Here is a 57,671-nt window from a genome sequence, read left to right on the forward strand (position 1 = left end):
GCTAAGCCTTTCAGCGCCGATGGTACTGCAGGGGGGACCCTGTGGGAGAGTAGGACGCCGCCGAACAATCATTGCGGAAGCCCCGCACCAGCCCCCTTTTCGGGGGGTTCGGTGCGGGGCTTTTCTGCGTTTACCGGCCGGGCCACCCCCCAGGTCCGGCCGGGCCGTGGTGACCCGGCGAAAACTGTGGCGGGGCGTACTCAGAGGCGGCCGGCGGCCTTGAGGGCGAGGTAGGCGTCGGCCAGGGCTGGGGCCAGGGCGTCCGGGGTCGCGTCGACCACGTGGACGCCGTGGCGGGTGAGCTGCTCGGCCGTGCGGCGGCGCTGGGCCTGGGACTGGGTGCCGGCCGCGGCTTCGTAGACCGCGTCCACGCTGCCCCGCGACTTTGTCATGTCCGTGACGTGCGGGTCGGCTACGGAGGCCAGCAGGACCGTGTGGCGCTTGGTCAGGCGTGGCAGGACCGGGAGCAGGCCCTCTTCGATGGGAGACGCGTCCAGGCTCGTCAGGAGCACCACCAGGGACCGGCGCGGTGCGTTGCGCAGGATGGTGGAGACCAGGGTGCGGGCGTCCGTCTCGACCAGTTCCGGTTCGAGGGGGGCCATCGCGTTCACGAAGGAGGGCAGGACGTCGGCGGCCGCGCGGGCCTGGACCTGGGCGCGGGGGCGGCGGTCGTGGGCCAGCAGGTCCACGCGGTCGCCGGCGCGGGTGGCCAGCGCGGCGAGGAGGAGGGCCGCGTCCATCGCGGAGTCCAGGCGGGGGGCGTCGCCGACGCGTCCCGCCGAGGTGCGGCCCGTGTCCAGGCAGATCAGGATGTGCCGGTCGCGTTCGGGGCGCCACGTACGGACCGCCACCTTGTGCTGGCGGGCGGTGGCGCGCCAGTCGATCGAGCGGGTGTCGTCGCCGGGGACGTAATCGCGCAGACTGTCGAACTCGGTGCCCTCGCCGCGGGTCAGGACGCTGGTACGGCCGTCCAGTTCGCGCAGGCGGGCCAGGCGCGAGGGGAGGTGCTTGCGGCTCGTGAAGGGCGGCAGGACGCGGACCGTCCAGGGCACGGTGTGGGTGCCCTGCCGGGCCAGCAGGCCGAGCGGGCCGTACGAGCGGATCGTGACGCGGTCGGCCGTGCGGTCGCCGCGGCGGGTGGGGAGCAGGCGGGTGGTGAGGCGGCGGCGTTCGCCCGCGGGGATCCGCACCTCGTGGCGGGACGCGGCCGCTTCCGTGCCGGGGAGCCAGCTGCTCGGGGGCCAGGCGTCGCGGACGCGGGCCCGCAACATGCGGCTGCCGGGGTTGGTGACGGTGAGGTGGACGTCCGCGGGCTCGCCGAGGCGGACCGAGGTGGCTCCCGAGCGGGTCAGGCCCAGGGAGCCGACCGGGGCCGCCAGGGCGTAGTCGACCGCGCAGGCCAGTGCGAGCGGGCCGTTGACCGCGAGCATCCCCGTCCAGCTCGGCTCCAGGATGCCGACGGGGATGCTGCCGAGGGCCGCGAGGAGCGCGGCGCGTCCGGTGAGGGCCATCAGCGCGGGACGGGGACGTGGGTGAGGATCGCCGCGATGACCGCGTCCGGGGTGACGCCTTCCATTTCGGCTTCCGGGCGCAGCTGGACGCGGTGGCGCAGGGTGGGCAGGGCCAGGGCCTTGACGTCGTCGGGGGTGACGTAGTCGCGGCCGGTCAGCCAGGCCCAGGCGCGGGAGGTGGCCAGCAGGGCGGTGGCGCCGCGGGGCGAGACGCCGAGGGTGAGCGAGGGCGATTCGCGGGTGGCGCGGCAGATGTCGACGACGTAGCCGGCGATCTCGGGGGAGACGGAGACCTTGGCGACGGCCTCGCGGGCGGCTTCGAGCTGGGCAGGGCCGGCCACCGGGCGGATGCCCGCGGCGTGCAGGTCGCGCGGGTTGAACCCGGCGGCGTGGCGGGTCAGGACGCCGATCTCGTCCTCGCGGGACGGGAGCGGGACGGTCAGCTTGAGCAGGAAGCGGTCCAGCTGGGCTTCCGGCAGGGGGTACGTGCCCTCGTACTCGACCGGGTTCATGGTGGCGGCGACCAGGAAGGGCTCCGGGAGGGCGCGCGGGGTGCCGTCGACGGTGACCTGGCGCTCCTCCATGGCTTCGAGGAGGGAGGACTGGGTCTTGGGCGGCGTCCGGTTGATCTCGTCCGCGAGGAGGAGGTTGGTGAAGACCGGGCCGTTCTGGAAGGAGAACTCGGCGGTGCGGGCGTCGTAGACCAGCGAACCCGTGACGTCGCTCGGCATCAGGTCCGGGGTGAACTGGACGCGCTTGGTGTCGAGTTCGAGGGAGGCGGCCAGGGCCCGCACGAGGAGGGTCTTCGCGACGCCGGGGACGCCTTCGAGGAGGACGTGGCCGCGGCACAGCAGCGCGACGACGAGACCGGTGACGGCGGAGTCCTGACCGACCACGGCCTTGCCGATCTCGGTGCGGAGCGCTTCGAGGGAAGCGCGGGCGCTGTCCGCGGTCACAGCCGTGGACTCGGTGGCCGGGTACGTCATGACGTACGGACCTCTCTTTCGAGGGCGTCGAGGTGGTCGGCGAGCGCGACGAGTGCCGCGTCGTCGGAAGGGGTGGGGCCGAAGAGCAGGGTCGTCAGGTCCCGGGACCCGTCCGGGAGTCGGGCGGATACCGCCGCGACGAGCGCGGCGGGGTCGTGGGCCTGGGTGTGCGGTACGCCGACCAGTGCGGCCAGGCGTTCGCGGGTGGCGGTGCGCAGCACGGTGGCGGCGCGGTCGCGGGCGCCGGCCTTGCGGTAGAGGCGGGCGCGGCCCTCGGTGGCCTCGGAGGCGCGGATGGCGACGGGGAGCCTCTCGGTGACGAGGGGGCCCAGTCGGCGGGCGCGCCAGAGGGCGGCGAGGGCGGCGGCGACGAAGAGCTGGAGCAGGGCCCAGGACCAGCCGGCCGGGATGAGGTCGAAGAGGCTCTTCTCCTCGGAGGGGCCGGTGCCGGGGTCGGAGTCCGCGGGGGAGGGCAGGTACCAGACGAGGTTCGGGCGGGAGCCGAGGAGTTGGAGGGCGAGGGAGGCGTTGCCCTGCTCGGCGAGGCTCTCGTTGAGGAGGATCGTCTCGGAGCCGAGGAGGACGGTGTCGCCGCCGGTTCCCGCTGGGAGGAGCAGCAGGGTGGGGTGGCCGCCGCTGGGGTAGCAGGCGGTGAGTGTCCCTGCGGGGGCTTTGGGTGGGGTTCCTGCCGGGGCTTTGGCTGAGGTTCCTGCCGGGGTTCCGGCGGGGGTTCCTGGCGCGGTGGTGGTGTAGCGGAGGCCGCCGCCGGTGGAGGCGCGGCCGGCGGAGGTGGCGGCGGGCAGGGTGCAGGCCGGGTCGAGGTCGTCGCTCGCGGCGTCGCCCTTCGTGCGGATGCCGGGGGCCAGGTCGGGGAGGCTGTGGGCGCTGGGGGCGAGGAGGACCGTGCGGCCGCCGGAGAGGTCGATGGCGGAGCGGATGGCGCTGCGCTGGGCGGTGCCGAGGCGGTCGGGCTCGGTGACGACGAGGGTGGTGCGGGGGCCGGCCGCGTCGGCGGCCTCGCGGGCGGTGGTGACGACGCGGGTGGTGACGCCGCGGGCCTTGAGGAGCTCGGCGACGGCGCGGCTGCCGGAGGGGTCGGCGGAGCGGGGGTCCAGGTGGCCGTGGCGGGTGCCGGAGTCCAGGGCGGCGAGGAGGATCGCGCCTGCGGCCAGGACGGCGAGGGTGGTGAGGGTGCGGCGGATGCGGCGCGTGCGGGTTGCTGCGCGGGCGGGTGCGGTGTCCTGCGGGGCCGGTGCGTCGGCGCGGGCGGCGGGTGCGGTGTCCTGCGGGGCCGGTGCGTCGGCGCGGGCGGCGGGTGCGGTGTCCTGCGGGGCCGGGTCGGAGTGGGGGCCGGTGCCGGCGGGGCCGGGCGCGCGCCGGGGCGTCTCCTCGGGCGCCGAACGTGACGAGGAGTCGGAGGGTGCGGCGGTGGTGTGTTCGGCGCCCTGCGGGGAGCGCCCCGGCACACACCCGGCCCCGCCGTCACCGGCCCGGCCGGGGTTCCGCGCGTGACCGGTGTCGTCGGCCCCGCCGCCGCCGACCGGGGTGGGGTTCTGCGCAGGCCTGGTCCCGTTGTCGCCATTGGGCGGGGTGGGGTCCTGGGGGCGGGTCATGGGGTGGGTCCCGTCAGGAGGGGCTTCGTGCGGTCCAGGGTGAGGTCGAGGGTGCGGAGGCGGGCGTAGGTGGTGGCGTCGGCCGGGCGGCCGCCGTAGGTGACGTCGTCGAAGGCGCGGGCGGCGGCGCGGAGGTCCGCGGCGTGGTCCGGGAGGCAGACGGCGGCTTCCGCGGCGGCCTCGTCGGCGGTGCGGCCCGGGCGCGGGTCGAGGAGGGTGCGTTCCTCCAGGGAGCGGACGACGGCGCGCATGCGTTCCTGGACCGCTTCGGTCCAGCGTTCCGCGGCGGCGTGGGCGTCGGCGGCGGCGCGGTGGTCGGCGGCGCTGCGGATGCCCTGGTCGAAGAGGGCGGCGGTGGCCAGGGCCGTGCGGCGGGGGGCGCCGAGGCGCCACCACAGGGCGGCGACGGCCAGGACGACGAGGAGGACGATGACGACGAGGCCGAGGGTGCCTCCGGGGGTCGCCCCGGAGGCCGCGCCGAACGCGTCGTCGAGCCAGTCGAAGAAGGCGCGCAGGGCGCGGTTGATCAGGCTCGGGTCGTTCTCGTGGTAGATCGGCTTGGACAGTTCGCGTTCGGCCGCCTCCCGGGCGGGTTCGCGCGGTGTCGTGACCGGTGGTGTCTCCGCGCCCGGCAGCAGCGCCGTGGCGCGGGTGATGAGGCCCCCCGTACTCATCATCGGTGTGTCAGCCTCCGGTCGTGCCGTAGTGGTCGAGGCCGGCCGCCCGGGCGAGCTCCAGGTCGAGGCCCTCGCGGCGGATGCGCTGGTCGACGTAGAGGAGCACGGTGACGCCGGCCTGCATCGGCATGACGATGGTCTGGGCGATGATCAGGCCGATGGCGCTGGTGATCAGTACGCCCCAGGAGGTCCCGCCCGTGCCGTTCAGGATGCCGTCGAAGCCGCCTCCGAAGGCGAGCGCGCCGCCCATCTGGAACGGGAAGACGATCACCCCGGCGACGAATCCGGTGATCACGGCGGTCAGGACCGTGATGCCGAAGATGCGCCACCAGGCGCCCTTGACCAGCTTCGAGGAGCGGGTGAAGGCCGTGATGACGGTGCTCTTCTCCAGCATCAGGGCGGGCGAGGCCAGGCTGAACTTGATCCCCAGCCAGGCGATGAGCGGCAGCCAGACGAAGAAGCCGAGGACGGCCAGGGGGATGTTCTCGGCGAGGAGGCCGGGAGCGATCAGGACCGCGCCGAGCAGGAGGGCGCCGAGGGCCGTCAGCAGGGTCACGCCGACGAGGCGCAGCAGCTGCGGCCGGGCGTCGCGCCAGGCGTCGGAGACCGAGGAGTCCCGGCCGAGGACCGCGCGGCTGAAGATCATGGTGAGCATCGCGGTGACCACGATGGTCCCCAGGAGCTGGATGAACTGGATCACCACGGACACCGACAGGGTGGCGCCGATGTCGTTGAGGAGCTCGTCGACGGTGGCGTCCTCGGGGGAGCTGAGGGCGAGGTCGCTCAGCATGTACTTCTGCACGAGCACGCTGATCAGCTGGACGACCGTGGCGACGACCAGGGTGATCGGCAGGACCGAGCGCCAGTGGGAGCGCATGGTGGCGACCGCGCCGTCGAGGATCTCGCCGAGGTCCATGGGGCGCAGCGGGATCACGCCGGGCTTGGCGGCGGGGGGCTTGCCCCACGGGGCGGGCCCGCCCGGATAGCCGTACAGGGTGCCGGGCTGCTGGCCCCAGCCGGTGCCCGGCTGGGGCTGGGGCTGCGTCCGCGGCGGCTCGGGGGTCGCGGAGCCCGGGCTGGACCACTGGCCGGGCGGCGGCTGCTCGGCGGACCACTTCGGCCCGCCGGCGGGCGGGGTGGACTGCGGGGCGCCGCCGTCGCCTCCCGGCCGCTCGCCGTCGGACGGAGAGGATCCGGGCGTAGCCCAGCCCGGAGAGTCGTTCATCGTCGCTCCTTCACGTGCGCCTGCTGCGGCGGGGGCGCTGGTCGCTGCCATCGTGCCACGTGGGGTCCACGGATGGACCAGCCGTCCCCCTGGATGCCCGGCAGGCCGTACCTTCAATTGTCACCCGGATCCGGGGGAGACTGGTCGGGCTGATCACCACGCAGGTTCGAGGGGCGATTTCCAGCCCTTTTGGCTGTGGGACAGCTCACCGCCAGGTAACGATTAGCTAATGGGATGATGTCAACCATGAAGGGACGCGTCCTTGTCGTCGACGACGACACCGCGCTGGCCGAGATGCTCGGCATTGTGCTGCGGGGAGAAGGTTTTGAGCCGTCGTTCGTAGCGGACGGCGACAAGGCACTTGCTGCCTTCCGGGAGGCGAAGCCGGACCTCGTGCTGCTCGACCTCATGCTGCCCGGACGGGACGGCATAGAGGTGTGCAGGCTGATCCGCGCGGAGTCCGGCGTACCGATCGTGATGCTCACCGCCAAGAGCGACACGGTCGACGTCGTCGTGGGCCTGGAGTCCGGGGCCGACGACTACATCGTCAAGCCGTTCAAGCCGAAGGAGCTGGTGGCCCGCATCCGGGCCCGTCTGCGCCGGTCGGAGGAGCCCGCCCCCGAGCAGCTGGCCATCGGTGACCTCGTCATCGACGTGGCCGGGCACTCGGTCAAGCGGGACGGCGCCTCCATCGCCCTGACCCCGCTCGAGTTCGACCTGCTGGTCGCCCTCGCGCGCAAGCCCTGGCAGGTGTTCACCCGCGAGGTGCTGCTGGAGCAGGTCTGGGGCTACCGGCACGCGGCGGACACCCGCCTGGTCAACGTGCACGTACAGCGCCTGCGCTCCAAGGTCGAGAAGGACCCGGAGCGCCCCGAGATCGTCGTGACGGTGCGCGGTGTCGGCTACAAGGCCGGACCCAGCTGACGTGCAGTCCGGCACGTCCGGCGGGGGCCGGCGCGGTTCCCGCTGGGGGAACCCGCGGGTCGCCCGGCTGCTCCAGGAGGGGGCACCCGGCGGCGCCGTGCTGCGGCTGTGCGTGCGTCTCGTACGCCGGCCGCTGCTTCCGGCTGTCCGGCTGTGGCGGCGCAACATCCAGCTGCGGGTGGTGGCCGCCACCCTGCTGATATCGCTGTCCGTGGTGCTCGCCCTCGGCTTCGTCGTCATCGCGCAGGTCAGCAAGGGCCTCCTCGACGCCAAGGAGGAGGCCGCGGAGAGCCAGGCCGCGGGCGGTTTCGCGGTCGCGCAGGAGAAGGCCAACACGCCGGCGACGGTGGACGGGCCCGACGCCAGCGACAACAAGGTCGGCCGGGACGCCAGTACCTGGATGAACTCCCTGGTCAAGCAGCTCGCCAGTGGCGGCCAGAGCGCCTTCGAGGTCGTCGCGCTCGGCGCCGGGAGCGGTGAGCAGGCGGCGACCGGCACGCAGGGCGTCAAGGGCGCCCGCGCCTCCGGCAACGTGGACCCGACCGCGAGCGTCCCGCTGTCGCTGCGCCGGGCGGTCGACCACGCCACCGGGGCCTTCAAGACCTTCTCGCAGATCCGGTACACGAGCGGCGCCGAGCAGAAGGAACCCGAGCCGGCGCTGGTCGTGGGCAAGCGGCTCACCGACATCAACGGGGACCCGTACGACCTGTACTACCTCTTCCCGCTGACCCAGGAGGAGGAGTCCCTCAACCTGGTCAAGGTCACCATCGCCACGGCCGGCGTGTTCGTGGTCGTGCTGCTCGGCGCCATCGCCTGGCTCGTGGTGCGCCAGGTCGTCACTCCGGTCCGGATGGCCGCCGGGATCGCCGAGCGGCTCTCGGCCGGGCGGCTCCAGGAGCGGATGAAGGTCACCGGCGAGGACGACATCGCCCGGTTGGGCGAGGCCTTCAACAAGATGGCGCAGAACCTCCAGCTCAAGATCCAGCAGCTGGAGGACCTGTCCCGGCTGCAGCGCCGGTTCGTCTCGGACGTCTCGCACGAGCTGCGGACCCCCCTCACGACGGTCCGGATGGCCGCCGACGTCATCCACGACGCCCGGGTCGACTTCGACCCCGTCACCGCCCGCTCCGCCGAACTCCTGGCCGGGCAGCTCGACCGGTTCGAGTCGCTGCTCGCCGACCTGCTGGAGATCAGCCGGTTTGACGCGGGCGCCGCCGCCCTGGAGGCGGAGCCGGTGGACCTGCGCGACGTCGTACGCCGGGTCATCGAGGGCGCCGAGCCGCTCGCCGAGCACAAGGGCACCCGGATCCGGGTCCTCGGCGACACCCAGCCCGTGATCGCCGAGGCCGACGCGCGGCGCGTCGAGCGGGTGCTGCGCAACCTGGTCGTCAACGCCGTGGAGCACGGCGAGGGCCGCGACGTCGTGGTGCGGCTCGCCTCCGCGGGCGGGGCCGTCGCCGTGGCCGTACGGGACTACGGCGTCGGGCTCAAGCCCGGCGAGGCCACCCGCGTCTTCAACCGCTTCTGGCGGGCCGACCCGGCGCGGGCCCGCACCACGGGCGGGACGGGCCTGGGCCTGTCCATCGCCGTGGAGGACGCCCGGCTGCACGGCGGCTGGCTCCAGGCGTGGGGCGAGCCGGGCGGCGGCTCGCAGTTCCGCCTGACCCTGCCGCGCACGGCCGACGAGCCGCTGAGGGGCTCGCCCATCCCGCTGGAGCCCGAGGACTCCCGGGCCAACCGGGCCAGGGCCGCCGCCGAGGCCGCGGGCGGCGCGAAGGACCGTACGGCCCCCGAGGCGGGGGACCGCTCGTCGATACCGCCGCGCTCGCCGGTCGCCGGAGCGGTGCCCGTGCCCGCCGATCCGACCGCCCTGCCGGGGAACGGGGCCCGGGTCGTGGCCCGGCCGGCCGAGCAGGCACAACAGGAGGACCGAAGCGATGCCGATGGACGCTGAGCCCGCGAGCCGGGGGGCGGGGGGCGCGCGGTCGCCACGCGCGCGGGCACGGGGCCTGCGGCTGCGCACCGTACGGGCGTACGCGTTCGGGGCGGCCGGGCTGCTGCTGGCCGGCTGCGCCTCCATGCCCGACCACGGCGAGATCCGCCCGCTGGGGGCCTCGCAGGGCGTCGACTCCCAGGTCCGCGTCTTCGGCGTACCGCCCGCCGACAAGGCCAGCGCGGCCGAGATCGTCGACGGCTTCCTGGAGGCGATGACCAGCGACGACCCGCAGCTGGAGACCGCCCGCAAATACCTCACCGAGGAGGCGGCGAAGAGCTGGAAGCCCGGCTCCGCCGTCACCGTCCTGTCGGCCGGCCTCGACCGGGCCCAGGTCCGCGGCGAGAAGGACCCCGAGCGGCCCCGCTGGAAGGTGACCGGCAAGAAGCTCGCGACCGTGGACGAGCGCAGCGCCTACCAGCCCGAGACCAGCGGCGGACAGTACGAGGAGTACCTCCAGCTCGTCCAGAACGAAGAGAAGCAGTGGCGGATCTCGACCCCGCCCACCGGTCTCGTGCTCAGCGAGTCGGACTTCCAGCGCATCTACATGCCGGTGAACAAGTACTACTTCGCGGGCGGCACGCTCGTCGCCGACCCCGTCTACGTGCGCCAGCGCACCGACCCGGACTCGCGGATGGACCCGACCACGCAGACCGTGCAGTCGCTGCTGGCCGGACCGTCGAGGTGGCTCGGCCCGGTCGTGGAGTCCAGCTTCCCCACCGGGACGGAACTGCGCGAGGGCACCAAGTCCCTTTCGTACGACGGCCAGAACACGCTGCGCGTGCCGCTCAACGAGAAGGCCGACAACGTCGCTCAGCCGCAGTGCAAGAAGATGGCGACCCAACTGCTCTACACCGTCAAGGACCTGACGGGTTCCCGGCTCGACCAGGTCGAACTGCTGCGCTCCGACGGCAAGTCGTCCTCGCTGTGCTCGGTGACCGAGGTGAGCGCGGCCGCGATAGCGGGCCGCCCCAAGATCCCCGACTACCAGTACTTCGTCAACGACGAGAAGCGACTCGTCCGGATGAAGCTGGACACCAGCAGCCAGGACCAGCAGAGCCGGCCCGAGCTGGTGCCGGGGCCGCTCGCCGCCAACGCCCCCTTCAAGGTCAGCTCGGCGGCCGTGACCTACGACGAGCGGCGCGCGGCCGTGGTCTCCGAGGACGGGCACTCCCTGTACGTCCTGCCGCTGGTGGGCGGCGGGGCCATGCCCCCGCCGGTGTACGTGGGCAAGGGCGGCAAGACGGACACCCTGACCCCGCCCAGCTGGGACGCCGCGGGCGACCTGTGGATCGCGGACCGCGACCCGCAGCGCCTGGGGCTGTGGCGGGTGCCGGCCGGGGCCGGCACGGCCGAGAAGGTGCAGGTGGCAGGCCTGGACGGCGGGCGGATCACCTCGCTGAAGGCCTCTCCCGACGGGGTGCGGATCGCGCTGCTCGTGGAGCGGGGCAGCCGCACGAACCTGTACGTGGGCCGGATCGAACGGCCCGACGGCAAGGGGGACTCCTCCGCGGTGTCGGTGCGCGAGCTGCGCCCGGCGGCCCCGCAGATGGCGGAGGTGACGGCGATGAGCTGGGCGCCGCGCGGCCGGCTGCTCGTGGTGGGCCGGGAGAGCGGCGGGGTCCAGCAGGCGCGCTACATGCTGGCGGACGGCTCGATGGTCGCGGCGAGCCTGCCGGGGGCCGCGGGGCTGAGCGCGGTGGCGGTCGCGGCCTCGGAGGACGAGGCCAAGCCGAAGCCGGTGGTCGCGTACTCGAAGGAGGACGGGATCGTGTGGCTGCCGCCGGGGGCGCAGTGGCGCACGGTGGCGGCGGGCGGCCAGGCTCCGGTGTACCCGGGCTGACCCGGCCGTCGGCCCTGCCGGCCTCGTGTGCGCGCGTTGTCCACAGGGGTGGCGGGGCGCGGTCCGGCCCGTCAGGGTGGAGCCATGCGGGGGTGGTGGCGGGAGCTCGCCGGGCTGGTCCTGCCGGTGGACTGCGCCGGCTGCGGCGCGCTGCGGGTGCTGGCGTGCGCGGGCTGCCGCGCCGCGCTGAGTGGCGCCGGTGCGGGGCCGGTGCGGCCGTCGCCGTGCCCGGAGGGGCTGCCGGTGGTGGCGGCCGCCGCCGTCTACGAAGGGGCCGTACGGGCCCTCCTGCTGGCGCACAAGGAGCGCGGGGCACTGCCCCTGGCCGGGGCGCTGGGCGGGGCCCTGGCGGCGGCTGTGGTGGCGGGAGGGGTCCTCGGGGCGCGCGGTGTGCCTGCGGCGCCCGGTGCGTCCGGTGCGCCTGCTGTGCCCGGGTCGGCCCGCGCGGGGTCCGGGCGGGCCGACGTGGTCCTGGTGCCCGTGCCCTCGGCGGCGCGGCAGGTGCGGGCGCGCGGGCACGACCCCGCGCGCAGGATCGCGCTGGCCGCGGCGGGGCGGCTGCGCCGGGCCGGTGTCCCCGCGCGCGTGGCGCCCGTACTGCGGCTGCGGCGGGCGGTGGCGGACCAGGCGGGGCTCGGGGCCCGGCAGCGCCGGGAGAACCTCGCGGGGGCGCTGGTGGTGCGCGGGGACGGGGCGCGGCTGACCGCCGGAGCCCGGATCGTGCTCGTGGACGACGTGATCACCACCGGGGCGACGCTGGCGGAAGCCGCCCGGGCGGTGCGTGCCGCGGGCCTGGCCGGGGGTGCCGACGGGCGCTCGGGCGAGGTGCTGCGGGCGGCCGTGGTGGCCGCTCCCGCAGACTCCTTCGGGGCCGCCAACTTCGCTCGGGCGAAAAACCAGTGAATAGATTTGGAACTGGGAGGGAAGGCCCATCGTTGCAGGTTGTAAGAGGGAACAGTCGACAGACCGGAAGTATGTTCCGGTAGCGGGTGCCGACAACCGTCATAGAGGGATATGTTCGGTTGTAAGGAACTCAGGAGGCCGTCTCTCGACTCCGAAATCGGTGGGGTTGCGATCTTGCCGATGGGGGAGGAGGAGGTGAAGTCGCCAAGTCCGAGGCTCCGGCCTTCACCGGAGTCTGGTGCGAAAGGGAGACGCTTCGCCCCGTCGGGCGGAGCTATCCGGGAACGGAGTTCTGCGTGGACATCGTCGTCAAGGGCCGCAAGACCGAAGTGCCCGAGCGGTTCCGCAAGCACGTGGCTGAGAAGCTGAATCCAGAGCGGATCCAGAAGCTCGACGCCAAGGTGATCAGCTTGGACGTCGAGGTGTCCAAGGAGCACAACCCGCGTCAGGCCGACCGTTCCGACCGCGTGGAGATCACCCTGCATTCGCGGGGCCCGGTGATCCGGGCCGAGGCCGCCGCCGCCGACCCGTACGCGGCGCTGGACCTGGCTCAGGACAAGCTGGAGGCCCGGCTGCGCAAGCAGCACGACAAGCGCTACACCCGCCGCGGCAGCGGCCGGCTCTCGGCGGCCGAGGTCGCCGATGTCGTGCCGGGCGTCGCGTCGCTGAACGGCAGCGGCCAGCCGGTCACCGAGGAGAAGGCGAACGGGGTCCCGATCACCCGGATCGGATCCCTCGAGGTCCAGGGCGAAGGCCCCCTCATCGTTCGCGAGAAGACCCACTCGGCCGCCCCCATGTCGCTCGACCAGGCGCTGTACGAGATGGAACTGGTCGGCCACGACTTCTATCTGTTCGTCGACTCCGAGACGAAGTTGCCCAGCGTCGTCTACCGACGCCACGCCTATGACTACGGAGTCATCCACGTGAACCCGGACGGTGCCTCCAGCTCGGAGGAGCCGCGAGGCGGCGCCGGGGGTGCGCTCGGCGGCTGAGCAACCCGTTTCTCCGCCCCTGCGGGGTGCGCCCAGGCGCCTCCGCAGGGGCACCTGTATGGACGGGTATGCGCCAGCCGGGCCCCTCGCTTCCCCCCGCGCCCCGGTGCGGGCATGGAATCATGGCGGGCAGTCAACCGGTGGCGGTGCGTGACCGGTTGGCCCAGCAGCTCAGCACATGCAGGGGGAGGAACGATGGCGGACAGCTTCGGGCCGGTGCGCGGGGAGGACGGCGCGGGCTGCCGTCCGGCGGACCGTGAGGCGCAGGCCGCCGGGTCGCCGGCCGGGGAGCCCATCCGGGTGCTCGTGGTCGACGACCACGCGCTCTTCCGCCGCGGACTGGAGATCGTCCTCGCGCAGGAGGAGGACATCCAGGTCGTCGGCGAGGCGGGGGACGGCGCGGAGGCCGTGGACAAGGCGGCCGACCTGCTGCCGGACATCGTGCTGATGGACGTGCGGATGCCCCGGCGCGGAGGGATCGAGGCGTGCACCTCGATCAAGGAGGTGGCCCCCTCCGCGAAGATCATCATGCTGACGATCAGCGACGAGGAGGCGGACCTCTACGACGCGATCAAGGCGGGCGCGACCGGGTACCTGCTGAAGGAGATCTCGACCGACGAGGTGGCCACGGCGATCCGGGCGGTGGCGGACGGCCAGTCGCAGATCAGCCCGTCGATGGCGTCGAAGCTGCTCACCGAGTTCAAGTCGATGATCCAACGGACCGACGAGCGGCGGCTGGTGCCGGCGCCGAGGCTCACGGACCGGGAGCTGGAAGTCCTGAAGCTGGTGGCCACGGGCATGAACAACCGTGACATCGCCAAGGAGTTGTTCATCTCCGAGAACACCGTGAAGAACCACGTCCGCAACATCCTGGAGAAGCTGCAGCTGCACTCCAGGATGGAGGCCGTGGTCTACGCGATGCGGGAGAAGATCCTCGAAATCCGCTGACGCGTCACAGCGCGGCGAGTTCCGCCGTGACGGCCTCCGCCTGCGCGGGGGTGGCGGCGCGCTCCACGCGGACCGCGTCGCAGCCCACCCACTCCGCGGCCTCCCGCAGGGCCTGCGCCATCGGGGCGGCGGCCTTCGGGGAGGTCAGCGAGAGCTGCCGGGCGACCAGCGTGCGGCCCTCGCGGGCCGGGTCGACCCGGCCCTGGAGCAGGCCGCCCGCCAGCAGCGGCATCGCGAAGTACCCGTGTATCCGCTTCGGCTTGGGGACGTACGCCTCCAGCCGGTGCGTGAAGCCGAAGATCCGCTCCGTGCGCGGGCGGTCCCACACCAGGGAGTCGAAGGGCGAGAGCAGCGTCGTGCGGTGGCGGCCCCTGGGGGGCGTCGCGAGCGCTGACGGGTCGGCCCAGGCGGGCTTCGACCAGCCCTCCACCTCGACCGGGACCAGCCCGGAGTCCGCGATCACCGCGTCGAACTGGTCCCCCTTGAGGCGGTGGTAGTCCGCGATGTCGGCGCGGGTGCCGACGCCCAGGGACCGGCCGGCCAGCGCGACCAGGCGGCGCAGGCACTCGTGGTCGTCCAGGTCGTCATGGAGCAGCGCGTCGGGCACGGCCCGCTCGGGCAGGTCGTAGACCCGCTTCCAGCCGCGGCGCTCGCTGCACACCACCTCGCCGGTGTCCAGGAGCCACTCGACCGCGATCTTGGTCTCGGACCACTCGAACCACTCGCCGCCGTTCTTGGCGCCGCCCAGCTCGGTGGAGGTCAGCGGCCCGTCGGCCTTCAGCCGGTCCAGGACCGCCCGCGTCGAGCGCTCCTTGTCCTGGAGGACGTGCCAGCGGTGGCCGCGCGCCCGGTTGGCCCGGCGGCGGAAGGCGAAATGCGGCCATTCCTCGATGGGGAGGATGCAGGCCGCGTGCGACCAGTACTCGAAGGCGTGACGGTCGGACCAGTACGCCTTCTCCACCGTGTCGCGGCCCACCGCGCCCAGGCGTGCGTACGGGATCAGCTCGTGCGAGCGGGCCAGGACCGAGATGGTGTCCAGCTGCACGGCGCCCAGGTGGCGCAGCACTCCGCGGACGCCGCCGCGGCGGTCGGGCGCCCCCAGGAAGCCCTGCGCGCGCAGGGCGATCCGGCGGGCCTCGTCGGCGGACAGCGAGAGCGAAGTCATGCTGCGCAGCCTAGGCGGCGCCACTGACAGCGGGCGGGCCAGGCCGCCCCACTGCACTGGGCAGGCTAGGCCGCGTCACCGGTGGCGGGCAGGTACGGGATGCGGGCGGGCAGCCCGAGGTCGCCGGGGAGCAGGGAGCCGACCCAGCAGTCCCGCGAAGTGCCGCTCTGCTCGATGCCGGCCCGCAGGAGCCCCTCGACCCGGAAACCGGCCCTCTCGGCCACCGCGCGCGAGGCCGCGTTGCCCACCTCGGCGCGCCACTCCAGCCGTACGACGCCCAGCTCGGTGAAGACCCAGTGGGCGACGGCCCGCACGGCCTCGGTCATGTAGCCCTTGCCGCGGTGTTCCTTCACCGCCCAGTAGCCGACCTCGTAGCTGCTCGGGCCGTGGACGTGCACGCCGATCGCCGCGACGAGCGGGCCCTCGGCCCCCAGCCGTACGGCGAAGGGGTGGGCCGTGCCGTCGCGCCAGCCGTTCGGCACGATCTCGTTCACGAAGGAGTGGGCGTGTTCGCGCTCGTACGGGGAGGGGACCATGGTCCAGCGCTGGATGTCGGGGTCCTGGGCGGCCGCGTAGACCTCGTCCTCGTCGGAGGGGACGAAGGGGCGCAGTACGAGGCGCTCGGTGGTGAGTGTGGTGGGCTCCATGAACGGATTCTGCTGTCGCGGAGGCCTTCAGGGCGAACAGTTTTCGGGAATCTGCCCGGGGATGCGGCACCTTCGGCGTCCCCCGTACGTTCTCAATCCGGGCAGCCGTGCCCCCAGGGGAACGGCGGACCTCCCGACGCGGCCACGTCCTCGCTTACGATGGCCGTTGCGGTGGGTCCCACCTGCCGTGCCCGTGTACGTACAGTGCTCAGGCCCGACCGGCAAGGAGACAAACCTCGGTGTCCGTCTTCAACAAGCTCATGCGTGCAGGCGAAGGCAAGATCCTGCGCAAACTGCACCGCATCGCGGACCAGGTCAACTCCATCGAAGAGGACTTCGTCAACCTCTCCGACGCCGAGTTGCGGGCGCTCACTGACGAGTACAAGCAGCGCTACCAGGACGGCGAGAGCCTGGACGACCTGCTGCCCGAGGCGTTCGCGACCGTCCGCGAGGCCGCCAAGCGCGTCCTGGGCCAGCGTCACTACGACGTCCAGATCATGGGTGGCGCGGCGCTGCACCTCGGCTACGTGGCCGAGATGAAGACCGGTGAGGGCAAGACCCTCGTCGGCACGCTGCCCGCCTACCTGAACGCGCTGTCCGGCAAGGGCGTCCACCTGATCACGGTGAACGACTACCTCGCCGAGCGCGACTCCGAGCTGATGGGCCGGGTGCACAAGTTCCTCGGCCTGGAGGTCGGCTGCATCCTGGCGAACATGTCGCCGGCGCAGCGCCGCGAGCAGTACAACTGCGACATCACCTACGGCACGAACAACGAGTTCGGCTTCGACTACCTGCGCGACAACATGGCGTGGTCCCGGGACGAGCTCGTCCAGCGCGGCCACAACTTCGCCGTGGTCGACGAGGTCGACTCGATCCTCGTCGACGAGGCCCGCACCCCGCTGATCATCTCCGGCCCCGCCGACCAGGCCACGAAGTGGTACGGCGACTTCGCGAAGCTGGTGACCCGCCTGACCAAGGGCGAGCCCGGCCAGCCGCTGAAGGGCATCGAGGAGACCGGCGACTACGAGGTCGACGAGAAGAAGCGCACCGTCGCCATCCACGAGTCCGGTGTCGCCAAGGTCGAGGACTGGCTCGGCATCGACAACCTCTACGAGTCGGTGAACACCCCGCTCGTCGGTTACCTGAACAACGCGATCAAGGCCAAGGAGCTGTTCAAGGCCGACAAGGACTACGTCGTCATCGACGGCGAGGTCATGATCGTCGACGAGCACACCGGCCGTATCCTCGCCGGCCGCCGCTACAACGAGGGCATGCACCAGGCGATCGAGGCGAAGGAAGGGGTGGACATCAAGGACGAGAACCAGACCCTCGCCACGATCACCCTCCAGAACTTCTTCCGCCTGTACTCGAAGCTGTCGGGCATGACCGGTACGGCCATGACCGAGGCCGCCGAGTTCCACCAGATCTACAAGCTCGGCGTCGTCCCGATCCCGACCAACCGCGACATGGTCCGCAAGGACCAGCCGGACCTGATCTACCGCACCGAGGTCGCGAAGTTCGCCGCCGTCGTCGACGACATCGCGGAGAAGCACGAGAAGGGCCAGCCGATCCTCGTCGGTACGACGTCGGTCGAGAAGTCCGAGTACCTCTCCCAGCAGCTCTCCAAGCGCGGCATCCCGCACGAGGTGCTGAACGCGAAGCAGCACGACCGCGAAGCGCAGATCGTCGCCCAGGCCGGCCGCCGCGGCGCCGTCACCGTGGCCACGAACATGGCCGGCCGCGGTACCGACATCAAGCTCGGCGGCAACCCGGACGACCTCGCCGAGGCCGAACTGCGCCAGCGCGGTCTGGACCCGGAGGAGCACATCGAGGAGTGGGCGCACGCCCTTCCCGAGGCGCTGGAGCGGGCCGAGGCGGCCGTCAAGGCCGAGTTCGAAGAGGTCAAGGAGCTCGGCGGGCTGTACGTGCTGGGCACCGAGCGCCACGAGTCGCGCCGTATCGACAACCAGCTGCGCGGCCGCTCCGGCCGACAGGGCGACCCGGGCGAGTCCCGCTTCTACCTGTCGCTGGGCGACGACCTGATGCGCCTGTTCAAGGCGCAGATGGTCGAGCGGGTCATGGCCATGGCCAACGTGCCGGACGACGTGCCGATCGAGAACAAGATGGTGACGCGCGCGATCGCGTCGGCCCAGTCGCAGGTCGAGACCCAGAACTTCGAGACCCGCAAGAACGTCCTGAAGTACGACGAGGTCCTCAACAACCAGCGTGAGGTCATCTACGGCGAGCGCCGCCGCGTCCTGGAGGGCGAGGACCTGCAGGAGCAGGTGCGCCACATGATGGACGACACCATCGACGCGTACATCGCGGCCGAGACGGTCGAGGGCTTCGCCGAGGAGTGGGACCTGGAGCGGCTGTGGAGCGCCTTCCGGCAGCTCTACCCGGTGAAGGTCACCATCGAGGAGCTGGAGGAGGCCGCGGGCGACCGGGCGGGCATCACCGCCGAGTTCATCGCGGAGTCCATCAAGGACGACATCCACGAGCAGTACGCGGAGCGCGAGAAGGCGCTCGGCTCCGACATCATGCGCGAGCTGGAGCGGCGCGTGGTCCTGTCGGTGCTCGACCGCAAGTGGCGCGAGCACCTGTACGAGATGGACTACCTGCAGGAGGGCATCGGCCTGCGGGCGATGGCCCAGAAGGACCCGCTGGTCGAGTACCAGCGCGAGGGCTTCGACATGTTCAACGCCATGCAGGACGGCATCAAGGAGGAGTCCGTCGGCTACCTGTTCAACCTGGAGGTCCAGGTCGAGCAGCAGGTCGAGGAGCTTCCGGTGCAGGACGCGGCGCCGTCCCTGACCAAGGAGTCGGCCGTGGCCACCGCCACGCGTCCGGAGATCCGGGCGAAGGGGCTGGACGCTCCGCAGCGGCCGGACCGCCTGCACTTCTCGGCGCCGACGGTGGACGGGGAGGGCGGGGTCATCGAGGGTGACTTCGAGTCCGAGGGCGCCGGTGCGGACGGCGACGGCATGACGCGGGCGGAGCGCCGCAAGGCGCAGAAGGCCGCCGGTGGTGGGCGCCGCCGCAAGAAGTAGCCCCCGCTGGGGGTGATCGACCATCGGCCGGGGCCGGACACCGTACGCGGGGTCCGGCCCCGGCCGCGTGGTGTGTGGGGGCGGGTGCGGGGCCGTCGCCGTCGCCGGGGGCCCTGCCCCCGGACCCCCGCGCCTCAAACGCCGGCGGGGCTGGAGGTGGCGGCGGGGCCGGATGGCGTGGCAGGGGTGGGGAGGGCCGGGCCACAAGATCGGGGCTCCGCCCCGGACCCCGCGCCTCAAACGCCGGCGGGGCTGGATTGGGCGGCGGGGCTGGATGGGGCGGTCCCGCTGGGTGGTGCTCAGGGGCTGGAGCGTCATGGGCGGGGGCCCTGGATTTCTACCGCCGCGCAGCGCCAGCGGAGGTCTGGGCCCTGTTCCAGGCGGAAGGCCATCGCCGTCAGGCGGTCGCCCGTGGCGATGCGGGCGAAGGCCTCGATGACTCCCGGGCCGGGGGTGAAGCGGCCGCACTGGCGGATGACCGGGCGGAGGCGGTGGCCCAGGGGGTCCTCGGGGGCCAGGGTGACCAGCTGCTGGTAGGCGGGGCCCACGGTGTGGCCGAGGAGCGAGTGGACCGGGCGCCGGCCGCTGACCACCGCCAGGAGGCGTTCGGCGAACCAGTGATGCGGGCCCAGCCGCAGGGCGCGCGGGGGTCCCGCGGGACGCCTCGGGTCGCGCCGCCCGGCAGGGCGGGTCCGGGGTCGGTCGGCGGGCCGGCGACGGCTCCCGTCGTTGCCGATCGTGCCGCGCGTCGTGGTGTCCATCGCGATCTTCCCCCGAACAGGCCGGGCCCGGCGGGTACCGGGCGGTAACTTGATGGGGATCTTCTACGGCCGCCGCACACGCTCCGCAACCGCGCCCGCGCCCCGCCCGGCCGCCCTCGCGGTTCACCTATCCGAGTGCCCGCCGCCCCGCCCACGGCCCCGGCCGGTCCGCCGTCGCGTACCGGGGTGGACGCCCGCGCGGCGCCGCCCCGCACCCCGATCGGGTACGCCGAGCGTCACCCGGCCGGCCGCGTGCGGGTCGTATCCTGGGGGCGTTTCCGACTACCGAAAGCAGCCGGCCATGCGCGTGTACGTCCCCCTGACCCTCCCCGGGCTCGCCGAGGTGCACAAGGCGGGTGAGCTGGGCCCCGCCCCGCTGCGTGCGTACGGCGTGACGCCCGGGCTGCGCGAGTGGTACGTGTCGGACGACATCGAGGAGCTGGAGTACGCGGCCCTGAGCCGCGCCGCCCTCGCCTCCCTGCGGCTGCTCGCCGCGGACGCGAGCGCGCCGCGCCGGCGCGTGGTCGTCGCCCTCGACGTGGACGACAAGGCCGTCACCGCCACCCCCGGCGTCGACGAGGACACCCTCGGCCAGGTGAGCCTGGGGGCGGCCGTGCGCCTCGCCGTGGCCGCCGCCGTGCACGTGGACGCCGATGACGCCGAGGAGGACGTCGCCGCCGCCGCGCGGGCCCTCGACGCGGCCGACGGCGGGGACGCGGACGCGCAGTTCGTCGTCGACGGAGCCGATGACCACGAGCTGCTGTGGTTCGGCGTGCAGGAGATTCCGGGGCTGCTGAAGTGACGGAGAGAGTGACGGAGGGAGGGACGGAAGCGATCGCCGTGAGCGTGGTGACTGAGGTGACTGAGGTGACCGCAGTGACCGCAGTGACCGAGGTGGCCGTCGTCGCGAGTCCGCCGCACATCGTCTGGGACTGGAACGGCACGCTGCTCCACGACATCGACGCCGTCATCACCGCGACCAACGCCTCCTTCGCCGAGCTCGGCTTCGCGCCGATCACGCTGGAGACCTACCGCGACATGTACGTCGTCCCGGTGCCGAAGTTCTACGAGCGCCTGATGGGGCGCCTGCCCACCGAGGACGAGTGGCTGGTCATGGACGAGACCTTCCACCGGCACTACTGGGCCGCCGCCGAGGACGCCGGGCTCGCCGAGGGCGCCCGCCAGCTGCTGCACGACTGGCAGGCGGACGGGCTCACCCAGTCCCTGCTGTCCCTCGCGCCCCACGACAGGCTCGTGCCCCTCGTACGGGCCCACGGCATCGACCGGCACTTCCTGCGCGTCGACGGGCGGGTCGGCCCCTCCCACACCTCCAAGGCGGGGCACCTCGTACGTCACCTGGCCGCCCTGGACGGGACGGGGGTGACGGCAGAGCGTACGGTCCTCATCGGAGACGCCGTGGACGACGCCCTCGCCGCCGCCCACGTCGGGGCCCGGGCCGTCCTCTACACGGGTGGTTCGCACAGCCGTAGCAGTCTCGAATCAGCCGGGGTGCCTGTCGTGGACACCCTGGCCGAGGCCGTACGGACAGCTCGCGAGCTGTCCGAATAGGTACTGGACAGGGCCCCTGCACGCCCGGCCGGTCGCGTCGCTGGCCAGAGTGTCAAAGTTCCACCCCAAGATTTGTACGGATGCGGTGAATGACGACTTGGGGGTAGGTCGAGATAGCCTTGTACCCGTGATCAGCGCGATAGTCATCGGGGGCACTGGAGCCTCCGGCCTGCGCCCGGCGCGCGAGCGCGCCCGGGCCTTCGCTGATTTCCGCTGCCGGGACCTCCCACCGAACGTGGCTGATTCCTTCCCGGCCGCCGCTCTCGACGGCATAGCGTCGATCTCGTTTAAGGACGGACCTCCCGCCTCGCGGCGGCGCTCCGTCATTCCTTCCTTCACCTACGTCACGCAATGGCGCGCGACAGGAGCCAGAGGACATGCAGACCAAGCTGGACGAAGCAAAGGCCGAGCTGCTCGCACGGGCGGCCCGGGTAGCTGAGCACAGCCCGGCCGGGGGGCTACTTCCGACTGGGTCCGAGCAGGGAGAGCGTCCGGACCGGGACACGGTGCTCGCCTACCTCCAGCGCTACTACCTGCACACGGCGCCAGAGGACCTCCTGGACCGCGACCCGGTCGACGTGTTCGGAGCCGCGCTCTCGCACTACCGGCTCGCCGAGAACCGTCCGCAGGGCACCGCGAACGTCCGCGTGCACACCCCGACCGTCGAGGAGAACGGCTGGACCTCCAGCCACTCCGTCGTCGAGGTGGTCACCGACGACATGCCCTTCCTCGTGGACTCCGTGACGAACGAGCTGTCCCGGCAGGGACGCGGCATCCACGTCGTGATCCACCCGCAGGTCGTCGTCCGCCGTGACGTCACCGGCAAGCTGATCGAGATCCTCGGCCCCGACTGCGACGCGCACGGCCCCCGCACCGCGCGCCCCCACGACTCCCTCGTCGAGTCCTGGATCCACGTCGAGATGGACCGCGAGACCGACCGCGCCGACCTCAAGCAGATCACCGTCGACCTGCTGCGCGTCCTGTCCGACGTACGCGAGTCCGTCGAGGACTGGGAGAAGATGCGCGACTGCGCGCTGCGCATCGCCGACGGCCTGGCCGAGGAGCCCACCGCCCCCGACCTGCGCGAGTACGAGCTCGAAGAGGCGCGCGAGCTGCTGCGCTGGCTCGCCGACGACCACTTCACCTTCCTCGGCTACCGCGAGTACAACCTCGTCGACGGCGACTCCCTGGCCGCCGTGCCCGGCACCGGCCTCGGCATCCTGCGCTCCGACCCGCACCACAGCGGCAAGGACGACGGCCACCCCGTCTCGCCGTCCTTCAACCGGCTGCCGGCCGACGCCCGCGCCAAGGCCCGCGAGCACCGCCTGCTGGTGCTGACCAAGGCCAACAGCCGCTCCACCGTGCACCGCCCCTCGTACCTCGACTACGTGGGCGTCAAGAAGTTCGACGCCGACGGCAACGTCGTCGGCGAGCGCCGCTTCCTCGGCCTGTTCTCCTCCGCCGCCTACACCGAGTCGGTGCGCCGCGTCCCCGTCATCCGCCGCAAGGTCGTCGAGGTCCTCGAAGGCGCCGGCTTCGCGCCGCACAGCCACGACGGCCGTGACCTGCTGCAGATCCTGGAGACCTACCCGCGCGACGAGCTGTTCCAGACCCCGGTCGACCAGCTCCAGGCCATCGTCACCTCCGTCCTGTACCTCCAGGAGCGCCGCCGGCTGCGGCTGTACCTGCGCCAGGACGAGTACGGGCGCTACTACTCGGCCCTCGTCTACCTGCCGCGCGACCGCTTCACCACCGGCGTCCGGCTGCGGCTGATGGACATCCTGAAGGAGGAGCTCGGCGGCACCAGCGTCGACTTCACCGCCTGGAACACCGAGTCGATCCTCTCCCGCATCCACTTCGTGGTCCGCGTCCCGCAGGGCACCGAGCTGCCCGCGCTCACCGACTCCGACGTCGAGCGTCTGGAGACCCGCCTGGTCGAGGCCGCCCGCTCCTGGGCCGACGGCTTCCAGGAGGCGCTGATCGCCGAGTGCGGCGAGGAGCGCGCCGCCGAGCTGCTGCGCCGCTACGGCAGCTCCTTCCCCGAGGGCTACAAGGCCGACCACTCGCCGCGCGCCGCCGTCGCCGACCTGGTCCACCTGGAGCGCCTGGCCGCCAGCGACCGCCAGTTCGCGCTCTCGCTGTACGAGCCGGTCGGCGCGGGCCCCGGCGAGCGCCGGTTCAAGATCTTCCGCACCGGTGAGCAGGTCTCGCTCTCCGCGGTCCTGCCGGTGCTGCAGCGCCTCGGCGTCGAGGTCACCGACGAGCGCCCGTACGAGCTGCGCCGCTCCGACCGCGTCAGCGCCTGGATCTACGACTTCGGCCTGCGGATGCCGCTGCCCACCGGCGGCGACACCGCGGCCTCCTCCGGCTACCTGGGCGACGACGCCCGCGAGCGCTTCCAGGACGCCTTCGCGGCGGTCTGGCAGGGCGACGCGGAGAACGACAACTTCAACGCCCTGGTGCTGAGCGCCGGTCTCACCTGGCGCCAGGCCGTCGTCCTGCGCGCGTACGCCAAGTACCTGCGCCAGGCCGGCTCCACCTTCAGCCAGGACTACATGGAGGACACCCTCCGCAACAACGTCCACACCACCCGGCTGCTGGTCTCGCTCTTCGAGGCCCGGATGTCGCCCGGCCGCCAGGCCGCCGGCAGCGAGCTCGTGGACGCCATGCTGGAGGAGCTCGACGGGGCCCTGGACCAGGTCGCCTCGCTCGACGAGGACCGCATCCTGCGGGCCTTCCTCACCCTCATCAAGGCCACCCTGCGCACCAACTTCTTCCAGCTGAACGACGCGGGCGAGCAGCACGCGTACGTGTCGATGAAGTTCGACCCGCAGGCCATCCCCGAACTCCCGGCGCCGCGCCCGGCCTTCGAGATCTGGGTGTACTCCCCGCGCGTCGAGGGCGTCCACCTGCGCTTCGGCAAGGTCGCCCGAGGCGGCCTGCGCTGGTCCGACCGCCGCGAGGACTTCCGTACGGAGATCCTCGGCCTGGTCAAGGCGCAGATGGTCAAGAACACCGTCATCGTGCCGGTCGGCGCCAAGGGCGGCTTCGTCGCCAAGAACCTGCCGGACCCGTCGGTGGACCGCGACGCGTGGCTGGCCGAGGGCATCGCCGCGTACAAGATCTTCATCTCGGCGCTGCTCGACATCACCGACAACATGGTGGCCGGCGAGGTCGTACCGCCCAAGGGCGTGGTCCGCCACGACGAGGACGACACCTACCTCGTCGTCGCCGCCGACAAGGGCACCGCGACCTTCTCCGACATCGCCAACGGGGTCGCCGAGGCCTACGGCTTCTGGCTCGGCGACGCCTTCGCCTCGGGCGGCAGCGCCGGCTACGACCACAAGGGCATGGGCATCACCGCCCGCGGCGCGTGGGAGTCCGTCAAGCGGCACTTCCGCGAGCTCGGCCACGACACCCAGAGCCAGGACTTCACCGTCGTCGGCGTCGGTGACATGTCCGGCGACGTCTTCGGCAACGGCATGCTGCTCTCCGAGCACATCCGACTGGTCGCGGCATTCGACCACCGGCACATCTTCCTCGACCCGAACCCGGACGCGTCCAGCTCGTACGCCGAGCGCCGCCGGCTCTTCGAGCTGCCGCGCTCCTCGTGGGCCGACTACGACGCCTCGCTGATCTCGGCGGGCGGCGGCATCCACCCCCGTTCCGCGAAGGCCGTCCCGATCACCGCGCAGGTCCGCGCGGCCCTCGGCATCGAGGCGGGCGTCACCAAGATGACCCCGGCCGAGCTCATGCAGGCCATCCTGCGGTCCCCCGTGGACCTGCTGTGGAACGGCGGCATCGGTACGTACGTCAAGGCCACGGCCGAGACGCACGCCGACGTCGGTGACAAGGCCAACGACGCCATCCGCGTCAACGGCTCCGAGGTCCGCGCCAAGGTCATCGGCGAGGGCGGCAACCTGGGCCTGACCCAGCTCGGCCGGATCGAGTTCGCCCGCTACGGCGGCAAGGTCAACACCGACGCCATCGACAACAGCGCGGGCGTGGACACCTCCGACCACGAGGTGAACATCAAGATCCTGCTCAACGCGGTCGTCGCCGACGGGGACATGACCGTCAAGCAGCGCAACAAGCTGCTCGCCCAGATGACCGACGAGGTCGGCTCGCTGGTGCTGCGCAACAACTACGCGCAGAACACCGCGCTCGCCAACGGCTCGGCCCAGGCTCCGAGCCTGCTCCACGCCCAGCAGCGCTTCATGCGCCGCCTGGAGAGCGAGGGGCTGCTCAACCGCGAGCTGGAGTTCCTGCCCACCGACCGGCAGATCCGCGAGCTGCTCAACAGCGGCAAGGGCCTGACTCAGCCGGAGCTGGCCGTCCTCTTCGCCTACACCAAGATCACGGTGGCGGAGGAGCTCATCCACACCGGGCTGCCGGACGACCCGTACCTGCGCCGCCTGCTCCACGCGTACTTCCCGGTCGCCCTGCTCCAGAAGTTCCCGGAGCAGATCGACGCGCACGCGCTGCGCCGCGAGATCATCACCACGGTCCTGGTCAACGACACCGTCAACACCGGCGGTTCGACTTTCCTGCACCGCCTGCGCGAGGAGACGGGGGCCTCCACGGAGGAGATCGTCCGCGCGCAGCTCGCGGCCCGCGAGATCTTCGGCCTGGCCGAGGTGTGGGACGCCGTGGAGGCGCTCGACAACAAGGTCGCCGCCGACGTCCAGACCCGGGTGCGGCTGCACTCGCGGCGCCTGGTCGAGCGCGGTACCCGCTGGCTGCTGAACAACCGGCCGCAGCCGCTCCAGATCACCGAGACCATCGCCTTCTTCCAGGCGCGGGTGGGCCAGGTCTGGGACGAGCTGCCGAAGCTGGTGCGCGGCGCGGACCTGGAGTGGTACCGGTCGATCATGGACGAGCTGACCGGTGAGGGCGTGCCGGAGGAACTGGCGGCCAAGGTGGCCGGCTTCTCCTCCGCCTTCCCGACGCTGGACGTCGTCGCCATCGCAGACCGCCTCGGCGTGAACCCGCTGGACGTCGCCGAGGTGTACTACGACCTCGCCGACCGCCTCGACATCACCCAGCTGATGGACCGCATCATCGAACTGCCGCGGGCCGACCGCTGGCAGTCGATGGCCCGTGCGTCGATCCGCGAGGACCTGTTCGCGGCGCATGCGGCGCTGACCGCCGATGTGCTGTCGGTGGGCAACGGCAGCTCGACTCCCGAGGAGCGCTTCAAGGCGTGGGAGGAGAAGAACGCGGCGATCATCGGGCGGGCGCGGACGACTCTGGACGAGATCCGGGGGTCGGACGACTTCGACCTGGCGAACCTTTCGGTGGCGATGCGGACGATGCGGAGTCTGCTGCGCGCGCATAGCTGAGCCGTGGTGCCTGAACGGGCCGGGCCCGGAGCCTTTGGGGTTCCGGGCCCGGCCCGTTGCCGTTGCCGTTGCCGTCGCGTGTGCGGTGCGGCGCCGTTGCCGGGGGCGCTGCCCCCGGACCCCCGCGCCTCAAACGCCGGCGGGGCTGTAAGGGTGCCTCAAGCGCCGGCGAGGCTGTGGTTGGCGTAGGCGTCGCAGACTTCGTCTGCTGGGCCGTCCATGCGGAGGGTGCCGGCTTCCAGCCAGATCGCGCGGTCGCAGGTTTCGCGGACCGTGTTGATGCCGTGGCTGACGAGGAAGACGGTGCCGGCGCGCTCGCGGAGTTCTTCGATGCGGGCCTGGCTGCGGCGTTGGAAGGCCGCGTCTCCGGTGGCCAAGGCCTCGTCGATCATCAGGACGTCGTGGTCCTTGGCGGCCGCGATGGAGAAGCGCAGGCGGGCGCCCATGCCGGAGGAGTACGTACGCATCGGCAGGGAGATGAAGTCGCCCTTCTCGTTGATGCCGGAGAAGTCGACGATGTCCTGGTAGCGGTCCTTGATCTGCTCGCGGCCCATGCCCATGGCGAGGCCACCCAGGACGACGTTGCGTTCGCCCGTCAGGTCGTTCATCAGGGCGGCGTTCACGCCGAGGAGCGAGGGCTGGCCGTGCGAGTAGACCGCGCCCCGGGCCACCGGCTGGAGTCCGGCGATGGCCTTGAGGAGGGTGGACTTCCCCGAGCCGTTGGAGCCGATGAGGCCGATGGCCTCGCCCTTGTACGCGGTGAAGCTGACGCCCTTGACCGCGTGCACCTCGCGGACGCCCGGGGCGGGTCCGCGGGAGAAGATCCGGCTGAGCGCGGCGGTGGCGCCGCCCTTGCGGGCCCCCGAGCCGTAGACCTTGTAGATGACGTGGACGTCGTCGGCGATCACGGTGGGGACGCGGGTGCCGGTCCCGGTCTGCGGTGCGGTCTCAGCCACGGCCGTACTCCTCCTCTGCCTTCCAGAAGTAGATGAATCCGCCGACGCCGGCGAGCAGGGCCCAGCCGATGGCCATCGGCCAGACGTGGGGCGGGAGCGACTGCGCCCCGAAGCTGTCGATCAGCGCGAAGCGCATCAGGTCGATGTAGACGGCCGCCGGGTTGATGCGGAGAGCCATCGACACCCAGTGGCGCAGGCCGGCGGTCTGGAGCAGGGTGCCGATGGACCACATGACGCCCGAGGAGTACATCCAGGTGCGCAGGACGAACGGCATCAGTTGGCTCACGTCCGGGCTCTTGCTGCCGATGCGCGCCATGACCAGGGCGCAGCCGGCGGCGAAGACGGCGGTGAGGAACAGGGTCGGGACGGCCAGCAGCCAGGACGGGCTCGGGGTCTGGCCGAAGGCCAGCAGCAGGATGACCAGGGCGCCCATGGTGACCAGCAGCTGCTGGAAGAGCTGCACGACGGTGGAGAGGGGCAGGCTCGCCCGGGGGAAGTGCAGGGCGCGGACCAGGCCGAGGTTGCTGTGGACGGCCCGGGTGCCGGCGTTGACGGAGCTGCCGATGAAGTCCCAGACGAAGACGCCGGTGATCAGGAAGGGCAGGTAGTCGGGCACGCCGTGGCTGGCGCGCATGACGATCCCGAAGATGAAGTAGTAGACCGCCGCGTTGAGCAGCGGGGTCACCAGGTGCCAGACCTGGCCGAGCTTGGCGCTGCTGTACTGCGCCTGCATGCGGGCGGTGGCGTACGTGGTGACGAAGTGGCGGCGGCCCCAGAGCTGCGCGATGTAGCGGGGGAGGGTGGGGCGGGCGCCGCTGAGGGTCAGGCCGTGGGCGGCTGCCAGCTCGGCGGGGGTGGAGGGGGCCGGGGCCGGGGTCGACGGGGTCGACGGGGTGGGCGGGGTGGGCGGGGTGGGCGGGGGCGCGGTCGCGGTGGTCACAAGAGGTCGCTTTCGCCGGGGTCGGGCTGGGCGTCGGGACGGGTCCGTATCGTCGTTACGGTGAGGGTAGGGGGTGCGGCGTCGGGACGCAACCGTATCGTCGTGACGGGGGTGACGTTATGCTCGGCTCATGAGTTCCGAGCCTGCCGCCCCTGTCCCCGCCCCTGCTCGCCGTGCCCCGGCGGGGGCCGCCGTCCTGCGTGAGGACGTGACCGAGGCGATCCGGGCGGCGGTGTTGGAGGAGCTGGCCGCGGTCGGCTTCTCCCGGATGTCCATCGAGGGGATCGCGCGGCGGGCGGGAGTCGGCAAGACCGCTGTGTACCGGCGCTGGAAGTCGAAGCTGCACCTGGTGCTGGACCTCGTGGAGGTCTTCGCCGTGGACGGTCTGCCGGTGCCGGCGACGGGGTCGCTGTACGGGGACGTACGGGCGCTGCTGGAGGTCATGGCGCACGTGCTGCGGCACCCGGTGGCGTCGGCGGTGATTCCCGACCTGCTGGTCGAGGCGGCGCGGAATCCCGAGATCGCGGATGCGGTGCGGGGGGCGCTGCTCGAAGGGCAGCGGCGGCTGGCCGCGGGGATCGTTGGCGAGGCCGTTGCGCGGGGGGAGTTGCCGGAGGGGGCCGATCCGGAGCGGGCGCTCGATCTGGCGATCGGGCCGTTGTACTGGCGGCAGGTGGTCGTGCGGGATGCCGTCCCGGCGGGTTACCTGGACGAGTTGGCCCGGGCCGTGGTGGCGGGGCTGCGGGCCGTCTGAGCCGTGCCGCTGGGAGCGCCGGGGCTCCGCCCCGGGCCCCGCGCCTCAAACGCCGGCGAGGCTGGATGGGGTCGGCGAGGCTGGAGTGGGCGGCGGGGCTGGAGTGGCTATGGCCAGCGGGAGAGGGGGGTCAGGTTGGCCAGGGGGAGGGGCGGTTCGGGGGTGGGGGTGGCTGGGGGGCAGGGGTGGCGGTCTTCCAGGGGGATCGGGGCGGGGAGGTCTTGGGAGTGGCCGAGGAAGACGCGGCGGACCACCCGTTCCGCCGCGTTGCCGTCCTCGTACGGGCAGAAGCGCGCGCGGAAGGCCGCCCGCAGTTGCGCCGAGCGTGAGCCCTGCCAGTGGCCCGTGGTGAAGATGTCCACCAGCTCGTCCTGGGTCCGGGCGATGGCGCCCGGCGGGTACGCCCGCAGGTCGAAGTAGGTGCCGCGGGCCGCCTCGTACGCCTCCCAGTCGTCCGCGTGGATCACGATCGGCCGGTCCAGCGCCGCGTAGTCGAACATCAGGGACGAGTAGTCGGTGACCAACGCGTCCGAGGCCAGGCACAGTTCCTCCACCGACGGGTGCGAGGAGACGTCGATCAGGCGCGGGTGGGTGTCCGCCTGCGGCGGCGCGTCCGCGTACGTGAGGTGGGTGCGGGACAGGATCGTGAAGCGCGGCCCCAGGTCCCGCAGGACCCGCTCGAAGTCCAGGTGGTCCGGCCGGCTGCGCCGGTAGTCGCGGTGCGTGGGCGCGTACAGGATGGCCGTCGAGCCCGCCGGCACGCCCAGGCGTTCGCGCAGCTCCAGGACCTCGGCGCGGGTGGCCCGGTGGAAGACGTCGTTGCGCGGGTAGCCGTATTCGAGCGTGGTGTAGGAGGACGGGACCGCCTTCTCCCAGACCAGGGTGGAATGACGGTTCGCGGAGAGCAGGTAGTCCCACTGGTCGGCGCCGCGCAGCAGGCCCGCGAAATCCGTCGTCGGCGTGGCCGCAGGGCGGTCCTGGAGGTCGAGGCCGACGCGCTTGAGCGGGGTGCCGTGTTGCGTCTGGAGCAGGACCTGGCCCGGGCGCTTGACCAGGGCGCGGTCGAAGTTGACGTTCGTGACCAGGTACGAGGCCCTGGCCAGGGCCGTCCAGTACGCCGCCGAGCCCGGCCGCAGCGGCCTCGTCTCCCGGGGCAGGGTCGCGGCGTGCGCCGGGTCGCAGATCCACGCCGTCCGCATGCCCGGCGCGAGCTCGCGCAGTTTGGCCTCGATCGCCGCCGGGTTGCAGGCGTAACCGCCGTGCCAGTACGCGGAGAAGACGGCCAGGTCCCGGCGCAGGGGCAGCAGCCGCTGGAGGCGGTAGTGCAGGCGCAGCGCGGCCTCGCGCAGGCCCCGGACCAGCGAGGCGGCCCCCTGGGCCGAGGCCAGTGCGCTGGAGCGCAGCACCGACAGCGTCCGGTAGGTGCGCCGCACCCCCAGCCGCATGAGGAGGTGGCGCACCCGGTCGGTCCGGGACGACGGCAGCGGCAGCCCGCCGGCGCGGCCGGGGCTGCGGTAGCGGCGCAGCAGGGTCGAGGCCCGCTTGAAGAACTCGGCCCGGCTGGCGCGCGGCAGGCGGCGCGGGTCGGCGTACAGGGCGCAGAAGTGCTCGGCCATCCGGCGGTGCACGGCGGGGCGCCAGCGCTCCAGCTCGGGGCGGCCGCCGAGGTAGCCGAAGACCCGGTCGTACTGGTCGAAGACGTCGAGGTGGCGGCGGCTGGAGGTGGTCAGGATCGAGCCGGTGCGGCGCTGGCGGTAGTGGACGCAGACCCGGTCGAGGACGGCGAGGGATTGCGCGGCCAGCAGCGCCGGATAGGTCCAGGGGGTGTCCTCGTAGAGGCCGGGCGGGAAGGAGAGGCCCTCGCGTTCCACGTACTCGCGGCGGTAGGCCTTGTTCCACACCACCATCAGCATGGCGAGCAGCGCCGGGCGGTCGGCGAGCCGGAAGCTGGCGGGGCCCTCCTCGGACAGCCGGTGCGCGAGGCGGTTGCGGACCAGTTCGCCCGTCCAGTAGGTGCGCGCGTAGTCGTAGACCAGGACGTCGGGGGAGCCGGTGGCCTTCAGCCGGTCGGTGATGGCCTGGAGGGCGCCGGGGGCGAGGGTGTCGTCGCCGTCGAGGAAGAGCAGGTAGTCGCCGGTGGCCCGGGCCAGGCCCGCGTTGCGGGCCGGGCCCAGCCCGAGGTTGTGCGTCAGGTGCACGGCGGTCACCCGGGGGTCGCGCGCCGCGTACTCGTCGATGATCGAGCCGCAGGCGTCCGGGGAGGCGTCGTCGACCGCGATCAGTTCCAGATCCGTGTACGACTGCGTCAGGACCGAGTCCAGGCTTTCCTGGAGGTACGCCTGGACCTTGTACGCGGGCACGATGACGCTGAACCGGGGCACGGCACATCCAGGGGTCGGCGCGGGCATATGGCCCAGGAACCCCCGGCGTGGTGGTCGGGTTACGCAGCGTGCGGCAATCGGGTTACGCAGCGTCAACACCGCACGTCGGCGTGGTCCGGAGCGTTACTTGACCGCGCCCGCCATCACCCCCGTGACGAACTGCCGCTGGAAGGCGAAGAAGACGACGAGCGGCACCACCATCGACAGGAACGCGCCGGGCGCCAGCACGTCGATGTTGTTGCCGAACTGCCGTACCTGCTGCTGGAGCGCGACCGTGATCGGCGGATTGGCGGAGTCGGCGAAGACCAGCGCCACCAGCATGTCGTTCCACACCCACAGGAACTGGAAGATGCCGAGCGAGGCGATCGCCGGACCGCCCAGCGGCAGCACCACCCGTGCGAACAGCCGCAGTTCACCCGCCCCGTCGAGCCGGGCCGCCTCCAGCAGCTCGCGCGGGATCTCCGCGAAGAAGTTGCGCAGCAGGAACACGGCGAAGGGCAGCCCGAAGGCGGTGTGGAAGATCACCACGCCAGCGGTCGTTTCGAACAGCCCGATGGAGCCGAAGAGTTCGGAGACCGGGATCAGCGCCACCTGTACGGGGACGACGAGCAGCCCGACGACGAGGAGGAAGAGCCAGTCCCGGCCGGGGAACTCCAGCCAAGCGAAGGCGTATCCGGCGAACGCGCCCAGGACCAGCACGAGCAGGGTGGCCGGCGCCGCGATCGCGAAGGTGTTCAGGAGGGAGCCGGTGATCGTGTCGTTGGCCAGCAGCCGCTCGTAGTTGTCGGCCGTCAGGCGCGAGGGCGCGCTCAGCACCTGCCACCAGCCGCCCTCGTTGAGGGCCGTGGGGGACAGGAACGAGGAGATCAGCAGGCCGAGGGTGGGCAGGAGCCAGAACAGCGCGGCCAGCACCAGGAACACCCGCAGCGCCCCACCGGCCGCCCGTCCGGCCAGCCTGCCGGCCGTCCCTTCGGTGCTGCTCATCGGCGTCATCGGCGTCCCTCCTTGCGGAGCCTGCGGATGTTCACGAGCATCACCGGGACTACCAGCACCAGCAGCAGCACGGCGATGGCACTGCCCAGCCCCGGATCGGCGTCCGTCCCGAAGGAGGTCCGGTACAGCTGGAGCGCGAGCACGTTCGCGTCGTCCTGGACCGCGCCCGGCGCGATCACGAAGACCAGGTCGAAGATCTTCATGACGTTGATGACGAGGGTGACGAGCACGACGGCCAGCACGGGCGCCAGCAGCGGGATGGTGATCCTGCGGAACACCTGCCACTCGTTCGCCCCGTCCACCCGCGCCGCCTCCAGCAGCTCACGCGGTACGGCGGCCAGCCCGGCCCCGATCAGCACCATCGCGAAACCGGCCCACATCCAGACGTACGCCCCGATGACCGCGGGCGTCACCAGCGACGGGCCGAGCCACTGCACGCCCCCGTACGCCTCCCGGAAATTCGAGGCGGGCAGCCGCAGCACGGCCCCGTCGGCCTTCCCGGACAAGGTGAAGGTGCCGTCGGCGCGGGCCGTCGCCGTGTCGACCACCCTGCCGTCCTTGACCGCCTCGATCCGCATCCCGGAGAACCCGGTCTCCGCGGGGTCGACCACGTTCGTCGCGCCGCCCCCGCCCCGGGTGAAGTCCTGCCAGACGGTGCCGGTGACCTTCCCCGGCTGGGGGGCCGCGGCCGCGGCCGTACGGGTCCCCTCCGGCAGGGCCTCCGGGGCCACCCCGACCAGCGGCAGCAGCACGGCCGCGCCCGCCCGTACGGGCTCGCGGGTCACGAAGGCGCCGCCGGCGGCCGGGACCAGCGGGGAGTCCCGGCCCGGGCGGGCCTTGGGGAAGGCCGAGGACTCCGCGAAGGTGTCGTGGACCCCGACCCAGACGGCGTTCGCGACGCCCCGGTCGGGATCGTGGTCGTAGACGAGCCGGAAGATGATGCCCGCCGCCAGCATCGAGATCGCCATCGGCATGAAGACGAGCAGCTTGAACGCCGTGCCCCAGCGCACCCGTTCTGTGAGCACCGCGAAGATCAGGCCCAGCGCGGTGGCCGTGGTCGGGGCGAGCACCACCCACACCGCCGTGTTCTTCAGGGCCGTACGGATCGTGTCGTCGTGCAGGATCTCGCGGTAGTTGCCGGCCCCGACGAAGGTCCCGCCGGAGCGGTCGAAGAAGCTGCGGTAGACCGAATAGCCGATGGGGTGCACGACGAGCGCGCCGAGCAGCACGAGGGCCGGGAGGAGGAACGCCGCCGCGACCAGGCGTCGGCGCCGCACCTCCCGGGAGGTGGCCGCCACCGGGATCAGTTCCCGTACGCCTTGGCCGCGTCCGCCTCCAGCCTCGCCTGGGTGCCCGCCACGTCCGACGGGTTCGCCAGGAAGTCCTGCAGCGTCTTCCACTCGCCCGCGCCCGGGGTCCCGCCGAACGCCGCCGGGGCCTGGTCGGACATGTCGAAGCGGAAGTCGTCGCCCGCCGCGATCAGCGCCTTGGCGATGCCGCGCTGGATGTCGTTCGGGTAGGCCGCCGGGTCGACCGCCTTGTTCGGGGAGACGAAGCCGCCCTCACGGGCCTGGATCTCCGCCGCGTCCGCCGAGGCCAGGAAGGTCAGCAGGGCCTGCGCGCCCTTCGACGGCTTCAGCGCGACCGCCACGTCACCGCCCGAGACCACCGGCGCCTTCTGGCCGACTGCGGGGAAGGGGAAGACGAGGGCGTCCTCGCCCACCTTGGCCTCGGTCTGCGCGATGTTCACCGCCACGAAGTCGCCCTCGAAGACCATCGCGGCCGCCGGCCGGTCCCCGCCGGTGAAGGTCTGCGTGACCGACTTGGGGAACTCCGTGGACAGCGCCCCGCTCGGCCCGCCCGCGAGGAAGTCCTTGCGCCCGAAGAGCTCGCCCAGGGTGGTCAGGGCCTGCTTGACGCTGTCGTCCGTCCACTTGAGCTGGTGCTTGGCCAGCTGGTCGTACTTCTCGGGGCCCGCCTGCGAGAGGTAGACGTTCTCGAACCAGTCGGTCAGCGTCCAGCCGTCCGCGCCCGCCACCGAGACGGCCGGGGTGCCGGAGGCGGACAGCGTGTCGGCCGCGGTGATCAGCTCCTTCCAGGTCGTCGGGGGTTTGACGCCCGCCGCCTCGAAGGCCTTCGCGTTGTACCAGATCAGCGACTTGTTGGCGGCCTTGTAGTAGACGCCGTACTGGGTGCCGTCGACCGCGCCGAGCTTCTTCCAGCCCGCCGAGTAGTTCGCGTCGAGCTGGGCCCGGGCCTCCTCGCCCACCGGCTGCGCCCACTTGTTCTGCACCGCCGAGACCAGCGCGCCGACCTGCGGCAGCAGCGCGACGTCCGGCGGGGCGCCGCCCGCGATCTTCGAGCCGAGGAAGGTGACGATCGGGTCCTGGGCCGGTACGAAGGTGACGGTGGCCCCGGTCCGCTTCTCGAACTCCTTCAGGACCTTGGTGAAGTTCTCCTGCTCCGGGCCGGTCCAGACGGCGGCGACCTGAAGCTTCTCGCCGGGCAGTTTCGGTAACTGCACGCTCTGCTTCGGCTCGGCCGAACCGCCCTGTGGCGGCTCCTCCTTCTTGTCCGCATCGCCTCCGCACGCGCAGAGCGCGAGCGCGCCCGCGGCGGCGAGCGCCGTCCAGCGGAGTGTCGTACGGCCCGTTCCGTGCTTGCGCATGGTTCTGCCCCCGATGCCCGTGGTGTGTCCCGGACCACAAGGTCTACGCCGACGTGCCCGGCCCCGCAATACCGCCTCAGCCCCCTGCGCCGAAGAACCACCCTCAGGGGGTGTCTGGTGGATCACGCCGGGCTCGCGGGGTCTGGCACCGCGCCTCGCCGCGTTGTCGTCGCTCGCCAATGCTCCGCATTGACTCCCTCCTCCGCCTTGCGATCCACGGCACCAGACCCCGCTCCCTGATCCGGCCTGACCCACCAGACACCCCCTACGTGGTGTCCGGCCGCTCGGGCGGGAAGCGCACCGGTATCGCCGAGACCAGGTGCGCGGCCCGGTCCAGGGCGCTGGCCAGCAAGGCGAGGTCCGTCGGGCCGTTGCCCAGCTCACGGACCGGGCGGCGGGCCGGCGGATCGCCCATCCGCTCCCATTCCACCGGGACCACGGTCGGCCGCTGGGTCGCCGTCCGCGGGATCCGGCCGGTGACCCGCCCGGCCTGGAAGGGGACCGTGCGGTCGTCGGAGTGCCGCAGCAGCCCGCGGCCGGGGCCCGGCTGGTCAGGGGCGTCGAGCTCCACCCGCAGGGTGGCCAGCCGGGCCAGACCGGTGTCGGCCGTACGGTCGGGGCGGGCGGTGGTCGCCACCAGGTGCACCCCGAGCCGGGCGCCCTCGCGGGCCACCGCCTCCAGCGCCCGCACGACCGAGCCCGCGGCGGGCCGGCCCGTACTGCCGAGCCCCGGCGCGACCAGCGCGTCGAGGTCGTCCACCAGCACCACCAGGCGCGGCAGCGGGCTCGGCCCGGCCGGCTCCGTACGGGTGATCGAGGCGCGGAGCCGGAGCGTTCCCGTGCGCGGGGAGTCGAGGTCGCCGCGCAGCTCGCCCGGGCTGGGCCGGCGGGGCGCGACCAGCCGGTCGGCGACCTCGCGCCGCGCGTGCCAGTCGGCGAACGCCAGCCCCTCCAGCAGTTCGTCGCGGCGCTTGAGCTCCGCGCCCAGCGCCTGGGCGAACTCCCGCATGCGCACCGGGTCGGAGGCGACCAGGTGGGCGCAGACGTGCGGGAGGTCCGTACAGGGCGCCAGTCCCTCTCCGCGGTCGCCCCCGGCCCCGTCGAGGAGGACCAGCCCCAGCCGGTCGGGCCGCGCGCCCGCGGACAGCGAGGCGGCCACCGCCCGCAGCAGCTCGGTCCGCCCGCTCCCGGCGGGCCCCTCGATGAGCAGGTGCGGGCCGTCGTGGACCAGCTCGGCGCCGACCGGCCCGCGCCGCCCGCTGCCCAGCACCATCTCCGCCAGGCCGCCCACGCCCTGCCCCTGGTCGGTGGCGGCGGCCCAACGGGCCATCAGCGAAGCCGGGGTGGCGCGGGCCAGGCCCAGCTCGTCCAGCAGCCGGGCGGTGGCGGGCAGGGTGGCGGTCGCCGGCCGGACCGGCGCGGTGGAGCCCCCGTCGGTGGTGCGCAGCGGCGCCAGGGCGCGGGCGAAGCGCTCGGCCCAGGCGGCGGAGACGGCGTCCGCGGTGGCCGTCGCCCCGGAGGGCACGGGCCTGCCGCCGGAGACCGAGAAGGTCCGTACGGCCGTGGCCACCTCCCCGCTGAGCAGGGCGACCGCCCCGCAGTCCCGGAAGGCGGGGGCGCTCGCGCACGCGGCGTCCCAGGTCTCGGTGACCGGCGAGGCGGCCGTGGCGGCGGGGGCCTCGGCCAGCGCGAGCACGTGGATCCCGGCGGCCGGGCCGTGCGAGGCGAGGCGGCCGGTGATGTCGCGCAGCGGACCCGCGCCGGTGTCGCCGTCCAGGACGACGAGCGTGTACGGGCCCTCGTAGGCCTCGGCTGCCTGCCGGACCCGCGCGGGATCGGCGGCGGCCCAATGGGTGCCGAGCGGACCCTCGTCCAGACGCCGGGTCAGCTCACCGGTACGGGCTGTGGCCTGGTCGCGGTCGTACGCGAGGAGGAGCCGGCAGTCCTGGCCGTGCGCGGGCCGGACGTGGGGCAGCCAGCCGAGCCAGCCCCAGTCGCGCCGCCGCTCGGCCGGGGTGCGCGCCCGGTCGGTGGAGATGAGCACGATCTCCAGCTGCCCCGGCGGGTGCAGGGCGGCCAGCTGCGCGACGGCCCAGCGGGCCACCCCGGACAGCCGGGCCCGCGGACCCGCGATGCCCAGGGCCCCGACGGCGGGCAGCGACACCCGGCAGCCGGCGCCGAGCCCCACGGTCAGCGCCGCGGGGTGCCCGGGCGTACGGGACCACAGGCGCTCGGTGGGTCCCATCGCGGCCAGCAGCAGGGTGGCCGGATCGTCGGGGTCGGGCGCGGCCGCGGTGGCCACGGCCTCCGGTACGGCCTCGGCCAGGTCCTCCCCGCGCACCCACTTGCGGGCCCAGGCACCGAGCCCCTTGCGGCGGCCGCCGGCTGCGGCGGCCGACGGGCCCGCCGGTCCGGCTCCGCCCGCGGTCGCCGGGCCGGGGCCCGGCTCTCCGGCCGCACCGGGCGCTCCGGCTGCTCCGCTGCCCGTAGGTCCGGCCGGCGGGCCGGAAGACGCGGATCCGGCCGGGTCGGGCGGGCCGGTGACCCGTCCGGCTCCGCCGACGAGCCGTGAGGACTCATCGGACCCGGTGACGCCGGAGCCGGTCGCATCGGAGCCCGGCCAGCCGGCCGCTCCGGTCCGACCGCCCGGGCCGGCCGGACCGGCCGCGCCCGGCGCCTCCGGCGCGAGGGCGAGGTGGCCCTCCCGGTCCGGGACCACCGCGCGGGGGCCCGCGCCCGCCGGGGCCAGCCGCAGGGTGGACTCGCCGATCCGCAGCAGTGCCCCCGGCGGCAGGGCGACCGGTTGGGCCCCCACCGGGAAGCCGTCCAGCGTGGTGCCGTTCGTCGAGTTCAGGTCGGCCACCGCGACCCGCCCGTCCTGGATCACCGTCACCGCGCAGTGCAGCCGGGACACGTCGGGGTCGTCGAGGGGGACGTCGGCGTCGGCGGAGCGGCCCACCCGGATCTGCCCGCTGTGCAGCAGGTGCACCCCGCCCGCGTCGGGTCCGGCGACGACCTGCAACTGGGGTGCGCCGAGGCCCTCCTCCGGCGGGACGTCCGCGACCGGCGCGTGCAGGGCCAGGACCGCCCCGTCCACGAGCGGGGGCTCGCCGAGCAGCCGTCGCTGGAGGTCGAGGCGCTCGGAGCCGGCGTAGAGCACGACCGTGCCACCGGTGTCCGGTCCGCCGACGGTCGCCGCGAGCCCGGAGGCGACCGCCGCGAGCGCGGTACCGGCAGGGGCCGTGACGAGCACGTCACAGCTCGCGGGTGCGGTCTGGTGGCCGCTGCGCGACCCAAGGACGGTCAGCCGGATCTGCATCGCCGTCAGCGGTCCCTTCTGCGCGGTGCGCCGTGTGTGCGCCCGGCAGGGGGATGTCGGGACATGGCCGCCCGATCGCCCCCCACCCGGCACGGACGCGTCGTCCGGTCAGGTCTACCGGAAGGCGGGGCTCCCGACCCTGACTTCCGTACGTGTGCATCCTCGCACCTGTCACCGACAACACGCCCGGCACCCACCGACAAGTGATCTTGATCGGCCGCGATCCGGCCCCGACCGCGGCCGGAAAGCGACGGCGGGGCCAGGGCTGTGACCGGAAAGGTTCACCGCACCAGGGAAGACCGGGAAAATCGCCTCCGGCATACCCCTCAAACGTCACCCTCCGTACATATGTGCGGCAACCAACCTCCGGCGACCGGCGTCTTCCCGGGGGACACCCCCTAGAGTGGGCCGGAAAACCCAAGCAGCGGATCGACCACGCAAGCCGCCGCAACACGGCAGCGAGAACCGCGGCGGGACCGCGGCGAGAACCGCGGCAAGACGAACAGCAGGACGACAGCAGGGGAGCGCGAGACGTGCGGCCAGTCGGCAGCAAATACCTGCTCGAGGAGCCGCTCGGGCGCGGCGCCACGGGCACTGTCTGGCGTGCACGCCAGAGGGAGACCGCGGGCGCCGAGGCGGCCGTCGCGGGGCAGCCCGGCGAGACCGTGGCCATCAAGGTCCTCAAGGAGGAGCTGGCCCAGGACGCCGACATCGTCATGCGCTTCCTGCGCGAACGCTCGGTCCTGCTGCGCCTGACCCACCCCAACATCGTGCGCACGCGCGACCTCGTCGTCGAGGGCGATCTGCTCGCCCTGGTCATGGACCTGATCGAGGGCCCGGACCTGCACAAGTACCTGCGCCAGAACGGCCCCTTCACGCCGGTCGCCGCCAGCCTGCTCACCGCCCAGATCGCGGACGCGCTCGCCGCCAGCCACGCCGACGGCGTGGTCCACCGCGACCTGAAGCCCGCCAACGTGCTCCTCGACGAGCGCGGCGGACAGATGAAGCCGATGCTCACCGACTTCGGCATCGCCCGCCTCGCCGACTCCCCGGGCCTGACCCGCACGCACGAGTTCGTCGGCACCCCGGCCTACGTCGCCCCGGAGTCCGCGGAGGGCCGCCCGCAGACCTCCGCCGTCGACATCTACGGCGCCGGCATCCTCCTGTACGAGCTGCTCACCGGGCGTCCGCCGTTCGGCGGCGGCACCGCGCTCGAAGTGCTGCACCGCCACCTCAGCGAGGAGCCGCAGCGCCCCTCGACCGTGCCCGACCCGCTGTGGACGGTCATCGAGCGCTGCCTGCGCAAGGAGCCGGACGAGCGCCCCAGCGCGGTGAGCCTGGCCCGCGCCCTGCGCGTGGTCGCCGCCGGCATCGGCGTGCACTCCTCGGCCGCCGAGGTGGAGGCCGCGCTCGGCGTCGGCGCGATGCTCGCGCCCGACCCCTCGCCGGCGCCGGTCCCCGAGACCCCGGGCGCCGCGGACGCCACGCAGGTGCTGCCGACGGGCGCGGCCGCCGCGCCGATGGGCGCCTACGACCCGAACGCCATGACCAGCGTCATGCCGCCGGTCGGAGCGCCCGACCCCACCTCGGTCATGCCGCCCGTGGAGCGGCCGGACCAGCCGCACCCGTGGCAGTCGCAGCTCCAGGCCGCCCGGGACCGCAACGAGCAGACGCAGATGCAGTACCTCGACCCGAGCGAGGACCCCCTGCGCCGCCGGCCGCAGCGCCAGGCGCCCCCGCCGCCGCACCGGCCGCAGCAGGCTCAGCCGCAACAGCCGTACGGTCAGGGCTCGCCGCAGCAGCCTCCCCAGTACCGCCAGCCGCAGCAGCAGCCCCCGCACCAGCCCCAGCACCAGCAGTACGCGCCTCCTCCGCCGCCGCAGCACTACCAGCCGCAGCGTCAGCAGCACCAGCCTCAGCCGTACCAGCAGCCGCACCAGCCGCAGGCACCGCAGCAGCCCCAGTACCGCCAGCCGCAGCAGCCCCCGCAGGCTCCGCCGCAGCCCCCGGCCCCCCGGGAGCCGCGCGAGCCGCGTCGCCGCAGTGCCAACCCGGTGCGCATCCCCGGCCTCGGCTGCCTCAAGGGCTGCCTGGTCGTGATCCTGCTGTTCTTCGTGGCGGGCTGGCTGGTCTGGGAGCTCACGCCGCTCCAGGAGTGGGTCGGCACCGGGCGCGGCTGGTGGGACCAGCTGTGGACGTGGGGCAGCGACATCGTCGACTGGGTCGGCGCCCTGGGGGACTCCGGCTCGGCGCCGTAGGGGGCGTCACCAGGAGGCCCGTAGCGCCGACTTCGTGGATTTGTCGACTTCTGGGACGTGATTTCGCCCGCAGAAGTGAAGGTCGCCGCGAATCCGGCCCCCTGCTGGCCTCCAACGCCCATCCGGCCGCGTAGCTTTGATGCGTACGCCAGCCGCTGAGGGAGCAGTCGTGGCACGGAAGATCGGCAGCCGGTACACCGCGCACCAGATCCTGGGGCGGGGCAGCGCGGGCACGGTGTGGCTGGGCGAGGGACCTGACGGGCCCGTCGCCGTCAAACTGCTGCGCGAGGACCTCGCGTCCGACCAGGAACTGGTCGGACGGTTCGTCCAGGAACGCAGCGCACTGCTCGGCCTGGACCACCCGCACGTCGTATCCGTCCGCGACCTCGTCGTGGACGGCAACGACCTGGCCCTCGTCATGGACCTCGTCCGCGGTACGGACCTGCGCACGCGCCTGGACCGCGAGCGCCGGCTCGCTCCCGAGGCGGCCGTGGCGATCGTCGCGGACGTGGCCGACGCGCTGGCCGCGGCGCACGCGGCCGGGGTCGTGCACCGCGACGTCAAGCCGGAGAACGTGCTGCTGGACATGCAGGGCCCGCTCGGCCCGGGCGGCGCGCACCCGGCGCTGCTGACCGACTTCGGCGTGGCCAAGCTGATCGACTCCCCGAGGCGGGCCTCCGCCGGCCGGGCCTCGGCCCCGACGACCCGGATCATCGGCACCCCGGACTACCTCGCGCCGGAGATCGTGGAGGGCCTGCCCCCGCGCGCGGCCGTGGACATATACGCCCTGGCCACCGTCCTGTACGAGCTGCTGGCCGGTTTCACCCCCTTCGGCGGCGGCCACCCCGGCGCGGTGCTGCGGCGGCACGTGACGGAGACGGTCGTCCCGCTGCCGGGGATCCCCGACGAGCTGTGGCAGCTCATGGTGCAGTGCCTGGCCAAGGCCCCGGCCTCGCGGCTGCGGGCCTCGGAACTGTCGGTCCGGCTGCGGGACCTGCTGCCGCTGCTGGCCGGGATGCCCCCGCTGGACGTGGACGAGCCGGACGACGCGGAGCCGGAGCCTGCGCAGGAGGCGGCCGATCCGGTGGGCGACCCGGTGCGGCGGCGGGGCGTGGTCCCGCTGGTGCCGGGGTCCGCGACCGACTCCAACCGGGACACCCACACCTCGATGCGGGTGCCCGGGCCGGAGGAGCTGGCGGGCGGCGCGCTGGGAACCGCGCGGGTCCCGCGGCCCGCGGGCGGCCACCGCCCGGGCGCGGCCCGGCACCGGGCCGAGGCCGCGCGCAAGCGGAGGCTGGTCGTCTCGGCCGCGGCCGTCGCGCTGGCCGCGGCCGTCGGGGTCGGCACCTGGTTCGCCGTCTCGGGCGACGACGCCCCGGCCGCCCCGCAGGACAGCAAGCAGTCGGGCCCCCGCACCCCGTAACGCCGCTCGCCGTGGCCGGGGGCGCCGCCCCCGAACCCCCGCGCCCGACCGGCCCGGCCCCGCCGCGTACGGGCTACGCGCTCACCAGCTCCGGATGCCAGCGCCGCGCCACGGCGGGATGGGCGCGCACCCAGCCCTTCAGCTCGTTGCGGCCGTATTCGGCGTGCAGCGGGTTCGAGGCGTCGTGCGCGACGCCCGGCGCGGAGCGCAGGTAGGCGCCGGGCACCGTGTCGATCACCGCGTCGAGCCGCGGGTTGTAGAAGAACGGCACCGAATACCGCTCCACCGCACCCGGAGGGCTGACCACCCGGTGGTCGGTCGCCGTCAGGTAGCCCTCCGTCGCGATCTCCAGCAGCTCGCCCAGGTTCACCACGAACGCACCGGGCAGCGGCGGGACGTCGAGGTAGCCCCCGTCCCGGACCACCTGGAGCCCGCCGACCGAGTCCTGGAGCAGCAGCGTGAGGAAGCCGTAGTCCTTGTGCGCGCCGACGCCCTGGTCCGTGCCCGTCGGGGCCGATCCCGGGTAGCGGATCAGCTTGGTGTGCAGGTGCGGGCGGTCCGCGAAGGCCTCGTCGAAGAAGTCGGCCGGGGCGCCGATCGAGACGAGGATCTCCTGGAGCAGGCGGTGGGCCACCGCGGCGAGGCGGGACTGCCACTCCAGGACCGCCGTGCGCAGCTCCGGGAGCGCCGCGGGCCACTGGTTCGGCCCCTCCAGCCACAGGTACGCCGGGTCGTCCGGCCCCACCGCCGGCGCCGGCCGCTCGGCGCCGACGTCCAGCTGGTCCCGCCAGTCGCTGGCGCCGCCGGTCAGCTCGTGGCCGATCCGGGTGTAGCCGCGGAAGTGCGGGGAGTTCAGATTGCTGACGGCGAGCCGGTCGGCCTCCGGGAGGGCGAAGAACGCCCTGGTCAGGGCCAGGATGCGGTCGCTCTCGGCCGCGGTGATCCCGTGCCCGGTGAGGTGCAGGAATCCGGTGTCGCGGGCTGCCGCGTGCAGGTTCTTGAGGAAGTCGGCCCGCTGGGCGGGATCGTCGGCCTGGGAGAGGTCCAGGACGGGAAGAGAGGTGTGCGCGGACGGCATGACGGCTCCGTTTCGGGATGTCACGGGGTCCTGTTCCCCTTCAGGTGGCGGGGGCCGCGGGTGGGGAGGGTCGCCGGCAGGGGTGGCGCCGGGACGCTTGGGCCGCGTACAGGACCAAGTCGGATCGGGCTTGATCAGGCTTGGGACAGGTCCGGCGGCAGACAGCTCGTCGTCGTGACACGCATGTGGTCCACATGGCGGCGCTTGACGAGGCGAACGGTCATACGCTGAGCGTACGCCCGTACGACCCGCCATCAGTACGGGCGATCCGGCCTGCCCGGACGGCCTCCTCCGGGGACCGGCTACGCTGGACCCGTGGCAGTCGTCGATGTTTCCGAAGAGCTGAAGTCCCTCTCCTCGACCATGGGGTCGATCGAGGCCGTCCTGGACCTCGACAAGCTGAGGGCAGATATCGCCGTGCTCGAGGAGCAGGCCGCCGCGCCGTCCCTGTGGGACGACCCGGAGGCCGCCCAGAAGATCACGAGCAAGCTTTCGCACCTCCAGGCCGAGGTCCGCAAGACCGAGACCCTGCGCGGCCGCATCGACGACCTCGCGGTGCTGTTCGAGCTCGCCCAGGAGATGGACGACGCGGACACGCTCGCCGAGGCCGAGACCGAGCTGGTCTCCGTGCGCAAGGCGCTGGACGAGATGGAGGTCCGGACCCTGCTCTCCGGCGAGTACGCCGAGCGCGAGGCCCTGGTCAACATCCGTGCCGAGGCCGGCGGCGTCGACGCCTCCGACTTCGCCGAGCGCCTCCAGCGCATGTACCTGCGCTGGGCCGAGCGCCACGGCTACCCGACCGAGGTCTACGAGACCTCGTACGCGGAGGAGGCCGGCATCAAGTCGACCACCTTCGTCGTCAAGGCCCCCTACGCCTACGGCACCCTCTCCGTCGAGCAGGGGACCCACCGCCTCGTGCGGATCTCGCCCTTCGACAACCAGGGCCGGCGCCAGACGTCCTTCGCGGGCGTCGAGGTGCTGCCGGTCGTCGAGTCCAGCGACCACGTCGAGATCGACGAGGGCGAGCTGCGCATCGACGTGTACCGCGCCTCCGGCCCCGGCGGCCAGGGCGTCAACACCACCGACTCGGCGGTGCGCATCACGCACATCCCGACCGGCATCGTGGTCTCCTGCCAGAACGAGCGCTCCCAGATCCAGAACAAGGCCAGCGCCATGAACGTCCTCCAGGCCAAGCTGCTGGAGCGGCGCCGCCAGGAGGAGCAGGCCAAGATGGACGCCCTCAAGGACGGCGGCAGCTCCTGGGGCAACCAGATGCGCTCCTACGTCCTGCACCCGTACCAGATGGTCAAGGACCTGCGGACGGAGTTCGAGGTCGGCAACCCGCAGGCGGTGCTCGACGGCGAGATCGACGGCTTCCTGGAGGCCGGAATCCGCTGGCGCAAGCAGCAGGAGCAGACCGCGTAATCGGGATTGAGCAGCGCATGTGAACGACGCAAGGGCCCGGACACCCCTGGTGTCCGGGCCCTTGCGCGTCACGGCATGTGATCGGTGCGTCTACGCGGTCTGCTGGGCCACCAGGACCAGTGCCGCCACGAGGATCACCATGAGCGCGATGAGCGTCACGGGATTCAGGCCGGAGAAGGGGCCCTCCTGCTGCTGGAGGCGCTCCCGGTTCGCCCGGCACACCGGGCAGCGGCCCTGGCTGACGGGTGCGGCGCAGTTCGCGCACACGAGCCGGTCATATGTCATGCGCTCCTCCTCTCGTCCCCTTGGTCCTCTTACACATGCACAACGGCACGGGGGAGCACTCCGTTCCCCCTCCCACTGTGCCAGCTTCGGCGGCATTCGGCGCGGCCCGTCCGGGCAATCACCGGCGGGACCACCCCGCACCACGGGATAAATCGGGCAACTCGGGCTGCTGGGTCCCCACCCCGCGCCCGTTCGCGTATGGTCACGCACACCTACTCCCGGCGACCGTGGTGCACCCGTGATCCGATTCGACAGTGTCTCCAAGTCCTACCCGAAGCAGAGCCGCCCGGCCCTCAGAGAAGTCTCCCTCGACATCGCCAAGGGCGAGTTCGTCTTCCTGGTCGGCTCCTCCGGCTCCGGCAAGTCCACCTTCCTGCGGCTGATCCTGCGCGAGGAGCGGGCGAGCCACGGCCAGGTGCACGTCCTGGGCAAGGACCTCGCCAAGCTCTCCAACTGGAAGGTCCCGCAGATGCGGCGCCAGTTGGGGACCGTCTTCCAGGACTTCCGCCTCCTGCCCAACAAAACGGTGGCCGAGAACGTGGCCTTCGCGCAGGAGGTCATCGGCAAGCCCCGGGGCGAGATCCGCAAGGCCGTCCCGCAGGTCCTCGAACTCGTGGGCCTCGGCGGCAAGGAGGAGCGGATGCCGGGCGAGCTGTCCGGCGGTGAGCAGCAGCGCGTGGCCATCGCCCGCGCCTTCGTCAACCGCCCCGCCCTGCTGATCGCGGACGAGCCCACGGGCAACCTCGACCCCCAGACCTCCGTCGGGATCATGAAGCTGCTCGACCGGATCAACCGGACCGGCACCACCGTGATCATGGCGACGCACGACCAGCAGATCGTGGACCAGATGCGCAAGCGCGTCATCGAACTCGAACAGGGCCGACTCGTACGCGACCAGTCGCGCGGCGTCTACGGCTACCAGCACTGAAAGGCCCTTGAGTCGCATGCGCGCCCAGTTCGTCATGTCGGAGATCGGCGTCGGCCTCCGTCGCAATCTCACCATGACCTTCGCGGTCATCATCTCCGTGGCCCTCTCGCTGGCCCTGTTCGGCGGCTCCCTGCTCATGAGCGAGCAGGTGAGCCGGATGAAGGGCTTCTGGTACGACAAGGCCAACGTCTCGATCTACCTCTGCAACAAGCAGGACGCCCAGGAGGCGAGCGAGGCCGCCGCCAAGCCCGACGGCTCGGGAGGCGGCGCCGCGGGCGTGGCCACCTGCCGCAAGGGCGCGGTGACCGAAGAGCAGAAGAAGCAGATCGAGTCCGAGCTCAAGCAGATGTCCCTGGTCAAGTCCGTGGCCTACGAGTCCGCGGACGAGGCGTACAAGCACTACCAGGAGCAGTACGGCCACACCGCGCTGGCCTCCTCCATCACCCCCGACCAGATGCAGGAGTCGTTCCGGGTCAAGCTCAAGAACCCGGAGAAGTACAAGGTGGTCACCTCCGCCTTCGCGGGCCGCGACGGCATCCACACCGTCGACGACCAGCGCCAGGCGATCGACGACCTCTTCCGGATCCTGAACTACCTCAACTACGCCGCCCTCGGCATCATGCTGATCATGCTGATCGTGGCGCTGCTGCTGATCGTCAACACCGTGCGCGTCTCGGCGTTCAGCCGGAGGCGGGAAACGGGGATCATGCGGCTGGTGGGCGCCTCCAGCTTCTACATCCAGGTGCCCTTCATCATGGAGGCCGCCTTCGCCGGCCTCATCGGGGCGCTCTTCGCCTGTGTGATGCTCGTCTCCGGCCAGTACTTCGTGATCGACCACGGCGTCGGCCTGCGGGACAAGATCCAGCTCATCGACTTCATGGGCTGGGGATCGGTGCTGGCCAAGCTGCCCTACGTGCTGTTCATCGGCCTCCTGATGCCCTCCATGGCCGCCTTCATCGCCCTGCGCAAGTACCTGAAGGTGTGACAAGTGCCCCGCGCGCGGTCCGGTCAACCCTCCGAACCGGCACGGGGCTTGTCCTAGACTCGGCGCCATGCTGGGCTTGCCGAGTATTCCCGCCTCCAGTCTCCGGCCCCGCGACCAGCGTCGCGGGGCCGTTTTGACGTTGGCGTTCCTCGCCGCGGTCGCCGCCGGTGCGTGCACCGGCTGCTGGGACCGCGAGGAAGGCGCCGCCGCCGCGGCGGTCCTCGCGGACGCCCCCGCGCCCTCCGCGTCCCGCGGGGCCGGCACCGCCGACCGCGACGCGGTCGCCCGCGCCGCGGCCGAGGCCGCCGCCGAGGGCAAGTCCGGCAAGAGCGCCGCACAGGACGTGGTCAGCCGCAGCGGCGACCGCTGGGGCACCGTCTACGACCATGGCGAGTACGCCGCCTTCAGCGAGGGCCTCGACGGTCGCTGGACCGGGGTCGGCGTCTGGGCCGCGCGCGGCCCGGGCGGCGCGATCAAGGTCGAGAAGGTGCAGCCCGACAGCCCCGCCGCCCGCGCCGGGCTGCGCGCCGGGGACCGGCTCGTGAGCGTCGACGGGCACGCCGTCACCGGCCTCGCCGTGACCGACGTGGTCACGCTGCTGCGCGGTGAGGCCGGCACCCCCGTCGTGCTGAACCTGAGCCGGGACGGCGCGGACCTCACCGAGACGGTCCGCCGCGAGCAGTTGCGCAGTGAGCCGGTGACCGTACGGCAGCTCGGGGGCGGTGTCACCGTCATCAAGGTGGCCTCCTTCACCCGCGGCGCCGGCGAGCTGGTCAGGTCCGCGGTCCGCGCGGCACCGGCCGGCGGTGGGGTCGTGCTCGACCTGCGCGGGAACCCGGGCGGGCTGGTCGGCGAGGCGGTCACGGCCGCCTCCGCCTTCCTGGACGGCGGGCTCGTGGCCACGTACGACGTACGGGGGGACCAGCGGGCCCTCTACGCGGCCCCGGGCGGCGACACGGCCCGCCCGCTGGTGGCCCTGGTCGACGGCGGCACGATGAGCGCGGCCGAACTGCTGACGGGCGCCCTCCAGGACCGGGGCCGGGCGGTGGCGGTGGGCAGCCGCACCTTCGGCAAGGGCTCGGTGCAGATGCCGACCGAGCTCCCGGACGGCTCGGTGGCCGAGCTGACGGTGGGCACGTACCGCACTCCGGCGGGCCGCAGCCTCGACGGCGGCGGCATCACGCCGGACGTCCCGGCGGGCGAGCGGGCCGAGGAGCGGGCCGTCACGGTATTGGGTGGCCTCGGGGTGGGTCCGTAGTGCGAAAATGACCGCACTATGGCTAAGGAAAAAGGGCGCAAGCTGATCGCCCAGAACAAGAAGGCGCGTCACGACTACACGATCCTCGACACCTACGAGTGCGGTCTCGTGCTCACGGGCACCGAGGTGAAGTCCATGCGCCAGGGCCGGGCCTCGCTGGTGGACGGCTTCGTGTCGGTGGAGGGCCGCGAGGCGTGGCTCTACAACGTCCACGTGCCGGAGTACAGCCAGGGCACGTGGACCAACCACAGCGCCCGCCGCAAGCGCAAGCTCCTCATGCACCGGGAGGAGATCGACAAGCTGGAGCGCAAGGCGGACGAGTCGGGCCACACGATCGTGCCCCTGTCGCTGTACTTCAAGGACGGCCGCGCGAAGATCGAGATCGCGCTGGCCAAGGGCAAGAAGGAGTACGACAAGCGCCAGACGCTGCGGGAGAAGCAGGACACCCGCGAGACGAACCGGGCCATCTCGGCGGTGCGGCGCAGGCAGCGCGGTACGGTTTAATCTCCTGGCACGCAGTGGTCCACTTCGCGTACCATGGCGTCAGCACCACCCGCTCGCGGGTGGAGCGCTTGTGAATCAAACAATTGAACAGTGTGAAACATGGGGATGATCGGTTTCGACAGCGGATGTCGATGCAGGGGAAGCGAGCCGAGGAAGCGGCAATGATCTCGCTAACCACATGTCGCAAACAATAATCGCCAACTCCAAGAGCGATAACTCCCGCTTCACCCTCGCTGCCTAATAACAGTGAGCTGAAGCCTCTGTGAGGAGCGTCAGCCCGGAAGTGGTCCCGGTCCGGATCCTGGCGTCAACAAGGGATCTAAACCTCTAGCCCCGGTCACGGGGGTTGGAGGGAAATCAAACAGTGACTGAGCCCGTCGGAGACTTGTCCGTGTGATCTCCGGGGCTGAGAAAAGCGCAGCGGACTGCGCTCGGAGAAGCCCTGCTTCTGCACCGTTGGACGCGGGTTCGATTCCCGCCATCTCCACAACCCCATGTGGGCAAAGGCCCCGCGGCCTCTCGGCTGCGGGGCCTTCGTCATGCTGCGGGGCCTTTGCCGTGCGTGAGTCCGGTCAGCTGGTGCGAGCGGCGGCGCGGACGGTGGCGAGGGCCGTGAGGGCTGCTGCGGCCGGGAGGGCGTACGGGGCCGTGGGGCCGAGGTGGTCGACCAGGGTGCCGGCCGTGGCCGCGCCCAGGGAGATGCCCGCGAAGATGGCGGTGACGGCGAGGGTCATGCCCTCGTTGAGGCGGCCCGGCGGGGTCAGGGCGTGGACGCGGGACATCGCCGTGACCATGGTCGGGGCCGTGGCCATGCCGGCCAGCAGGAGGGCGCAGGCCAGGGCGGGCACGGAGCCGGTGGCCGCCGCGGCCCAGGGCAGGGTCATCAGGGCGGCCAGTGCGGCCACGCAGGCCGTCAGGGAGCGGGGGCGCAGGGTGCCGTAGAGCAGGCCGGCCAGGCAGGATCCCGCCGCCTGGAGGGCCAGGACCGGGCCGGAGGCCGCGCCCAGGCCGTGGGCGTCGAGGTAGGCGATCGAGGTGACCTCCATCGAGCCGAAGACCACGCCCGTGGCGACGAAGAGGGGCAGCAGCGGACTCAGGGCGCGCAGCGGCGAGCCGCGCCGGGGCGCCTTCGTCACCGGGGGCTCGGTGGAGCGGCAGGAGGTGAAGACGAGCATGCCGGTGAGCAGCAGGGCCGCGCCGACGAGGGTGCCCGCCTCGGGGAAGACGGCGGTGCACAGGAAGGCGGCCACGACCGGGCCGAGCATGAAGCACAGCTCGTCCGCGGCCTGTTCGAAGGACATCGCCGTGTGGTGGGAGGCGGGGGTGTCCCGCAGCAGGTGCGTCCAGCGGGCGCGGGACATGCCGCCGATGTTCGGGGTGGTGGCGGTCGCGGCGTAGGAGGCGAAGAGGGTCCAGGCGGGGGCCTGCGTACGGACGCACGCGATCAGCGAGAGCGAGCCGAGGACCGCGATCAGCGTGGCCGGCACGGCGATCCGGGCCTGGCCGTGGCGGTCGACCAGCCGGGCGGTCCAGGGCGCGACCAGCGCCGTGGCGGCCAGACCGGTCGCCGTGACCGCGCCGGCGAGGGCGTACGAGCCGCGCTGGCCCGCGATCATCATGACCGCGCTGACCCCGAACATGCCCATGGGGAGCCGGGCGAGGAGGTTGCCCGCGGTGAACCCGCGGGTGCCGGGGAGCGCGAACAGGCGGCGGTACGGGCCCGGCGTCCGGCGGGCGGGACGGGTGGGGGGCCGGGCGGCGGCCGGGGCGATGACGAGGGTGCCGCCGGTCACCGTCATGCGGGGGGCGGGGACGGCAGGAGGGGCGGCGGTCAGGGTGGTGGTGGCGGGCATGACAAGAGCCTCGCGCCGCACCCCCGGACGGGTCCAACACCTGTTCGGAGCCCATTCACGCCCTTGTGTTGTTAGTCTCCGGGGATGATGCCCCGTGATGTGGACCCCCGACTGCTGCGCGGGTTCGTCGCCGTCGCCGAGGAGCTGCACTTCACCCGCGCCGCCGCCCGCCTGTACGTCGCCCAGCAGGCGCTCAGCCGTGACATCCGGCGGCTCGAACAGGCCCTCGGGGCCGTGCTGTTCGTCCGCACCACCCGCGCCGTCGAGCTGACCGCCGACGGGGAGCGGCTGCTGCCGCCGGCCCGCCGGGTGCTGGCCGCGCACGAGGAGCTGGCCGCCGCCTTCACCGCACCCCGCCCCCTGCTCGTCGACCTGAACACGGCCGGGCCCAGCACGGGCCGCGTCGTCCTGGAACGGGCCCGCGAACTCGCCCCGGACTGCGAGCTGATGGCCCGCTTCGAGAGCGGGCTGACCCACGCCGCCGCCGAGATCGCGGCCGGGCGCCTCGACGTCTCCTTCGGCTACGCCGACGGGCTCGGCCCGGCGCTGCGGACGCCGCTGGCGCAGCTGTCCGTACGGTACGAGCCGCTCGCCGTGCTGCTGCCCGAGGGCCACGCCCTGGCCGCGCGCCAGGCCGTACCGCTGGACGCGCTGGCCGGGGAGACCGTGTACGCGGGCGCCGGGAACCCGCGGACCCTGGAGTGGACGGGGCTGGCGCGCGAGCTGTTCGCCGGGCGGGGCATCCGGATGGCGCCGCCCGCACCGGTGGCGGTGGGCGAGGAGGAGTTCAGCCGGGTGATGGCCAAGACCGGCCATCCGGTGCTGGCGACCGTGGACTTCCTCGACATGCCGGGCTGCGTGAAGCGGCCCCTGGTCGACCCCGTCCCCCTGTCGCCGCTGTCGATGGTGTGGCGCAAGGGCTTCGGGCACCCGGGGCTGGACGCCCTGCGCGCCGCGGCCGCCTCCCTCGCGGCGGAGCGCGGATGGCTGGAACCGCCGCCGGGCAGCCGGCTCCCGGCAGGGCTCACACACGCGGCCGGCGGCGGGTGAGAGCAAGGTTTCCCGGCGGTCATCCGGCGGGGACCGAGGCCGAAACGCACCCTTCCTACGGTCGTCACCACGGACGCGACAGCTGTGGAGGCGTGTGATGACCGGTACGACCGCACCGCGCAAGGGGGGCCGCTGGATCGAGCGGTGGGATCCCGAGGACGAGACCTTCTGGAAGGAGACGGGGGAGCGGACCGCCCGCCGCAACCTGGTCTACTCCGTGCTCTCCGAGCACATCGGGTTCTCCATCTGGTCGCTCTGGTCCGTGATGGTCCTCTTCATGAGCCCCGCCTACGGGATCGACCCGGCGGGCAAGTTCTTCCTGATCGCGACCGCGACCTTCGTCGGCGCGCTCGTGCGGGTCCCGTACACCTTCGCCGTCGCCCGCTTCGGCGGCCGCAACTGGACCGTCTTCAGCGCGCTGCTGCTGCTCGCCCCGACGACGGCCGCGATCGTGGTGATGGAGCCCGGGACCTCGTACGGGACCTTCCTGCTCGTCGCCGCCCTCACCGGGGTGGGCGGCGGCAACTTCGCCTCCTCCATGACCAACATCAACGCCTTCTTCCCGCTGCGGAAGAAGGGCTGGGCGCTCGGCCTGAACGCCGGCGGCGGCAACATCGGCGTGCCCGTGGTCCAGCTGGCCGGACTGCTCGTCATCGCCACCGCCGGTGCCACCCACCCGCGGCTGCTGCTCGGCGCCTACCTGCCGCTGATCGTGCTCGCGGCGGCCCTGGCGGCCGCACGGATGGACAACCTGGCGCCCGTGCGCAACGACACCGGCGCCGTCCGCGAGGCCGTCAGGGACGCGCACACCTGGATCATGTCGTTCCTCTACATCGGGACCTTCGGGTCCTTCATCGGATACAGCTTCGCCTTCGGACTGGTCCTCCAGACCCAGTTCGGGCGCACCCCGCTCCAGGCCGCCTCCCTGACCTTCATCGGACCGCTGCTCGGCTCGCTGATCCGGCCGGTGGGCGGGGCGCTGGCGGACCGGTTCGGCGGGGCCCGGATCACCCTGGGGACGTTCGTGGCGATGGCGGCGGCGACCGGGGTGGTCGTCTTCGCCTCGCAGCGGCACTCGCTGGCGGTCTTCCTCGTCGGTTTCGTGGCGCTGTTCGTCCTGTCCGGCCTCGGCAACGGCTCGACGTACAAGATGATCCCGGGCATCTTCCAGGCCAAGGCGCTCGCCCGCGGCATGGACGGCGAGGCCGCCGCGGCGTACGGACGCCGGCTCTCCGGCGCGGCCATGGGCCTGATCGGGGCGGTCGGCGCCCTCGGCGGACTGGGCATCAACCTGGTCTTCCGCGAGGCGTTCCGCACCTCCGGCTCGGGCACGGCCGCCTTCGTCACCTTCCTCGGCTTCTACGCCGTGTGCTGCGCGGTGACCTGGGCGGTATACCTTCGCCGGCCGGCGGCCGCGGTGATCGCCTCGGCAGGGGTCGAGGCGAAGCCGCAGCTCACGTCGGTGTAACCGCGGCGAAATACGGGTGAACCGAGACCGACACGCCGCCTTGGCACTCTCGGTTCACCCGTACCGCCCCCCATGCAGTCAGTAGGCAGGTCACGATGGACGACACGAAGACCGGCCCGCTCGCGGGCTTCACCGTCGGGGTCACCGCCGCCCGGCGGGCTGACGAACTCATCGCGTTGCTGCGGCGGCGCGGAGCGGCGGTACTGCACGCGCCGGCGCTGAGGATCGTGCCGCTCGCCGACGACAGCGAGCTGCTGGCCGCCACGAAGGAACTGATCGGCCTCGCGCCGGACGTGGTCGTGGCCACCACCGCCATCGGCTTCCGCGGGTGGATCGAGGCCGCCGACGGCTGGGGGATCGGCGAGGAGCTGCTGGAGCGGCTGCGGGCCGCCGAACTGCTGGCGCGCGGACCGAAGGTGAAGGGCGCCATCCGGGCCGCCGGGCTCGTGGAGACCTGGTCCCCGGAGTCGGAATCGCTCGCCGAGGTACTGGAACGCCTGCTGTCGGCCGGGGTGGCCGGGCGTCGGATCGCCCTCCAGCTGCACGGGGAGCCCCTGCCGGGCTTCGTCGAGGCGCTGCGGGCCGGCGGCGCCGACGTGGTCGTGGTCCCGGTGTACCGGTGGATGGCCCCGGAGGACCTCGCGCCGCTGGACCGGCTGCTGGACGCGATCGTCTGCGGCGCGGTCGACGCCGTCAGCTTCACCTCGGCCCCGGCGGCGGCCTCGCTGCTGTCTCGGGCCGAGGAACGGGGCGTACGGGAGGCCGTGCTGGACGCGCTGCGCGGCGGGGTGCTCTCCGCGTGCGTGGGGCCGATGACCGCGCTGCCGTTGCAGGCGCAGGGGGTGGACACGGTGCAGCCGGAGCGGTTCCGGCTGGGCCCGCTGGTGCAGCTGCTGTGCCAGGAGCTGCCGGGCCGGGCCCGGGTGCTGCCGGTCGCCGGCCACCGGGTGGAGATCCGCGGCCACGCGGTCCTGGTCGACGAGGAGTTGAGGCCGGTGCCGCCCGCCGGGATGGCGCTGCTGCGGGCGCTGGCCCGGCGGCCGGGATGGGTGGTGTCCCGCGCGGACCTGCTGCGGACGCTGCCGGGCGCGGGCCGCGACGAGCACGCGGTGGAGACGGCGATGGCCCGCCTGAGGGTGGCCCTGGGAGCGCCGAACCTGATCCAGACCGTGGTCAAGCGCGGCTACCGGCTCTCGCTGGACGCGGGCGGCGAGGCCAAGTACGGAGAGCTCCCGACCGATGCGGTGACGGCCCGGGGGGTTCTGGGTTAGCGTGCCCGGATGATCATTGACGGGGTGGAGATGAGGAGCGTCGCGCCGGGCGACGCCGCCGGACTGGCCGAGGCGTTCGCGCGCAACCGGGCCCACATGGCGCCCACGGAGCCGACCCTCTTCCGGCCGGACGCCTTCTACACCGAGGCGGGGCAGCGGGAGCGGATCGAGCAGCAGCTGGAGTCGTGGGCCGCCGGACGGCTGCTGCCGTACGTCTTCGTGGACCTCGCCGAGGGGACGATGCTGGGCACCATCAACCTCGGCAACATCCAGCACGGGCCGCTGAGCAGCGGCGGGCTCGGCTACTGGGTCGACCGGGCCTGGCACGGCAGGGGGCTCGCCACGGCAGCGGCCAAGGAGGTCTGCCGCATCGCCCGCGACGAGCTCGGCCTGCACCGCGTCGAGGCCGGGACGCTGGTCGACAACCTGGCCTCGCAGCGGGTGCTGGCGAAGGCGGGCTTCGAGCAGTACGGGCTCGCCCCGCGCTACCTGCACATCAACGGGGCGTGGCGCGACCACTGCCTGTTCCAGCGGCTGCTGCACGACGACCCGCCGGTGGGCGCATAGGGGCGGCCCCCCGGACGACCCGCGCGGCGAAAGCCCCCGGCACCGCTACCGGTCCGGGGGCTTCCGCTGCGACCTGCCCGCGGGCAATCTGGTACGGCACCCCACGACGGGAGGCTGACGGCATGCGGTTCGACTGCGGGCGGGTCTGCCTGGACCTGGTGGCCACCTTCGCCCCCCGTGAGGGGATCCGGGACGGTGACGCGCTGCGGCTGTGGCTCGCCGGGGCGGGGCTGGTGCCCGACCGGACCCCGCTCGCCCGGGTGGGGCCCGACTGGGCGGCCGCCTTCCGGGCCCTGCGCGCAGACGTGCAGACCCTCGTACGGGCGCAGCTGCTCGGGAGCGAGCCCGAGGAGGGCGCTTTGGCCCGGGTCAACGCGCTGGCCGCCGGACCACCCCCCGGGCTGTGCGCCGTACGGGACCAAGAGGGGCACCTCGTACGGGAGTTGTGCGGCGGCGTCGAATGCGGGGCGCTGCTCGCGGCCGTCGCCCGCGACGCCGTCGAGCTGCTCACCGACCCCGGCGAGCTGGCCTTGCTGCGGGCCTGCGAGGGCGACGGCTGCACCCGGCTCTACCTGGACACGTCCCGCGGCCACCGGCGCCGCTGGTGCTCCAGCGAGCTGTGCGGCAACCGGGAGCGGGTCGCCCGGCACCGCCGCCGGGCCCTGTCGGCCGGTTCCGCCTGACCCGGTGATCACCGGTTCCGGAACGGGCGTGCGGACAGGGCCCCGGTTCGCGTACGGTTGACGGTCGCCCATGCACGTCAGAAGGGGGCCTTGGTGGCCGCGCAGAATGCCGCTGTCGACAGCACGGCGGATTCCGTCCGCGATCGGGAGATCGCGGTCGAGCAGACGCATCTCGACCAGGTGTACAGACGCCTTGAGGAGAAGATCCACGAGGCTGAGTTCCTCATGAACGACGCCGCCCAGCGCGGCCAGGTCGGCACGCCCGGCGCGCTCGCCGAGCGCGACGCGCAGGTCTTCCGGGCGGGCATCCACCTGAACCGGCTGAACAACGAGTTCGAGGACTTCCTCTTCGGCCGCATCGACCTGGTGCGGGGCAAGGACGGGGAGAAGGGGCCGGACGGCGCCTTCACGTCGGTCGAGCCGGCCGACGACGCGATCCGCGAGGACCTCACGGCCGACATCGCCGAGACCCTGCACATCGGCCGCATCGGGGTCCTGGACTCCGACTACGCGCCGCTGGTCATCGACTGGCGCGCGCCCGCCGCCGCACCCTTCTACCGCTCCACGCCCAAGGACCCCGGCCGCGTCGTGCGCCGCCGCGTCATCCGCTCCAAGGGCCGCAAGGTCCTCGGCGTCGAGGACGACCTGATGAGACCGGAGGTCACGGCCTCCCTCGACGGCCGCGAGCTGCCCGCCATCGGCGACGGCGCGCTGATGGCCGCCCTCGGCCGGGCCCGTACGCACTCCATGCGCGACATCGTCTCCTCCATCCAGGCCGAGCAGGACCTGGTCATCCGGGCCCCCGCCACCTCGGTCGCCGAGGTCGCCGGCGGCCCCGGCACCGGCAAGACCGCCGTCGCCCTGCACCGCGCCGCCTACCTGCTCTACCAGGACCGGCGCCGCTACTCCGGCGGCATCCTGATCGTCTCCCCGACCCCGCTGCTCGTCGCCTACACCGAGGGCGTGCTGCCCTCCCTCGGCGAGGAGGGCCAGGTGGCCATCCGGGCGCTCGGCTCGCTCGTGGACGGCGCGGAGGCCACCACCTACGACTCCCCGGCCGTGGCCCGCGTCAAGGGCTCCTCCCGGATGCTCAAGGTGCTCCGCAAGGCCGTACGGGGCGCACTGGAGCTCGGCGGCGCCCCCGACCGGCTGCGCGTGGTGGCCTTCGGCCGCCGCCAGGAGCTGGAGGCCGACGAGCTGAACCGGATCCGGCAGAACGTGCTCAGCGGCACCGCCCCCGTCAACCTGCTGCGCCCGCGCGCCCGCAAGCTGCTGCTCGACGCCCTCTACGCGAAGTCGGGCGGCGCCGGGCGGCACAGCGACCCCGAGCTGGCCGCCGAACTGCGCTCCGCCTTCGACGAGGACATCTCCACCGAGGACGCCTTCATCGGCTTCCTGAACGCCTGGTGGCCCGAACTCACCCCGCGCGCCGTGCTCGCCGCGCTCGCCGACGAGCGCCACCTCGGCCGCTGGGCGCGCCGGGACCTCAACCAGCGCGAGATCCGCCAGCTGGCCCGCTCGCTGCGCCGGGTGGGCCCGGACGGCAAGGGCCCGCTGTCCGTGCACGACGTGGCGCTGCTCGACGAGCTCCAGCAGCTGCTCGGCGCGCCCGCCCGGCCCAAGCGCAAGCGGGAGATGGACCCGCTGGACCAGCTCAGCGGGCTGGAGGAGCTGATGCCGACCCGCGAGGAGACCCAGTGGGAGCGGGCCGAGCGGCTCGCGGCGGAGCGCACCGAATACGCGCACGTCATCGTCGACGAGGCCCAGGACCTGACGCCGATGCAGTGGCGGATGGTGGGCCGGCGGGGCCGGACGGGCACCTGGACGGTGGTCGGCGACCCGGCGCAGTCCTCGTGGACCGACCCGCAGGAGGCGGCCGCGGCCCGCGACGAGGCCCTGGGCAACCGGCCGCGCCGGCGGTTCACCCTGACGGTCAACTACCGCAACCCGGCGGAGGTCGCCGAGGTCGCGTCCCGCGTGCTGCGGCTGGCCATGCCCGGGATGGAGCCGCCCACGGCGGTGCGCTCCACGGGCCTGGAGCCCCGGTTCACGGCGGCGGGCGGGGACCTCGCGGCCACGGTCCGCGAGGAGACCCGGCGCCTGCTGGAGCAGGTCGACGGCACCGTCGGCGTGGTCGTGGCCATGGACCGGCGCGAGCAGGCCGCGGGCTGGCTCGCGGACCTGGGCGAGCGGGCGGTGGCGCTGGGCAGCCTGGAGGCCAAGGGCCTGGAGTACGACGCCACGGTGGTCGTCTCCCCGGCGGAGATCGCGGACGAGTCCCCGGCGGGCCTGCGGGTGCTGTACGTGGCGCTGACGCGGGCGACGCAGCAGCTGACGGTGGTGTCGGCCGACCGGGACAAGCCCGGCGCGGACGGGGTGCCGGAGCTGCTGCAGCCGTAGGGGAGGCCGCGGGCGGGCCCGGGCGCGGCCCGGCCGGGGCGCGCCCGTAGGGCCGTATGGCCCGCGGCCAGGAGC

General features: G+C 72.9%; 42 protein-coding genes and 1 other RNA gene. 25 read left to right on the forward strand and 18 right to left on the reverse strand.

The annotated features are described in order from the left end of the window. Positions 1-200 precede the first annotated feature (200 nt). Genes ACF059_RS15150 through ACF059_RS15170 form a run of 5 tightly spaced genes read right to left on the reverse strand, consistent with a single transcriptional unit; the run spans position 201 to position 6,012 of the window. Positions 201-1,511, reverse strand: coding sequence for a DUF58 domain-containing protein (locus ACF059_RS15150; RefSeq protein WP_392056732.1), 1,311 nt, complete (start codon positions 1,509-1,511; stop codon positions 201-203). Then, positions 1,511-2,497 carry a MoxR family ATPase gene (locus ACF059_RS15155; protein WP_360905244.1) on the reverse strand — a complete coding sequence of 329 codons (987 nt, stop codon included), beginning with the start codon at positions 2,495-2,497 and terminating at the stop codon, positions 1,511-1,513. Before ACF059_RS15155 ends, ACF059_RS15150 begins: the two co-directional genes overlap by 1 nt. After that, positions 2,494-4,110, reverse strand: coding sequence for a DUF4350 domain-containing protein (locus ACF059_RS15160; protein ID WP_392056735.1), 1,617 nt, complete (start codon positions 4,108-4,110; stop codon positions 2,494-2,496). Before ACF059_RS15160 ends, ACF059_RS15155 begins: the two co-directional genes overlap by 4 nt. Continuing rightward, entirely contained in the window at positions 4,107-4,787 is a 681-nt protein-coding gene (locus tag ACF059_RS15165; protein ID WP_392056738.1) for a DUF4129 domain-containing protein, read from the reverse strand. Before ACF059_RS15165 ends, ACF059_RS15160 begins: the two co-directional genes overlap by 4 nt. Positions 4,788-4,794: 7 nt before the next feature. Beyond that, on the reverse strand, positions 4,795-6,012 hold the full coding sequence (locus ACF059_RS15170) for a hypothetical protein (protein WP_392056741.1): 1,218 nt from the start codon (positions 6,010-6,012) through the stop codon (positions 4,795-4,797). Between the two features lie 234 nt (positions 6,013-6,246). Between ACF059_RS15170 and mtrA the strand changes: the two genes are divergently transcribed. The 6 genes from mtrA to ACF059_RS15200 all read left to right on the forward strand — a co-directional run bounded on the left by mtrA (position 6,247) and on the right by ACF059_RS15200 (position 13,615). After that, positions 6,247-6,936 (forward strand): two-component system response regulator MtrA, encoded by a 690-nt coding sequence (gene mtrA / locus ACF059_RS15175; RefSeq protein ID WP_189747360.1) that lies wholly within the window; start codon positions 6,247-6,249, stop codon positions 6,934-6,936. 1 nt (position 6,937) lies between these two features. Beyond that, positions 6,938-8,890, forward strand: coding sequence for an MtrAB system histidine kinase MtrB (mtrB, locus tag ACF059_RS15180; protein ID WP_392056744.1), 1,953 nt, complete (start codon positions 6,938-6,940; stop codon positions 8,888-8,890). Further along, positions 8,874-10,772 (forward strand): LpqB family beta-propeller domain-containing protein, encoded by a 1,899-nt coding sequence (locus ACF059_RS15185; protein WP_392056747.1) that lies wholly within the window; start codon positions 8,874-8,876, stop codon positions 10,770-10,772. The genes mtrB and ACF059_RS15185 overlap by 17 nt, the downstream gene beginning before the upstream one ends. A gap of 84 nt (positions 10,773-10,856) precedes the next feature. Beyond that, positions 10,857-11,675 carry a ComF family protein gene (locus ACF059_RS15190; RefSeq protein ID WP_392056750.1) on the forward strand — a complete coding sequence of 273 codons (819 nt, stop codon included), beginning with the start codon at positions 10,857-10,859 and terminating at the stop codon, positions 11,673-11,675. 296 nt (positions 11,676-11,971) lie between these two features. Then, positions 11,972-12,667 (forward strand): ribosome hibernation-promoting factor, HPF/YfiA family, encoded by a 696-nt coding sequence (gene hpf, locus ACF059_RS15195; protein WP_360903215.1) that lies wholly within the window; start codon positions 11,972-11,974, stop codon positions 12,665-12,667. Between the two features lie 195 nt (positions 12,668-12,862). Further along, positions 12,863-13,615, forward strand: a complete 753-nt coding sequence (locus ACF059_RS15200) for a response regulator transcription factor (protein WP_360903218.1) — start codon at positions 12,863-12,865, stop codon at positions 13,613-13,615. Between the two features lie 4 nt (positions 13,616-13,619). Here ACF059_RS15200 and ACF059_RS15205 read toward each other — a convergent pair whose 3' ends face one another. Beyond that, positions 13,620-14,780, reverse strand: coding sequence for a winged helix-turn-helix domain-containing protein (locus tag ACF059_RS15205; protein ID WP_392056753.1), 1,161 nt, complete (start codon positions 14,778-14,780; stop codon positions 13,620-13,622). Between the two features lie 65 nt (positions 14,781-14,845). After that, positions 14,846-15,427, reverse strand: a complete 582-nt coding sequence (locus ACF059_RS15210) for a GNAT family N-acetyltransferase (RefSeq protein WP_392056755.1) — start codon at positions 15,425-15,427, stop codon at positions 14,846-14,848. 239 nt (positions 15,428-15,666) lie between these two features. Between ACF059_RS15210 and secA the strand changes: the two genes are divergently transcribed. Next, a complete protein-coding gene (gene secA / locus ACF059_RS15215; protein WP_366867514.1) occupies positions 15,667-18,477 on the forward strand; it encodes a preprotein translocase subunit SecA in 2,811 nt (936 codons plus the stop codon). 314 nt (positions 18,478-18,791) lie between these two features. Here the strand turns inward: secA and ACF059_RS15220 are convergent, their stop codons facing one another. Further along, positions 18,792-19,238 carry an Rv3235 family protein gene (locus tag ACF059_RS15220; RefSeq protein WP_361949851.1) on the reverse strand — a complete coding sequence of 149 codons (447 nt, stop codon included), beginning with the start codon at positions 19,236-19,238 and terminating at the stop codon, positions 18,792-18,794. Positions 19,239-19,539: 301 nt separating this feature from the next. Here ACF059_RS15220 and ACF059_RS15225 point away from each other — a divergent pair, with 301 nt between their 5' ends. The 3 genes from ACF059_RS15225 (at position 19,540) to ACF059_RS15235 (ending at position 26,149) form a co-directional block, all read left to right on the forward strand. Next, complete coding sequence (locus tag ACF059_RS15225; protein ID WP_361949854.1) at positions 19,540-20,040, forward strand: DUF6912 family protein; 501 nt, start codon at positions 19,540-19,542, stop codon at positions 20,038-20,040. Positions 20,041-20,114: 74 nt separating this feature from the next. Continuing rightward, the gene (locus ACF059_RS15230; protein ID WP_392056758.1) at positions 20,115-20,807 is read left to right on the forward strand and encodes an HAD family hydrolase; all 693 of its coding nucleotides are present in this window, start codon (positions 20,115-20,117) and stop codon (positions 20,805-20,807) included. A 377-nt stretch (positions 20,808-21,184) separates the two neighbouring features. Next, positions 21,185-26,149: an NAD-glutamate dehydrogenase gene (locus tag ACF059_RS15235; RefSeq protein WP_392056761.1), complete on the forward strand. Its 4,965-nt coding sequence runs from the start codon at positions 21,185-21,187 to the stop codon at positions 26,147-26,149. Between the two features lie 158 nt (positions 26,150-26,307). Here the strand turns inward: ACF059_RS15235 and ACF059_RS15240 are convergent, their stop codons facing one another. Next, entirely contained in the window at positions 26,308-27,105 is a 798-nt protein-coding gene (locus ACF059_RS15240) for an ABC transporter ATP-binding protein (protein WP_392056764.1), read from the reverse strand. Further along, positions 27,098-28,045 (reverse strand): ABC transporter permease, encoded by a 948-nt coding sequence (locus ACF059_RS15245; protein ID WP_392056767.1) that lies wholly within the window; start codon positions 28,043-28,045, stop codon positions 27,098-27,100. The genes ACF059_RS15240 and ACF059_RS15245 overlap by 8 nt, the downstream gene beginning before the upstream one ends. Positions 28,046-28,175: 130 nt before the next feature. Here ACF059_RS15245 and ACF059_RS15250 point away from each other — a divergent pair, with 130 nt between their 5' ends. Beyond that, entirely contained in the window at positions 28,176-28,799 is a 624-nt protein-coding gene (locus ACF059_RS15250; protein WP_392056769.1) for a TetR/AcrR family transcriptional regulator, read from the forward strand. 107 nt (positions 28,800-28,906) lie between these two features. On the opposite strand, the gene ACF059_RS15255 is transcribed toward ACF059_RS15250, so the two are convergent. The 5 genes from ACF059_RS15255 to ACF059_RS15275 form a co-directional block, all read right to left on the reverse strand. Next, on the reverse strand, positions 28,907-31,180 hold the full coding sequence (locus tag ACF059_RS15255) for a CDP-glycerol glycerophosphotransferase family protein (protein WP_392056772.1): 2,274 nt from the start codon (positions 31,178-31,180) through the stop codon (positions 28,907-28,909). A gap of 123 nt (positions 31,181-31,303) precedes the next feature. Next, complete coding sequence (locus ACF059_RS15260; protein WP_392056775.1) at positions 31,304-32,173, reverse strand: carbohydrate ABC transporter permease; 870 nt, start codon at positions 32,171-32,173, stop codon at positions 31,304-31,306. Beyond that, positions 32,170-33,480, reverse strand: coding sequence for a carbohydrate ABC transporter permease (locus tag ACF059_RS15265; RefSeq protein ID WP_392058099.1), 1,311 nt, complete (start codon positions 33,478-33,480; stop codon positions 32,170-32,172). Before ACF059_RS15265 ends, ACF059_RS15260 begins: the two co-directional genes overlap by 4 nt. Then, entirely contained in the window at positions 33,477-34,841 is a 1,365-nt protein-coding gene (locus tag ACF059_RS15270) for an ABC transporter substrate-binding protein (protein WP_392056778.1), read from the reverse strand. Before ACF059_RS15270 ends, ACF059_RS15265 begins: the two co-directional genes overlap by 4 nt. A 265-nt stretch (positions 34,842-35,106) precedes the next feature. Next, entirely contained in the window at positions 35,107-38,160 is a 3,054-nt protein-coding gene (locus ACF059_RS15275) for an FHA domain-containing protein (protein WP_392056781.1), read from the reverse strand. Between the two features lie 533 nt (positions 38,161-38,693). Between ACF059_RS15275 and ACF059_RS15280 the strand changes: the two genes are divergently transcribed. Then, positions 38,694-40,418 carry a protein kinase gene (locus ACF059_RS15280; RefSeq protein WP_392056784.1) on the forward strand — a complete coding sequence of 575 codons (1,725 nt, stop codon included), beginning with the start codon at positions 38,694-38,696 and terminating at the stop codon, positions 40,416-40,418. A gap of 169 nt (positions 40,419-40,587) precedes the next feature. After that, on the forward strand, positions 40,588-41,841 hold the full coding sequence (locus ACF059_RS15285; RefSeq protein WP_392056787.1) for a serine/threonine-protein kinase: 1,254 nt from the start codon (positions 40,588-40,590) through the stop codon (positions 41,839-41,841). Between the two features lie 73 nt (positions 41,842-41,914). Here ACF059_RS15285 and ACF059_RS15290 read toward each other — a convergent pair whose 3' ends face one another. Next, on the reverse strand, positions 41,915-42,919 hold the full coding sequence (locus ACF059_RS15290; protein ID WP_392056790.1) for an isopenicillin N synthase family dioxygenase: 1,005 nt from the start codon (positions 42,917-42,919) through the stop codon (positions 41,915-41,917). A gap of 315 nt (positions 42,920-43,234) precedes the next feature. On the opposite strand from ACF059_RS15290, the gene prfB reads away from it, so the two are divergent. Beyond that, entirely contained in the window at positions 43,235-44,344 is a 1,110-nt protein-coding gene (gene prfB, locus ACF059_RS15295; protein ID WP_360899753.1) for a peptide chain release factor 2, read from the forward strand. A 90-nt stretch (positions 44,345-44,434) separates the two neighbouring features. On the opposite strand, the gene ACF059_RS15300 is transcribed toward prfB, so the two are convergent. Then, a complete protein-coding gene (locus tag ACF059_RS15300; RefSeq protein WP_360899750.1) occupies positions 44,435-44,629 on the reverse strand; it encodes a hypothetical protein in 195 nt (64 codons plus the stop codon). Positions 44,630-44,867: 238 nt separating this feature from the next. Here ACF059_RS15300 and ftsE point away from each other — a divergent pair, with 238 nt between their 5' ends. The 5 genes from ftsE (at position 44,868) to ssrA (ending at position 48,794) form a co-directional block, all read left to right on the forward strand. Continuing rightward, the gene (gene ftsE, locus ACF059_RS15305) at positions 44,868-45,557 is read left to right on the forward strand and encodes a cell division ATP-binding protein FtsE (RefSeq protein ID WP_030011324.1); all 690 of its coding nucleotides are present in this window, start codon (positions 44,868-44,870) and stop codon (positions 45,555-45,557) included. A gap of 16 nt (positions 45,558-45,573) precedes the next feature. After that, on the forward strand, positions 45,574-46,542 hold the full coding sequence (gene ftsX / locus ACF059_RS15310) for a permease-like cell division protein FtsX (protein ID WP_360899747.1): 969 nt from the start codon (positions 45,574-45,576) through the stop codon (positions 46,540-46,542). Positions 46,543-46,609: 67 nt separating this feature from the next. Then, positions 46,610-47,800 (forward strand): S41 family peptidase, encoded by a 1,191-nt coding sequence (locus ACF059_RS15315; RefSeq protein ID WP_392056795.1) that lies wholly within the window; start codon positions 46,610-46,612, stop codon positions 47,798-47,800. Between the two features lie 18 nt (positions 47,801-47,818). Continuing rightward, entirely contained in the window at positions 47,819-48,304 is a 486-nt protein-coding gene (smpB, locus tag ACF059_RS15320; protein WP_360899741.1) for an SsrA-binding protein SmpB, read from the forward strand. Between the two features lie 101 nt (positions 48,305-48,405). After that, positions 48,406-48,794: a transfer-messenger RNA gene (ssrA, locus tag ACF059_RS15325) on the forward strand. Between the two features lie 82 nt (positions 48,795-48,876). On the opposite strand, the gene ACF059_RS15330 is transcribed toward ssrA, so the two are convergent. Further along, positions 48,877-50,157 (reverse strand): MFS transporter, encoded by a 1,281-nt coding sequence (locus ACF059_RS15330; protein ID WP_392056798.1) that lies wholly within the window; start codon positions 50,155-50,157, stop codon positions 48,877-48,879. 84 nt (positions 50,158-50,241) lie between these two features. Between ACF059_RS15330 and ACF059_RS15335 the strand changes: the two genes are divergently transcribed. The 6 genes from ACF059_RS15335 (at position 50,242) to ACF059_RS15360 (ending at position 57,596) form a co-directional block, all read left to right on the forward strand. Then, on the forward strand, positions 50,242-51,207 hold the full coding sequence (locus ACF059_RS15335; protein WP_392056801.1) for a LysR family transcriptional regulator: 966 nt from the start codon (positions 50,242-50,244) through the stop codon (positions 51,205-51,207). Positions 51,208-51,304: 97 nt separating this feature from the next. Next, positions 51,305-52,675: a nitrate/nitrite transporter gene (locus tag ACF059_RS15340; protein WP_392056804.1), complete on the forward strand. Its 1,371-nt coding sequence runs from the start codon at positions 51,305-51,307 to the stop codon at positions 52,673-52,675. A gap of 95 nt (positions 52,676-52,770) precedes the next feature. Beyond that, positions 52,771-53,946, forward strand: a complete 1,176-nt coding sequence (locus ACF059_RS15345) for a uroporphyrinogen-III synthase (RefSeq protein ID WP_392056807.1) — start codon at positions 52,771-52,773, stop codon at positions 53,944-53,946. A 9-nt stretch (positions 53,947-53,955) separates the two neighbouring features. After that, a complete protein-coding gene (locus tag ACF059_RS15350) occupies positions 53,956-54,513 on the forward strand; it encodes a GNAT family N-acetyltransferase (RefSeq protein WP_392056811.1) in 558 nt (185 codons plus the stop codon). 122 nt (positions 54,514-54,635) lie between these two features. After that, positions 54,636-55,196, forward strand: a complete 561-nt coding sequence (locus ACF059_RS15355; protein WP_392056814.1) for a CGNR zinc finger domain-containing protein — start codon at positions 54,636-54,638, stop codon at positions 55,194-55,196. Positions 55,197-55,289: 93 nt separating this feature from the next. Next, on the forward strand, positions 55,290-57,596 hold the full coding sequence (locus tag ACF059_RS15360) for a UvrD-helicase domain-containing protein (protein WP_366867493.1): 2,307 nt from the start codon (positions 55,290-55,292) through the stop codon (positions 57,594-57,596). The last annotated feature ends 75 nt before the right edge of the window (positions 57,597-57,671 follow it).

It is taken from the genome of Streptomyces sp. NPDC016562 (assembly GCF_043076955.1).
Taxonomy (GTDB): Bacteria; Actinomycetota; Actinomycetes; order Streptomycetales; family Streptomycetaceae; genus Streptomyces.

Coding starts and splice junctions, on each gene's coding strand:
- ACF059_RS15150 (WP_392056732.1), bottom strand. CDS start 1,511: ATGGCCCTCACCGGACGCGCCGCGCTCCTCGCGGCCCTCGGCAGCATC.
- ACF059_RS15155 (WP_360905244.1), bottom strand. CDS start 2,497: ATGACGTACCCGGCCACCGAGTCCACGGCTGTGACCGCGGACAGCGCC.
- ACF059_RS15160 (WP_392056735.1), bottom strand. CDS start 4,110: ATGACCCGCCCCCAGGACCCCACCCCGCCCAATGGCGACAACGGGACC.
- ACF059_RS15165 (WP_392056738.1), bottom strand. CDS start 4,787: ATGATGAGTACGGGGGGCCTCATCACCCGCGCCACGGCGCTGCTGCCG.
- ACF059_RS15170 (WP_392056741.1), bottom strand. CDS start 6,012: ATGAACGACTCTCCGGGCTGGGCTACGCCCGGATCCTCTCCGTCCGAC.
- mtrA (WP_189747360.1), top strand. CDS start 6,247: ATGATGTCAACCATGAAGGGACGCGTCCTTGTCGTCGACGACGACACC.
- ACF059_RS15185 (WP_392056747.1), top strand. CDS start 8,874: ATGCCGATGGACGCTGAGCCCGCGAGCCGGGGGGCGGGGGGCGCGCGG.
- ACF059_RS15190 (WP_392056750.1), top strand. CDS start 10,857: ATGCGGGGGTGGTGGCGGGAGCTCGCCGGGCTGGTCCTGCCGGTGGAC.
- ACF059_RS15200 (WP_360903218.1), top strand. CDS start 12,863: ATGGCGGACAGCTTCGGGCCGGTGCGCGGGGAGGACGGCGCGGGCTGC.
- ACF059_RS15205 (WP_392056753.1), bottom strand. CDS start 14,780: ATGACTTCGCTCTCGCTGTCCGCCGACGAGGCCCGCCGGATCGCCCTG.
- ACF059_RS15210 (WP_392056755.1), bottom strand. CDS start 15,427: ATGGAGCCCACCACACTCACCACCGAGCGCCTCGTACTGCGCCCCTTC.
- ACF059_RS15220 (WP_361949851.1), bottom strand. CDS start 19,238: ATGGACACCACGACGCGCGGCACGATCGGCAACGACGGGAGCCGTCGC.
- ACF059_RS15225 (WP_361949854.1), top strand. CDS start 19,540: ATGCGCGTGTACGTCCCCCTGACCCTCCCCGGGCTCGCCGAGGTGCAC.
- ACF059_RS15235 (WP_392056761.1), top strand. CDS start 21,185: ATGCAGACCAAGCTGGACGAAGCAAAGGCCGAGCTGCTCGCACGGGCG.
- ACF059_RS15250 (WP_392056769.1), top strand. CDS start 28,176: ATGAGTTCCGAGCCTGCCGCCCCTGTCCCCGCCCCTGCTCGCCGTGCC.
- ACF059_RS15260 (WP_392056775.1), bottom strand. CDS start 32,173: ATGACGCCGATGAGCAGCACCGAAGGGACGGCCGGCAGGCTGGCCGGA.
- ACF059_RS15270 (WP_392056778.1), bottom strand. CDS start 34,841: ATGCGCAAGCACGGAACGGGCCGTACGACACTCCGCTGGACGGCGCTC.
- ACF059_RS15275 (WP_392056781.1), bottom strand. CDS start 38,160: ATGCAGATCCGGCTGACCGTCCTTGGGTCGCGCAGCGGCCACCAGACC.
- ACF059_RS15290 (WP_392056790.1), bottom strand. CDS start 42,919: ATGCCGTCCGCGCACACCTCTCTTCCCGTCCTGGACCTCTCCCAGGCC.
- ACF059_RS15300 (WP_360899750.1), bottom strand. CDS start 44,629: ATGACATATGACCGGCTCGTGTGCGCGAACTGCGCCGCACCCGTCAGC.
- ftsX (WP_360899747.1), top strand. CDS start 45,574: ATGCGCGCCCAGTTCGTCATGTCGGAGATCGGCGTCGGCCTCCGTCGC.
- ACF059_RS15315 (WP_392056795.1), top strand. CDS start 46,610: ATGCTGGGCTTGCCGAGTATTCCCGCCTCCAGTCTCCGGCCCCGCGAC.
- smpB (WP_360899741.1), top strand. CDS start 47,819: ATGGCTAAGGAAAAAGGGCGCAAGCTGATCGCCCAGAACAAGAAGGCG.
- ACF059_RS15330 (WP_392056798.1), bottom strand. CDS start 50,157: ATGCCCGCCACCACCACCCTGACCGCCGCCCCTCCTGCCGTCCCCGCC.
- ACF059_RS15335 (WP_392056801.1), top strand. CDS start 50,242: ATGATGCCCCGTGATGTGGACCCCCGACTGCTGCGCGGGTTCGTCGCC.
- ACF059_RS15340 (WP_392056804.1), top strand. CDS start 51,305: ATGACCGGTACGACCGCACCGCGCAAGGGGGGCCGCTGGATCGAGCGG.
- ACF059_RS15345 (WP_392056807.1), top strand. CDS start 52,771: ATGGACGACACGAAGACCGGCCCGCTCGCGGGCTTCACCGTCGGGGTC.
- ACF059_RS15350 (WP_392056811.1), top strand. CDS start 53,956: ATGATCATTGACGGGGTGGAGATGAGGAGCGTCGCGCCGGGCGACGCC.
- ACF059_RS15355 (WP_392056814.1), top strand. CDS start 54,636: ATGCGGTTCGACTGCGGGCGGGTCTGCCTGGACCTGGTGGCCACCTTC.